The following is a 56,026-nucleotide window of genomic DNA, read 5'->3' on the forward strand; positions in this document are numbered from 1 at the left end:
CAGAGTTCATCGATTTCGATGAAGGAGCAGGCTTCGGTCTGTGGTGGGCTTGCTGGGAGTGCTTAGGCAGCTTGCACCAACCAGCGAGAGAGAGTCTTGTGATGGATGTCGAGAACCTGGCCGATAGCTCGCCTCCCCATCCCTTCTAGATAGAGCTGACAGGGCTGTTCTTTGAGGGCAGGATCTTTGCCACCTTGTAGCGTCTGAAAGATCCGTCGGCGGCTTGGCAACGGTAGCGTTGGACACCATGGTTGGTGCCATAGAGAATGTAGTCAGGATGAGCACAGTGAGGACATTGCATCCTTAGATCTCCAAATCTCGAAGATTACTTCATTTGTCTAAACGACGCAACTGCGCCAACCCCCTGAATATCAGTTTATATAGTTTCTAAGGCAGCGTTTAGAACTTCTAGTTTTCCATCAGCGACAAAAATAGTTAACGCTCGACCCACCTTATTATACATCCGAGTATTGAGCGCAACTCCATCCACGTAAAGAGTTGCAATAGAATCATCGACAACAATCTGGATCTCGTGAGAACATTCTGCTGCAATAGATAGTGGCCTTTCCAATCCTTTGTTCATACAATGAAAATACCTCAAATTTGGTGTTTTATCGAATAAAACCCGCCGCTCACTAATGACGAACGTAAACTCGTATGCCTCACCCGTTTCCTCATCTTCAAAAAACCTTAAACCGAACAATTTTGTATCTGGAGAAAATATAATATTCATCCTAAACAAAAAAAGGTTCCCTGTATCTTTAGCAAGTCTAAGTTCAGCACATCCATCTTGTGAATCCAGTGTTGATGAATTACTTAATAAATGTTTTTTTTGGGAAAACGCCTGTGCTACTTTTTCGGGTAGTCTAGTTCCTAACGTAAAATCAATACGTTGGTATATCTCATGTACGATGAGTGCACCCCCCCATTGCCATTCTGCTAAGTCATTTTGATTTTCTTTGGTCGGAACCCAACCAAAGAGATACCGTTTATTTCCATCAGAGCAAGATCGTGCAGCGTAATAAGCTCTGCCGTCAAAGGCATCATCTAAGGGAGCTATCCAAGGGCCATCTAATGTCTTACTCATACGGTACACAGTTTTGCTTTTATCGCTGTATTCTGTTGTCAACAGATACCAAAAATCACCAATTCTGAAAAGATCTGGCATCTCATGCATATAGAAAAGATTTGGTGCCCAAAAGTCACCTTTAAAAATCCAGTTTTTGAAGTCGGTTGAGGTGAAGAAAACAGTACATCCAGTTCGGATTCTCTTGCCTTCTAGCTTACGGGCACCCAGGAGCATTACGTATTCTTGACAATCCTCGTTCCAAAAGATAAAGGGGTCACGCCACTCTGTGGGGTCATAACCTTTCTGTGGGGTCACAAGCGTCTGATCTGTTTTAGTCCAATTGATCAAGTCATAACTGTAAGCAAGCATCAAAACTTGTGAAGCCTTATTTAGATTCGAGTAACTATGGTTGTAACCAGTATAAATTGTATAATAAATGTTATTTACAAAAAACAAGCTTCCAGCAAATATAAATTGGTCCTGATCTTCATCGTCACCATGAGTTATTACTTCACCAAAATCTTCATAGTGAACAAAATCAGTTGTGCAGGCTAAAGACCAACCAAATGGTTCACCAAACAGTGGTATAGGGTTGCGGGTATCACGTTGGTGAAAAAGATAGAATTTTCCATCCTGATAGAATGGCATACAGTCTCCAAACCAAAATCCTTTAGGCTGATAGTAAAGCTTATGCATAGACAGTCATCTCTGTTTAACTTTTTTCAAATTTTCCTAAATATCATCTGACAATAACTGTTTTTTTGGATTAAAATATAACTGGATTTAGTCATTTAAAAATGGCAGAAATGAGGGTTTTTGCTTGAGAACAAAAAAAATGCCAGAAGCGATAACTTAAGTGGGATTATTTACATGATAATTGCTATGGCTGGATTTTCAATTGTAGATTTCTCAATTAAAAATCTATCAGATCGGCTGCCAGTAAGCCAAATACTTATATTGATTGGGTTTTTTCAATTTGGCTTGTTTTGGGCTATTTCTACTTATAAAAATTCAGTTTTTTTTTCAAAAAAGATTAAGAATAAATTTTTTATCATACGTACATTAGCAGATCTTTTCGCAGCGATTTTATTTTTTATAGCGATAGCTAAAACACCGTTGAGTTCTGCATCAGCTATTATCCAACTTAATCCCTTAATGGTAAGTATATTTGCCTTACTTCTTTTGGGTGAACAAGTAAAATTGCAATCCTGGCTTGCGATTCTGGTTGGATTAATTGGTATGCTGCTGATCATAAGGCCTGGCACTGATAGTTTCTTACCCGAATCAATATTTGCTGTTTTAGCTGTGGCTATGTTTGCACTAAGAGATATATCTACAAGATTGATGTCAGATGACATCTCTACACTTACAGTTTCTATATGGGGTACCATAGGTTGTATGATTGCTGGACTAGTAAGCTTACCATTTTTTTCAGTACCATTATTACCAACAAACTATGAATTACTTTTGATTTTTCTGGTGAGTCCTATTGGTTGTATCGCTTATTTTTCACTTGTTAGTGCAACTCAAAGAGGAAATGTTTCAATTATCTCTCCATTTAGGTATACAAGGCTATTATTTACTCTCATTTTATCATTTTATTTCTTAAATGAGAGGCCTGATTTTATCATGCTTTTAGGTATATTGATGATAACTTGTGCTGGTATATACCACATTCTAAATCTGGCTCAAAAATAAAATTAAAAAATTAATAAGCTTTCCAAGTGATATTGGAATTTGATAATCCAAAATTACAAATTAATAAATTAAATCTTGCCGAAAAATTGGTAATGGCTTCTTACGAATTGCCATCTGGTTGAATATCAATACTTGAGAAATTCTGATAACTAATTTACTAAATGGGCTAGAATGACCCTGTATCATTAAGCCAATGATGGAAATTGCTTTCCCGATGATGGTCTCCACTTCCATAGAAGCCGTGTTGATGTTCATCGACCGGCTTTATCAAAAGCAGGTCAGTCCAGAAGTGATGAATGCCTGCTTGAGCTGAGGCTTTACATCCCTTGCCCTAAATCTCCTTTTTCATTGGCATCATTGGCTATAGTACGGCTCTGGTTGCCTAGTATTTGGGTGCTAGGAAACGTGCAAACTGTCCCAGAGTTCTAACCCAAAGTGTCTTGTTAAGCTGTCTAAGTTCACCTGTAATTCTTACCCTCATTCCAGCCGGCAGATGGGTTTTGGCTACTTCAGGACTCTCTAATACAGAGGCAGCGCAAGCACAGACCTACCTCACTATTTTAATGGCTGGTGCAGGGATGGACCTATTTCGACACAGCTTGCACAGCTACTTTGGAGGGTCAGGCAAAACCAGATTTGTGCTGTTATCGACTTTCGTCATGACCATTTCGAATATCGGAGTAAACTACGTGCTAATTTTGTGAAGCTTGGATTCCCTGCGCTCGGAATTTCTGGGGCTGGTTATGGAACAGTGTTCACCTAGTTTATGGGCGTGGTCACGTTGTGCGTTTTCTACTTCAAGCAGATTCAACTTCCATAATGCCAACTTCTGGATAGCTTTCAGTCGGATCTGGAAATTCTAAAAAACTGGTCCACTTTGGATTTGCCAGGGGTCTGTGTATCAACCTACTGATTTTCGCTGTTGATCTGATGATTCTCACTTTTCAGTCCTACGGAGTCGCTGTTTCTAAAGCCATCACAATAATTTTCACCTAGTTTCAAACTCTTTTCATCCCAGTGATTGGTCTGGAGATTGACACTATGAGCCTGGTAGGACGCTTTGTCGGAGCGCACGATGCGGACTCTGCTTCAGACTCCGTATTGGCCGGGCTTCTCCTAGAAACTAGCTATCCTCTAATCATCTCTCTAATCAGTTTCTTGCTACTCCTGCATTGATCGGAGTGTTTTTGGAATCGAATTCCTCCTCATCAATTCAGAATCTAGTGATATGGGGAACCCACCTTAATGCCTTCATGATGTTCATCCTTCACTCTTGGCAACTTGCTCATCACGTTTCTCCAACAAAGAACTCATCGCTTCCTGAGCCTTGTTAGCAATACTCTGCTGGGCTGCAGGGATGAACTTGGCGTAACGCTTGGTCATCGGTGAGCCAGGGGCATGTCCCAGTTGATGGGCGACTTCAGCTAAGGTGGCTCCATTTGACAACATCATTGAGGCAACTGTATCTCGCAGACAGTAGTTCGGCCTAAATTCTTTTGGGATGCCAGAGAGAGCTCTCAGTTGGCTGAAACGCTTCTTCAAACTATCCAATCTGCACAAACCACCATCACTCGCTGGAAAGACAAGAGAACTCCCCTGCAATTCTGCTGAACTATTATTCAATAGTTCCCTTTGAAGCAAGAGCACCTCACGAACCTTCTCATTCATCAGCTGGATCACCATCGTGCCACTCTTGGTATCCCGCTTGGTATATCCTTCGACCAAAATCAACCTCCTTCCAGAGCAGCTTAAGTGCCTCCGAGGGCCTGGATCCCGTCCAGCCAATGAATTGATGTAGATGTAAAAGTTGGTGGTCCGAATAAGATTCCCACACTCGCTGTAGGTTCTGGAACTGTTCTGGGCTGGGTACTTCAATGCGCTCACTGTTCGGGTCTTGTTTGGGGAGTTCAATCGCCCAGTCGAGAGCTGGACAATGATTCTCATGTGATCCGAAGTTGATAAGACAACTTAATTGTTCGAACAAGCTGTAAAAGAGAAGCCTCTTGGACATAAATTTTCACTTGTAGTAGCAAAATATCTTCTAAATACATGATTTAATTTATTTTTAATTGTATACATTAACAATTGTCATTGTATAACAAGCTTGACAACTTAATTGAAATTATTAATAAAAGGATTTTTCTAACCATACGTTAGAATTTCCAAAATCCTAGTCTCTTAGAGGGATGTATGCTTGATTCGGACTGAAATTTGTCGATCAATACTACAATTCCACGCATCGTCGGGTCTGAGACAGTTTGCCTAATTGAAAGTAAGACTAGTCTTGGCACCAACAAATAAGTGATCTCTAAGAATCTAGAATTAACAATACTATCTAATAGAGGTAGCAATGAAGAGAATCGTACTTGCCATTGGGTTAGTTTTAGCAGTATTCGGCTTCAACAGTGCTGCTGTGGGTGCTGCCGAGTTCCCGGAAGAAACAATTACAATTATTTGTAATTGGTCACCGGGGGGAGGTCAAGACACAGTATCAAGACTGATTGCGAAGTATGCGAGTGAGAGAGCTGGGGTACCTGTTGTAGTCAATAATGTAACTGGTGCAGCCGGTGCTGCAGGGGTTAGATTTGCAGCTGAAGCAACCCCTGATGGTTACACGGTTGGGATTATAGGATCTAGCTTTGTAGCAAGAAACTATAGCAATGCAGAAGCAACAGAATTGAGCGAAATTGAGCCGCTGGCATTCTTTGGACCTGACCCGGGAGCTCTAACAGTCCGAGCTGATACAGGAATAAATTCGCTTAGCGAGTATTTTGATAAAATAAAATCAAATCCTGGGGATCTGATGAATGGTAACGATCCACCTGGAGGATCATCAGCCGTTGTTGCATCACTGATTGAGAGTACATTTGATGTGAATATGTCTCAGGTCCCTTATAAAGGATATGCGGCAACAAAAGCCGCACTATTATCTGGAGAGGTTCAATCAGCAACGCTTCCTGTTGCTCAAGTGTCTGAAGAACACAAGGCAGGAAGTTTGAAAATACTGGGCGTCACATCAACCAAAAGGCATTTCAAAGCTCCAGATGTTCCAACATTTGCAGAACAGGGGTTTGAGCTAGTAGCGGGCGACTGGCGAGCTTTGTTTGTGCCCAAAGGAGTGCCCTACATGAGGCGAATGGTTTTGGAAGATATCTTTCTAAAAACTATGATGGATCCTGAATTCATGAAAGCCGCTGAGACAGCAGGCTATGTGGTAACACCGATGAACTCTGTAGATACACTCGGTGCAATAAATAATCATGACCAAAACGTATATCCAATTCTATTGGAAGCCGGTCTAGTCACTCAAAGGAAAAAATAATTAAAGGAAGGGGGAGTGGAACTCACTCCCCTAATACGAAATGAAGAAGATTAATTATGAAGTACTGACTGTTGCAGTAGTAACGGGGGTGTTTGCAGTTGCTGGCTGGTATTCCATTTTTGATAGATTCGAGTTAGTAGAAGGAATATATAAAACTAATGACCCAGGTGCCGGATTACTACCTCTCATTCTGTTATCAATCTTAAGTATATCCTCAATAACATTCCTCACCCAAATAAAAGCAGAGAACGGACGTTCCTTGAAAGAAGTTTTTCATTCTGCAAACTTACCTCTTCTACTTAGTATTCTTCTAGTTATCATCGTTTTTTTGACAAAGTTCTTGGGATATTTATTAACAATCAACGGATTAACAATTCTGTGGTTTCTTCTTTATGGTAAACTTAGAAATGAAGATAAAAAGAAATTATTTATAAATACTATATTCATGATTCTTATAGTAAATAGTGTAGTTTATTTATTTTTTATGAAGTTATTGAATACGCCTTTACCATAATGCTTTTAGAACGTTTTTTTATAAGTAGTATTCAGATTTTAACGAACCCTGAAACATTACTACTGTCAGTTATCGGGGTAGCACTTGGAATAGTATTGGGAGCAATTCCTGGTATCAGCAGTACAATGACGTTGGCGATACTACTTCCAGTGAGTTTTTATCTTGATCAGAATTCCGCAATGGTATTTCTGATGGCAGTTTTCTCCTCAAGTGTTTTTGGGGGTTCCATATCGGCAATTCTTCTAAATATACCCGGTACACCAGGAGCAATAGTAACTCAAATTGATGGCTTCCCACTAGCAAAAAAGGGCAAAGGTGGGTATGCGCTAGCTTATGCTCTGTTTTCTTCATCTGTAGGAGGCTTAGTTGGCTTATTGATATTGATGCTCTTAGCACCAGTTATTATCAAAAGTGCTATGAATTTCAGGAGCCCCGAATTTGCAGCAGCAGCTCTATTTGGTCTAGCAATGTTAGCATATTCAACACCTGGCTCAACATACAGGGGGATAGTCATTGGAGTTCTTGGAGTGATTTTAGGGATGGTCGGTTTTGATAATATGACCGACATGCTTAGATTTGATTTCAGAACAGAGTTTTTACAAAATGGAATCAATTTAGTCCCATTATCGATTGGGCTATTTGGTATGTCAGAAATCCTGAAAAATATAGAAACCTCAAAGGATTCTGAAAAATTACCAAATATTGGAAACATATTTCCACCATTCTCAAGTGTAATAAAAACATGGAAAAGTATATTTCGAGGATCAATTTTTGGTGTGTTCATTGGGGCAATTCCAGCTGCAGGCTCAGCGATCGCAGTTGCAATCTCTTATGCTCAAGAAGTGAAGTTAGCGAAAGATAAATCAGAATTTGGTAAAGGTGATATACGAGGTATTGTTGCACCAGAATCAGCAAATAACGCTTGTGTAGGAGGTGCTCTCATTCCAATGATGACGTTAGGGATTCCAGGAGATACGATGACTGCCGTATTGATGGCATCCCTCTTAATACATGGTTTGCAGCCTGGCCCGTTTTTATTCCAGAACAATCCCCAATTCGTTTCCGTCGTTTATGCATCACTGTTCATAGCAATTATCCTTACACTCCTACTTGGATTTTTCTTAATCAGATTTATAGTCAAGGCGTTGAATGCACCCACAACGATAATCAATTTTACAATTATTGTTCTATGTCTTACTGGATCCTTTGCCATTAGAAATTTAATCAGTGATGTCTTCATAATGATTTTCTTTGGTGTTCTAGGATATTTATTTTACAAAATAAATTTACCGACAGCACCTCTAGCATTTGGACTTATACTTGGTCCAGTTTTAGAAGAAAATCTCCGGAGAAGTCTAATTATTAGTCGAGGATCGTGGTTAATCTTTTTGGAGCGTCCAATATCGTTATGTTTGGTAGTAATTACCCTAATTGTTCTTTTATTACCTTTGATAAAATTTAAAAATAGGCAATAAAAATGGATTTTAATTATCAGAAAAAAAACAAATATTTTGACAGTCTGATTAGTAATAAAAATCTAATGTGGATGGGTCAAAATACAAACCATATCCCTTCTCATGAAGCTGTAAAAGAGAGTTTAATAAAGTCAATCCATGATGAAGAGTACCATGTATACGCACCACCACTTGGGTTGGAAGAATTAAGAGAGCTAGTTTTAGTCCACCTGAATTTGAAACAGAATGATTGTTTTATTACTGATGGCGCAGTTTCAGCCTTATCTAATGTTTGTAATTCATTAATTGGTGAAGATGATGAGTTTTTGACGACGGACCCAACATGGATCTGGCCAACTTTATTTACGAAGCAGTCTGGAGGTTTTGTAACCCAAATACCTATATATGGTCATCATACTAATTTTAAAGTCAAAGCTTCTGACATTGAAAAACATATAACCCCAAAAACTAAAATTTTGTACTTGGTTGATCCAAACAATCCTTTGGGTACTACCATTGATGAATCAGAGGTTGAAGCGATAGCCAAAATAGCAAAATCAAATAATATTTATATCTTACATGACTGTACCTACCGTGACTTTGCATATAATCACACATTTTTTAATCACTTCTATCCTGAGGGTACGATCACAATTTGGAGCTTTTCCAAGTGGCTTGGTATTGCAGGCTTGCGCGTGGGTGCTCTGTTATCAACGCCACATCTCATCGAAAAACTTTCCAAGTGTCCACCAAATATTCTAGGCTCAAATATTATCTCACAGAGAGGTGCTATTGCTGGGCTTAAGCATTTTGCAGAGTGGTTTCCTGAAGTGAATTCAATTCAACGTAATAATCAACGAATTATATATGAAAGTATTCAAAATGTTGATGAACTCTCGATGCCCATTTTCCCTTCTGACTCCAATTTTGTTATTGTTGAAATGAATAGTTCTGAAATTTCACCCGAATCACTGACAAAATCATTTCTTGAAAAGAATATTATGATCCGTCAAGGAAGTTATCATAGCGAAAAATTTGGACATAAATTTGTTAAAATAAGTCTAACTGTACCAACAGATTGGGCGGAATCTTTCGCATATTTTCTTCCAGATAGAATTACTGCTGCCAAAAATTTCAATAATGATACTGATTTATTCTGAGTAGTATATGGATTTAAATTTACAAGGTAAGAGAGTTTTAGTTACTGGTGCATCTAAAGGAATTGGACATGGACTTGCCTATACACTTGCTAGTGAGGGGGCTCATCTATATTTAGTTGCTCGCAGCGAGCAACTGCTTCGAGAAATGCAAACTCAGCTTACCGAGAGCCACGATATTGATGTCCAAATCTTTTCTCTTGATATCAAAAACCTTGAATCAATTGAAAATTTAAAGCTTGAATGTGCTGATACCGATATTCTTGTCAACAATGCTGGTGATATACCTAGTGGTAATCTCTTTGATGTTGATGATACGAAATGGCGTGAAGGTTGGGATTTGAAGGTTCATGGTTACATTCGTATGTGTAGAATCTTCTATAAAGTCTTCAAGGAAAGAGGATCTGGAGTAATACTTAACAATATTGGTAATGGTGGTGAGATTTTTGACTCGCGCTACATAGCTGGAGTATCTGGGAACGCATCTCTTATTGCGTTTACCAAGGCTTTAGGTGCAACTAGTCTTAATGATAATATTCGTGTACTTGGTGTTAATCCTGGTCCTGTAAACACTGAGAGAATTTTTAAAATGTTGAGGAAACGGTCTTTTGATCTCTTTGGCACAGAAGATCGGTTTAACGAACTTGCGCAAAAATATCCCTTATCACGACCTGCACACATTAATGAAGTCACAGATGCAATAGCATTTTTGATCTCAGATCGTGCCAGTTATATTTCGGGATCCATTCTAACAATTGATGGTGGAATATCATCCAATAATTCAATCGTATGAAAAATTTTAAAGTTAGCACTTCTGACAATGTTGAGCTGGATTGTAATATTTCAGGAGAAGGCATCCCACTTGTCTTTGTACATGAATTTGGTGGTGACCAGCGTAGTTGGCAGAATCAAGTAAATTATTTTTCTCGCAAATACCAATGTATCACTTTTAATGCACGTGGATATCCACCATCTGAAGTCCCTAGTTCTGTCGAGTCCTATTCTCAAAGCCGCGCTGTCGAAGATATAATTGATGTTTTAGATTATTTGAAAATCGATGCAGCGCACTTTGTGGGGCATTCGATGGGTGGATTCGCCGTTTTGCACTTATTAATCAATTATTCACGAAGAGCTATTTCGGCTTCTATAGTTGGGGTTGGTTATGGTGCAGAGAAACAACACGAAGACTACTTTCGAGGTGTTTCAACAAATGTTGCCAAGCAATTTCTCGAATTAGGAAGCGAAAAGTATTCTCATATTTACGGATCAGCTGCATCAAGAATTCCTTTCCAAGTTAAAGATCCCGTTGGTTGGAATAAATTCAGACATAGACTCGGACAGCACTCCATGATTGGGGCTAGTAATACAATGCTTGGTGTGCAGGCCCACCGTCCATCACTTTATGATTTAGTGACAGAGCTATCTAACATTGAAACACCGTTGTTTATCGTCATTGGGGACGAAGATGATCATTGCCTACAGACGAGTCTATTTTTGAAGAGCACAGTAAAATCATCTGGATTATTAATTCTACCAAAGACTGGGCATACAGTACCTTCTGAAGAGCCTGGTATGTTTAATTCCCATCTTTCAGAATTCTTTTCATTAAATGAGCTTTCCAGGTGGCCAAATCGTGATCCGAGATCAAACCCCATGGAAATCATGAAGATTAGCTGATGCTTGAGAAAATTATTGAATCCGTAAATCTTGCTCGTCTAGTTGAGAGGCACGATTTACTTGCAAAGTGTACAACTGAATCATCCTTGGGGGTCAATAGACAAGCTCTCTCCCTTGAGGATATAAATGCTCGTAAATTGTTGATTCAGTGGGCAGAAATGATTGATATGCAGGCATTTACTGATGCTGCATCAAATCTCTTTTTGCGATATGAAGGCAAGTTTCCCGATCTACCACCTGTTATTGCTGGTTCTCACATAGATAGTCAACCTACTGGTGGAAAGTACGACGGAGTATTTGGTGTCCTGTCTGCGCTTGAGGTTGCTGAATCATTCTACAAGAATCAGTTCAAACCTGATCACTCATTTGAGGTTGTATGTTGGATGAACGAAGAAGGCTCTCGTTTTGCTCCTGGTATGATGGGTTCTTCAGTATTTTCTGGCTACAAATCACTCAATGATATTATTGATATTGTCGACGATGATGGATTTTCTATAGCATCAGGGATTGAATACGTTCGTTCAGCCCTACCCTCAGTGCCTATCAGGGAGTTTGGTTTCCCAATCAAATGTTATTTAGAACCGCACATTGAGCAAGCACCATTCTTGGAAAGAGCAGATGTTGTTATTGGTGCCGTTAAAGGCATGCAAGGCAAAAAAACCTTCGCAGTTACTGTAACTGGCCGGGCTGATCATGTTGGAACTGTCCCGTTGTCTGAGCGCGATGATGCCCTTCTGTGTGCAACTCAAATCATGCACCAGTTGTATTCTGCAGTCATCAATGATGATGAAGATGTGAAATTTACCATTGGTAAGCTTATTGTTGAGCCAAATGCACCTTCAGTAGTACCCAGTAAAGTTACCTTTTCTATTGATCTGAGACATCCTCACCAATCACCCCTTGATCACTATGAATCCTTAATAATTGCAGTAATTAGCAAATACAGCTCTAAAAAATCAGTCAAATTAACTCCCCTAGTAGATGATCCTGTCATAGAATTTCCAACTGAGTTAATCTCATCAATTATATTTGCGGCTAAGGAACTCGGGATATCATCTACAACAATTCTTTCCCTAGCTGGTCATGATTCAAAATTTCTTCATAAGATAACTCCAACTGGAATGATATTTATTCCTTGTTCTGAGGGAATAAGTCATAATCCAGCTGAAGCAGTTCACCCAGATCATCTCTTTGATGGCACTCGTGTTCTATGTCACACGCTTTATCATCAACTTCAGTTAAGTAGATAGTCGAATAGTGAATATTTCAATCAGTAACTACGCAAATAAGCCAAAAAATACCACTATCACTAACTGGATTACGTCTGCACTCGAAAAATCAATTATCGAAGGCAAGCTTAAACTTGGCACAAAAATAGATGAAATCAGCCTTGCTAACGAATTTGATGTTTCAAGAACACCTGTCCGTGAAGCACTTCAAAACCTGGCAGCTGCAGAATTGATTGATCTTAAACCTCGACATGGGGCAGTTGTCAAAAAACTTCAACTTTCTGAAATTATTGAACTCTTTGAATTAATGGCTGTACTTGAAGCAACTGCAGCTAAATTCGCTGCTCTGAGGATGTCTAATGAGGAACTGCAAGTTATAAAAGTTGCGCACGAAAAATGCCGCGCTGCAGCTTTGGAGAATGATATTGATCTTTTCTATAACCTAAATTTTGAATTTCATAGATGTGTACATGCTGCATCTCGAAATCGATCTCTCCAGAAGCATGCCTACTCAATTGATTTAAGATTAAAGCCTTATCGCAGGCTTATTACATTTCGAAAAGGCAGAGTTGTGAATTCAATTGCTGAGCACGATCTCATTATGAATGCTCTGAGTGATAGAGATGAACAATTAGCTTACGAATCAATGTTTAATCACCTCCAAATTCTTTCAACTGATGCGGTGTTGATCGCATCTGCCCTTGAAGAATCTAATTAATCAATCTTCTTGAGTCAAAACTCTTTATCATAATTTACCCATTCAACTATCTTCTGTTTGGCATCTTTCAAAGAGTCTCAATTCTTATCCTTTCCAAGCCATTTTAAAGAGATTCCAATTCCTCTTCGAAACTATAATCTATATCAAATCTATCTGGTGTCTTCTCCTGACACATGTTTGCCTCCAACCCTTTTGAGTCTAACAAAGTAATCATCGCCTCCTGAGCCTTGTTAGCAATGCTTTGTTGAGCAACTGGAATGAACTTGGTGTAGCGCTGGGTTATTGGGGAGCCTGGGGCATGTCCTAACTGGTAAGCAACTTCAGCTAAGGTGGACCCGTTTGATAGCATCATCAAAGCAATCGTGTCTCGTAGGCAGTAATTTGGTCTGAACTCTTTCGGGATGCCAGCTAGATCCCTTAATTGGCTGAAACGCTTCTTCAAACTATCCAATCTGCGCAATCCACCACCACTTGCCGGAAAGGCATAAGCACTCTCCCGCAATTCTGCTGAACCACTATTCAGAAGTTCCCTTTGCTGCAACAGCACCTCACGAACTTTCTCATTCATCGGCTGAATCAACATCTTGCCACTCTTGGTATCACGCTTGTTGTAGTTCCCGCGATCAAAATCAATATCCTTCCAGAGCAACTTAAGTGCTCCTGAAGGCCTTGATCCTGCCAGCCAATGAATTGATGCAGGTGTGAAAGTTGGTGGTCCGGATAAGATTTCCATACCTGCTGTAGGTTCTGGAACTGTTCTGGGCTAAGAACTTCAATACGCTCACTGTTCAGGTCTTGTTTGAGGAGTTCAATCACCCAGTCGAGAGCCGGACAATGACGCTGGCGAACTCCATAGTTAATGATGTGGCGTAGCAGCTCTAGTACGTTGCGGGTAGTTGCGCTGCTATGCGCTTTGGCAACCTGCCTACACAATCACTCGACATCTAGCAGGACTAATTCCTGTGTTGTATTGTTCCCAACGGGTTTTCGTAAGTGGAGATCAAAGCGATTCTTATCCGTTACTACCCCCTTGAGTTGATTGCCTTTGCTCTCGAGGTAAAGCTCTCAAAGCCTCTCAATAGTGGGACAAGAGTCTGCGGTCCGTTTAGCTTCTGCTTGGGCTTGTCACCGTTCGCTATTGGTCAGTACTTGCCCATTAATCCACCTTGTTCTCTCTGGGTCTGCAGGGTCTTCTGGTCGCGCTCTTCTTGCGGAGTTCACAAGTAGTTCAAGAGTGCTTTCTCGTATCAATAGTCTGCTAGAGACAAGACCACCACAGCTATAAGCAAATTTACAGTAGGTCTTGTGACGGCTGCCTTCAGAAGCAGACCCAATCTGCTGAAGACCTTGCTGAAGGGACTGCTCGGCAGAAGCAGTTATCAGATTGTTTAGTGGTTCTTCAAATAAGTCTTCAGTGGACTCAGTAGAATCGGCGGGGTTATCAACAACTGTTACTGGAGGCTTTGCAGAATCTTTAGTTGACTGGGCAACAGGCCTCAGATGCCCTTGAAGCCTCTGGATTGATCTGCAACAAGAATTCAGTGACTGGAGAAACGCAGCCTTCCCAAATTACATCAGGATTTCGTTTTGGAGTTTCTGTAAGAACCACCAGGGGGTTCTAGGAGAAAGAATCCACCATGATTGGTGAATAGATTGCAGAAGTTCTCAAAGCTCTTTCAAATGAGGAAAAATGAAAATAATTTCTAACTCAATCAATAGAAAAGTTCTAGAACTGATCCGAGAATTTATGATTTATGAAAACCAATCCTGATATGAAACCAAGAATCTTCTTTTTTCGAACATCCTTTAGACAATGAACAAAACATACGACTTCATCATTGTAGGAGGTGGTTCTGCAGGATGTGTTTTGGCAAACCGTCTCAGCGAAAACCCTGAAAACCAAGTATTATTGTTGGAAGCGGGCAGACCGGATTCAATTTGGGACATTTTTATCCACATGCCTGCCGGACTGTCAATGCCTATTGGTAACCGTTTCTACGACTGGATTTATGAAACTGAACCGGAACCCTTCATGAACAGGCGTAGAATCTACCAAGGCCGGGGGAAAGTCTTGGGGGGTTCCAGCAGCATCAACGGCATGATTTTCCAACGCGGAAATCCACAGGATTACGAACGCTGGGCGGCCGATCCAGGTATGGAGGAATGGGACTACGCGCATTGCCTGCCATATTTCAAAAAGATGGAAAACTGTCTGACTGGAGGAGACGATTTCCGAGGGGATCAAGGACCACTCAAATTGGAAAGAGGTCCTGCTTCAACCCCATTGTTTCAGGCTTTTTTCCAGGCAGTCCAACAGGCAGGATTCGAACTGACAAACGATGTTAATGGTTTCCGTCAGGAAGGATTTGCTGCCTTTGATAAGAATGTCTTCCGGGGAAGACGCCTCAGTGCAGCTAGAGCTTATCTTCATCCTGTGATGAATCGACCCAACCTCAAAGTAATCTGCCGTGCCCACGCATTATGCATACGTTTTGATGGTAAAAGGGCTGTAGGTGTGGATTTCAGACACAAAGGGCAAACCATAAGCGTTCAAGGTGGAGAAATCATCAGCTGTGGCGGCGCCTTCAATTCTCCTCAACTACTACAGCTTTCCGGGATCGGGAACCCGAATGACCTTAAGCCCCTGGGTATCGAAATAGTTCACGAACTTCCAGGAGTGGGAGAAAACCTGCAGGACCATCTAGAGGTATATGTGCAGCATGCATGCACCCAACCGGTTTCGATGCAACCTGCACTCCGTTGGTGGAATAAACCTTGGATCGGCCTCCAGTGGCTTTTCTTTCGAGAGGGCCCTGCAGCCACTAATCATTTTGAAGCAGGAGGGTTCGCGCGAAGTAATGATGAGGAGTCTTACCCAAACCTGATGTTTCATTTTCTGCCTCTCGCGATCCGCTATGATGGGACCTCTCCAACTGGAGGACATGGGTACCAGGTTCATATCGGACCAATGTTTTCCAATTCCCGTGGTTCAGTAAAAATTAATAGTAAAGATCCCTATGCCAAACCATCTTTGAGGATGAATTATCTTTCCACCCCCGAGGACCAAAAAGAATGGGTGGAAGCCATTCACTGCGCAAGGAAGATTCTTGGACAATCTGCGTTTGATGAGTTCAGCGGGGGTGAAATATCTCCAGGACCTTCAGTCGACTCTGATGAAGAAATCCTCGAATGGGTTCGAAGAGATGGAGAAACCGCCTATCATCCCTCCTGCAGTTGTGCCATGGGAACTGGGACTCAATCCGTAGTGGACCCAAAAAGTTTCAAGGTTCATGGCATGGAAGGAATTCGTGTCGTGGATGCCTCAGCCATGCCCTATGTACCCAATGCCAACATCAATGCCCCGATCCTGATGCTCGCCGAAAAAGCTGCTGACCTCATTCTTCAAAACACACCACTGACTAAGCAAGCTCAGGAATTTTATCGGGCTTGATCCAAATTCATTTAATGATAAAAAAAGATGGCCAGGCGAAGTAGAATTCTTAACTGTATCTACCAGTATTTAAAGATGTGCTCAATATAGTAGCCTCAATAATTCTAGGCGGTTACTTTAGGGGGGAATTGTCCCTAAGTGTTGCTAACGCTATCATTTTCAGTTGATAGTTATCAACACTTTAACAATATGGGTTTCCATTCAGAAATCGAACTTTGGCAGATGTGCCGTGCCAAGAACCATACTTTCTCGACGAAGCTTCTCTCCCTGACTATGAATCTGGCCAATGTTTTGAACACCCAGCAGTTCCATGGAACGAATCAAATCTTCCTTTACCAATTCAAAGGCTCGGCTGATACCCATGTGACCACCAGCTCCAAGACCACCAGCAACCACTCTGCCTAAACCCACGGCTTTGAGGCCATAGCTCAGCCCAACAAGAACATCTAACCCGCTTCGGATTCCTCCATCCATTGCGCAATCAAGCTTAGATCCTGCTGCATGCAATTTAGGCATTGCTTCCGCTACAATTTGTAAAGAAGGTATTGCCTGACCTAACTGGCGGCCACCGTGGTTGGAGAAAATCACTCCAGTTGCTCCTAATTCTTCCGCTTTCAATGCATCCTCAGCACAGTGAACACCTTTGACAATAAGTGGCTGCTCACCCCATGCTTCTTTGATCCAAGAGAGATCACTCCAAGTTACAGCTGAGGCCGCAAGTTGCTCGCCTATACCGGCATAAGGCATTGGCTCTCCCCGCTCATTTATTACATTGACAAAAGGCAGCATTCCACCATCTTGCCAGTGCCTCCATAACCACCCAGTTCGAGGAATCATTTGCGGGGCAAGCTTCATTTTGTGAAATGCGCGCGCTATCTTTTTTGGTCCAGAAAAAATTGAGCTCACTGCAACCATGGGTTTCATCCGCGCATGTGCAATTCTATCCCCTGATACCGCAGTATCAATTGTCAGCACCAGTGCTGAAAATCCTGCATCTCTTGCCCGTTTTATACCCCTTTTAGCTGTTTCAACTCCCCCACACAGATAAAGTTGGAACCACTTTGGACCACTTGAAGCTTCCGCTACTTCTTCCATGGGAGTCTGTGAGAGAGTTGAAAGCGTAGTGGCTGTTCCAAATTCTCCTGCAACTTGGGAGACGACCGCGTCGCCCTTGGGCCACAATGTTCGAAGGCTACCAACTGGAGCTGTAAAAAAAGGTACAGAAAGCTCATGGCCAAATATTTCAGTCTTTGTCTCAATTGTTTTGTGTTTGACAGCACCGTGAGGCGCAAGCATCACCTGTTGAAAAGCTAACACATTTGACTTCAATGTAGTCAAGCTACCTGCACCTCCAATAAAATATTCAGCTGCAATTGGAGGAACTTCCTTCAGCATTATTTGCCATATGTCTGCTGTAGTCAGAGCGTCAGCAATTTCGTTCTCTCGAATCCGAAACATAGATATTTCTCAAAAACAAATCTTTGAATAAGAGTTTACTCCGTTCGAAAAACGGCGTTGAGGGCCAAGGAGACAAAGTTCTGAACAACTAATTCTTAATCTGTTTAAATTTGCATATTTTAATTTTCTGAGGCTAAAATTAGATGTTTGACTTTCTTCTGATTTTCTCAAGCCAATTTAACTAATCTGTAAGTTCCTTTTTTATTTGAACCATCCTTTTTTGTATTTCTTTTAGAAGAATATTTCTTGCGTAGGGTTTCATTACTTTCCATTGTTGACATTCCTTTCAAGTGCGACCACAACCTAGACACCAATTACTTTGATGAGAAAATGCACAAACACTGATGCAAGGACTTTTACTTCTTTTCACTCAAAGCCTTTTGCCTAATTTTATTACTCCAAAAATTTAAAAGATTGGGCTAATGAGCAACTTACATCACAAATGATAAAACTCATTTAGGAGTTACCCAAAAGACGGCTACATCTGCATATCATCTGCCTTAGACCTTGACTGAATCAAAATCTCTACAGAATTGGATTCCAAAATTTTGAAGATTGCTCAACTTGTCTCCAGATATTAATCAAGATACTTAATTTATGCTAAATCATCCGAAAAATACCTTCCAAGAAATGATAGGACTTCTTCTCAAAAATTACCTATTAAATTTAACGCTAGAATAATATTTTTGCAACTGAATTGCAAAAATATTATTTTCATTGCAATCAGAAATTACAGCAAATCTGGAGGACGAAAAAACGGTAATCTTGTCACTCAGCAGTGCGGTTGTTGTCGGTCCTTAAAGATGTGTTTCCAAGAGTGAGGTTCTTTTAAGCATTCATGCTTACAGGATATTCAAAGAAGCGGAAATATTTTGTTCGTTCACTACCTACACTTCTTTCAGAGAGGGTAAAATCATTACTCAAAAAATCGTTTCGGAAGAATTTAGACTACGATCCCAGCGAAGGTCAAGACTGGAACTGAGAAGATTACGACTGATCAGCAAGCAGTTGGTGGGCTATACCAACGCAGAAATCAAAGCATGCATAGCAGTATAAGGAACAATTATGATGAAATCTGAAAAATACATTAAGGTGTTAGCTCTGGGATTAAAAAATGATTTTCCCCTCGTGGATGAAATCTATCATCCAGATTATAAGTCGTTTGATTTTAGAGCAGGCATTTTTACGAATATTGATGATGATAAAATAATTGTTTCAACCTACACTGAAGAATATACTTATGGCCCATATTAAATAATTTATGAAAATGATGAATTTATATGTATTTACAAGTATACAAAAGATAAACTAGAGGGAGATGATGAACTATCAATTGATACAGTAATGCACGCCACTAGTTACAAGGACAGGAAAATAACAAAGCAGAAAATATGGTACATCACTTAGATTTTGGCTCAAATAAGTATTTAGACTGGAACTGGGAAGACTACAGGTGATCAACAGAAGAGTAATCAAGTTAACTAATTAATTAAAATCGTTTAAGTTTCAATAGGAATTAATGTTACTGGACAGATTAGTAAATTCTTTTTTTAGTACACTGCTACCTTCTGAAATCTCAATAAAAACTGAAACATTATTAAAAAATACTGCTTTATTGCTTGGCTTGCTTAGCGCAGTGGCAATCATTTTTGATTGGTACCCATTAACCATGTTTTTATCATTTCCATTTTGTCTCATTTGGATTTACTGCGCTTGGTTAAACACAGAACCACAACTAAAATGGGTTAATTTGGTTTTTCTTTTAATTTATTTCTTCGGTATTGCACGATATTTCTTTGAAATTGCTGAGTAGAAATAAGTTGAAATTACTTATTGGAGGGAGACTCCCTCAACCTCTGAAGATTCTGCTGGTCGGACTTGGTGGGTTGAAAAATTTCTGCAGGGATGTGGCAGTCACATCACGGAGTCTTTGCTCAAGTGATACGACATTTCGGAGATGAGATATGTTTTTTTGGGTTTTACTAGTTTCTACTTTGTTATGCACTCTGGTCACTGGTTTTGTCTTCACATACGCCATTGTCGTGATGCCGGGTTTTGGCAAGCTGAATGATCGGGAATTTATTCAGGCTTTTCAGGCTACTGACGGAATAATACAGAAAAATCAGCCACTATTTATGCTTGTTTGGATGGGTTCAATAGCTTCAGTAGTTGCAACGATGGTACTGAGTGTTGTCTACCTCCATGGAAATGAGCGCTGGGTCATTATCTTGTTTGGTACTCTTTATATCATCGGTGTGCAGGGCATCACGATTTTAGTCCATCTACCATTAAATAAGAGTCTTCAGGGCATCAAAATCAATGAGATGGACTACGAGTCCTTAAAGCAATTGCGCAGCAAATTTGAAGCACGTTGGAACTGTTTCAACAATATTCGTACTGGTATTGCCTTTGCCGTGAGCATGGCACTGATGTTCTCCCTGGGGTCAACCTAAGCAGGCATTTGACGTCAAGGCAAAGAAGCTATGAGATAATATATATTACATCAAAAATCCTTCCTTCTCGAGCCAATACTCATCTTGCCCTGCAAGTCCATCCAAACAAGCAATAACAGCGATCCTCAAGTCTCCCAGAGGCGCTCCAGCGGTAGGATCCGATAATTAGCCAGACAAGACGCAGTTGCCTCTGATCACGCCAATTTGTGAGTCAGCTATCTGTTGTGCTAATTACAATGAGCATCCGTAGATTTAAATCTGCAGATCCTGAAACCAGCTATTTTCATTTCAGCAGATATGCAGGTGGACTATGGGGTACAGGCCAGTTAGGACAAGTAAGGGAACTCCAATGCAACCTGCTCCTTGGAACCTGCCAAGTAGCTATGATGCTCTGGAGTTACATATCAAGCGAGTGGATGAATTCATTGAATCTCAGGACTTCTAACGCCTAGAGATTAGTCTGGAAGTGATTCTTCACTGGATTAGGCACCTTGGTTGGTTCGACATCGATGTGACCTACCCCAACTGGGGTGGCTATGATCCACCACAATGGTTGGATGGTGCTGAGAATCTTGCAAAGACTCCATTCTGGAAGAACCCACCAGAAGCATTTGCAGCAATCCTTGCAGATGGTGATCTTCCCAGCAATCAGCGTATGCTGAGAGGCTACAGTATTTGTAGAGTTGTGGGGTATATGGGAGTAGTGCTCTGGGAGGCACCGCTAGGTCTAGCCTAGACTGTGGAACCTTGTTGGAGCCAAAGCAAGGAAGCAGCTTAGACTTTCTTTGCCGAAGGCATCATGAAAATCACACATCTCTGCTTGTTACTTATCCTGCTCCTGATCCCAGCCTATTCCTTTGCAGAGTGTCCAGCCTACGAGCGCAAGGCGTGAAAGCACTGGGTGGATGAGAAGACAAAGACTGTCAAAATGCCTGGCATGAAGTGCTGATTACTGAGTCTCTCTCGCCAGTTGCACTCAAGACGAATAGAGGCTGCAGAGTTATATCAGGCAATTGGAATGGATTCATACTCTAGCAAGACGATCACTGATGCCAACCAATTGGATATCGACCATCTAGTGCCTCTGAAGGAAGCTCATCAATCAGCAGGCTACGCTTGGGATCCTGACAGGCAAGTTGATTTCACTGAATCAAGCTCTTCAGAAAGGGCGATCAACGGCTTTTTCAGTAAAATGTTTCAGCATCATCAACTGGATGAAAATCAAGAGAAGTGATTGTCTCTGTGAGCTCGAAGACCTTTCTGGAGTTATTGCTAATGGCGTAAGCAAGTAAATATTTTTTACCCACTTCCAATGCTCTCTCAAAAGAATGCACACAATCTCGGTGACTTAAGTACATGGCTCTCATGTAATCTTCTGAGGGAGTTCCCTGCATAATCGTGGGATCATTGCCTTTGACCACCCAGCCGATTCTGAGCCCAACAAATTGAATTCCGTATTTTTCAGAGAAGTACTTCCCTAAATTCTCACCAAATAACTTCGAAACCGCGTACAGGGAATCTGGGTTGGTCGGATCTGATAGTGAAAGAATTTTATTCTTGGAGGGATCTAGGGTCTCTGTCGTAGTTAAGAGAGTATCTCCATGTTGAGTATGATTCGTACTGGCAAAAATAATCTTACTGACCCGGGCTCTCCTGCACTCATTGAAGACATTGTAGGTTGCTTCAATATTATTTGGCTGAACACTTTCCCAGGGTGCGTTTGGACTTGGATCTGCTGCCAGATGAATCAATGCATCCAGACCAGAGAACTTGCCGACAACCTCAGCGCTTTTGGATAGGTCAATTTTTGTAGAGCCGAGTTCCTGATTTTCTTCAAGAGTAAATGATGTTAACTCGTGTTGCCCCACCAACCCATTGAGCAAGACAGTTCCAATTGTTCCATCTGCTCCAGTGATGCCTACTTTCATTATTTTTTCCTTTCTCGAATGCTTTACGGTTCACCCAAATCATTGGCTTCAGAAATTTCTGAGGCCGACCAGGCTTCTTCTAGTAATTTGAGCTGCTTCTGTTTCGGGTCATAGAGATCACCGACCATCGATTCAATCAAAACACGATAGTAATGCCGATCAACAAAAGTCCTTCCATGCTGGATCTCTTCAAAGCGATGACGCTGGTAGGCTTTAGAGTGTGGCAGTTCGAAATATTTGGATGAATCCGGATTCTTCGGCATCAGCAATTCAGGCTTTTGGTGTAGCTAGCAGTCATCGTTTCTGATAGATCCATCCGACATGGATGTGTTACAAAATTTGACCTGTTCCAGATCGGCATATTCCAAAACAGCCCTATCTAGCTTTGCCCCTCGCAGGTCGGCTCTGATGAGGATAGCTCCCCAAAGATCAGCTCCACTCAAGTCAGCATCCCTCAAATTAGTTTGACTCAGATCGGCTTCAATCAAGTTCACTCCCACAAGCTCAGCCTCGCTCAGGTCAGCTCTGCTTAGCTTGACCCCAAACAGATCAGCTTCTCTCAAACTGGCTTTGCTTAGATTCCTATCTGTTAGGTCCGCGAGAGCAAGATCACAATTGATACACTGATTGGTTCTCAAAAACTTGTCCAAGTCTTCTTCTTCATATCCAAAAACTTGCGAACCCAGTATTGCCAAGAACAGCGCGAGCAAGATTCGTTTGTTCATAGTTTCACGTGCCAATTACTCGTAGTCTTCCCAGTTCCATTCTTGTCCTTCGCTATGATCATAATCCAACTGTTCACGCATCGTTTGTTGGCTGATAACTTTCCCAAACTTATAGTTCACACCAGACAACATTGAAATAATACATACTTGTTGACTCTTGAAAACCGCTGAATGCAGAGGAACTCATGATTTTCATAGAGAACCTGATAGGGGCCCATGATTACCTTGCCTTTGCGTTTTAACAGAACTCGTTTGCTCATGTTTTTATCTAACTTCACACCATGATTTACTGATTCATAATCAGGGTGCACAAGTTCATCATACAAAGAAAAATCATCTTTCTGAATTGCCTGTCGCCATGCCCTATCGAATGCTTCTCCTTTCGTCGTCTGTACTTCCAATCAAGGTTTTTGGGTTAATTCGTAGGAAAAACAACCAACTCCCTGCTTACCCACCAGTTTCTTTTCCATTTCTCCCCCAGTCATCCTCCGAGTTCTTTGAAATGCTTGATAGGTTTATGGGCACATTCACTTTGTGCCAAATAACCAATTCTAAAGAGGCATCATGCAGTATGGACAAACTGATAAAACCAATCGAAACATTGCAATTTGGACCGCCTACATCTGCGGAGTCTTCATTTCTCTGGCAGTATTGGAAAGCCTACTCCAAGTACCTGCTGTTCAATAAAGAATCTTTAATTTTCTGAAACCAACTGAGGTCGAGCCACGTTCTGAGCACGACCTGCAGCGTGCAGGTAAATGGAGAACAACCGTGCCAGCGGGTTTTGCTTTCATGCCCGAATCTCTGTGGCCAATCAATAATGCTCCTTCCCTTGCTACGATACCCTGGTTGGGTTCAGACAACCTCTCCACTTACAGCCCCAGAAGCACCTCCCATTGAGGCTGTTCATCCTCCCTTTTCCTAGAACATCGTAAGACTGCCGAATCAGCTCAATACTCTCTGCAGTCTCCTAGCGCTCACTACGCTCAAGGTTCAACCAGGCAGTCTCTGAGGTACTCAGGGGTACTGTCATCGCCGGTAAGGTCGTGGCAATCTCACTGGGACTGCGAGGTCCAATGAGCGCCAGCGATGGGAACTGCTGACCCAACACCCAGGCAGTCGCAATGTTTTGGGCCTTTACTCCACGCTCTGCTGCGAGTTGAGTTGCGCGCCTGCGACGCTCTGCGTTGGCTTCAGAAGAGAAACAGGCATCCCCAGTCGTATCCGGTGACAGGGCGGTGCCTTGACCCGGTTGCAGAAAATAACCTCTCGCCTGCGAGGACCAGGACAGGTGTGTCGTGCCAGTCTCCCTCAAAAAGCCCAGCATCTCTGGCGTGTTGGAGGTAATGCAACCATCCCAGACTGGCTTTTCCATCACTGCAAGCGACAGGTTATTGTTTAGGATTTTCAGAGGTTGCAGCCCCTTTGAAGCGGCATAGGCGTTGGCTTCTTTGAAGCGGGCCACTGACCAGTTTGAACCACCAAAGGTCTCAATCAGCCCCTTGGCGTGGAGAGCATTCAAAGCATCTACGAACTCATCCACAGGCACATCAGGATTGTCGCGATGCATGATATAAATAGGGGCTCGTTCGATCTGTAAGCGTTCTAGGGAAATGGCTAACTGGGTTGCAATCACATCTGGAAGGCAGTACGGACTGTGCACACCCTTGACGACAACACGTGCTTCCTTTGTGATTCCACGGGCCGCCATCCATTGCCCCAGCACCGTTTCATGGACACCACCTCCATAGATGAAACCGGAATCAAAGCCATTTCCACCAGCCTCCCACCACGCGTCCCAGACGATCGCACCTTCATCAAGGGTGTCTCGGTTGTCACAGCCCATGATCAAGGCGCTGATTTCTCCAGTCATGCCAGGAATTCCAACGCGTGGAATCGCAGGAAGATTCGATGGCAGAGTACCGTTCAGGCTTCGAATGTGAGATGGATTCTCTCCATGGAGTTTGTAACCGGTGGCTTCCCGCCATGTTGCAATGACACGAGCATTACCCACACTGTCCGATAGATTTGGTGCTGGGCTTGGGGCTTCCGTTAGTCCATCAAGGATGGCACAGCTGGCTAGTTCCGCTTCATGAGCAAAAAGAATCCGAGGATCCTTAAGCTGCTCCACGCGCTTCTCACCAGCTACTTCAATCTCAATGATCGCATCTGAAGGACCGGCATCACGTCCAGGTATCCAGGGATTCGGCAGGTGGATACGTCCCTTGCTACCGATTACAGTTGCCGAATTGTCCATGGCTCTTCGGATTGATGTAGCACAACTGGCAGTGATGTCTTGATCAAACTTGAGGAGCGCGTGGGCCGTTTCGTCAACACCCAGCTGACCAAGGGAACCGATCCCCTGGATCTCAATTGGCTCAGCAAATGACACCCCTTGGGCTGCTCCAGCGACCAGCCGAGCGAAGGAAACTGGATAGACACCCACATCAAGAATCGCTCCTCCAGCCAGCTCAGGATTATCCAGACGTGATGCAGGATTGTAGGTCGAAGCAAAACCAAAACTCGCCTCAATGTGTTGAACTTTCCCAATCTCACCACTTCCAATCAATTCTACTAAGCGCTCAATCTGGGGATGGCAGCGGTACATGAAGCCTTCCATGAAGAAGCGTCCGGTTCCCTTGGCAACATCAGTCATGGCGACGACCTCTCCGGGGATCAGGCCAGCTGGCTTTTCAACGACTACATGCTTGCCAGCTCGCAGAGCTCGAATCACCAACTCTGCATGAAACGGATGCGGTGTAGCAATGTAGACCGCCTCAACCTGGGGCGCGACCAAGAGGTCATCGTAGCTGTTAAACCAACCTTCAGATGGTACCGAAAAGCCCTCTCCAAAGGCCTTGCAGCGTTCCGCATCACGACTAGCTATGGCGCAAAGCGTTCCATGATCACACTCCGCTAAGCCTTGTGCAAAATTAGCTGCGATTGAACCGGGACCAATGATGCCCCACTGAACCGTCTTCATGTGCTGTCCTTAGTTTATTTGTGGTAGTTCCAGAGTACGAATCTAATCTGTCGATAACCTAGCACTCTCTAGCCTTGGTTACAGTTTCCAATTGAGACGTTCAATTCAGGAATTCTCTAAACATAGGATAGTTTTTCATAAATTCAACAAATCCTTTTTCCGTTCAGACACTTTCTTTACTAGGACATCTCGCATCAACCTAATCCCTTTTTGAGCAGCTTATCAAAGCTAGCCCACCTGAAAAGACCATTTGCCTCTTGACTATCATCTGGTTGATATTAAATTTCTATATTCTAGCTACCGTAAGTTGGCATCTCAGTTACACATGTCAGATGGAACAGAATGAAAATCATTGCCAGTATCAAACTGACGAAGGGCTATGAGCACTGGAAAAGTGTAATTGAAAGTGAGCATCACAAGAAAGCCAGAGAAGAATCTGGAATCTTTTTTCTAGAATATGGCTATCAGGTAAAGAGTAGGTGAGTCTTCATTGTTAAAGAAATGGAGTCTGCAGAATCAGGCAAACAATTTTTGGCAAAGAATCCTAATTACGTCGATGAAGTTGGGTAGATCCATCATCACTCCAAGTCATTGTTTTAGAGGATTGAGTAGCTCTGGTCTCCTGAAATCAGACTACTCAAGCTGAGCCAGCTTTATTTGGTTCTAATCAATTAAACAACCGATAGGTTGAAAAAATAATTATTAATGCAGAGGACTGGAAATGCTAAATACGATGATTGTGCTGACAATGAAGAACTGTACTTATGATGATTGGAAGAAGGCCTTCGACGCTGACGCCGAAATGCAGTCTGACTTTATGAGGGAAACCATTGTCGGCAAAGTGGATGACCAAACAGCGGTGGTCAGTGCCGATGTGTTTGCACCCGAGAAAATGCAGCAGTTGATGTCAACACCTGAATTCAAGCAGATGGAGGAAGAAATGGGTCTAGAACACAGCGTCTATTTTCTTCAACCAGCCCCAACTGCGTAAGCGACCTACTTACAATTAGGGTCTGGTCAATTGGATCCCAATCACTCGCCTGAATCTAACAAACAATTTTTTGTTGATTCATTCGCTTTCCTCTTCTGAAGCAGAATTTCGTTTCTCCAGATTCAGCTTCTGATGCTTGGTCGTTCTTCCGGAGACCCTCTTCCTCCAAAGTTTGAAGGAAGAGGGCCTCAACGATCTCCGCATCACCTTGATGACCTCAGCCTCGGAGAGACCAGTCTCTTTCTTGATTTCTTCAAAAGTGATCCGATCCTGCCATGCAAGGTAGATAATTCGATCTGTTTGTTTTAGTGATAGTTGAGGTGTCCGCATTTCGCTATATCGGTACTTTGGTGAGGTTTTGAATTGAAGAGTCAGCAAAATCACCCCACGATATTACTGTTCATACAGCAAATCGATCCTCAAATTGACCTTAGCACTCTGATCCATGTACCTAGAGCTATTAACTCGATTGAAATGGTTTTGCAATCCAGAGGAAATACGTCAAGGTGAATATGATCCTTTTGGACCCAAGGAACCTACGCCCGGTCCACGAAAGCGCAGACCTCCACGTTTTGAGTTTCTGGGAGCGATCGGATTACTGCTTGGCATCTTTGGTGTCCTTGGCTTTCTGATCTTTCAAGCAGTGTTGTTCATAAATTATATAGCTGGTTAATCCATAAAGTTCTAAATCTATTCCTCCAACGACTTCTTTCCAAAAGCTGTTCGGCCAAAAGAGAAGATAGTCATTCAACCAAAAGATCAGAAAATTTCTAGAACTCCCAAAGATTGCTTTGCTTTTTCCTACCTTCTGATTGATCTTTAGAATAAATGAGTGAGACGTGTTGTCCTAATCAGTGAATAGCACGTTGGTGTCTCCCTCTTCCCAAGTAATTATCACTTTTTCAAGGAGATTCAGATGGATATCAATAAAGATTGTCACGCTTTTCATTTAGTTTTCAGAGCACCTGATGAAGAGGCCTCAAGGCTTGATGTGTTTTTTGAAGCTCATGAGAGGTTTATGCGAGAGACCCATTTCACTGAAGGTGATACAGAACCACGTGTCTTGGTTTATAACATCACAAAATGCCCTGAGCTGAAAAATCCGTTGAACCCAGATGAGGGCACCACAGGACATACCCTATTTGGACTACATGAAGTTTATCGGGGCCCTGAGGGTTGTGCAGCACACATGGCAGCTGGCCAAGCTCGAGAAGCTCTTTTTGCAGAATTCATCGACTTGGTACAAACCTATATGGTCAGCGGTTTATTGGCAGCGCCTGTGATTCGTACAATGTAAAACCTCCTCGGGATGCAGGCCTTTACTTTCAGAATGTATCCCCAACATCACTCACATATTGATTTGTCTTCTCAATAGCGCCTCAACAACAGAAGGAAAAACTTATGTCTCTCTATTTTTTCAGTGCAAAGTATAGCAATGCCGCTTTCAAAGGTATGGTTGACACTCCTCAAGATCGGGAAGCTGCCGCTAACAAGCTCTTCAATGCCATGGGTGTGAAGATGCACAATATTTACTTCAGTATCAGCAGCGCAGAAATTGTTGGAATTTTGGAGGGCAATGCAGAAAACATGGCGGCTCTAGAGATGGTAACAATGTCAACGGGAACCTTTACTTCCATAGATGCCAAGGAGGTTATTGACTCCAAGTCGATGACAGCTGCAATGGAGACTGCCAACAAAGTGGTTTCCGCCTATCAAGCACCAAATCAATGAAACGAAGCAAACACTTGTTTTCAAATCAGGAGCAGAAAGATGACGGCTGAAGAAATCGTCTTGGGAGGTTATGCCTCCTATGTCCAAGGAGATATGAAAGCTTTAGGAAGTATTTATCATCCGGAGTGTAAGATCACCGTTAATGGCAATCATGCTCTGTCTGGGGTCTACATCGGTTTTGATGCTTTTCACGAAGGCATTTTATCGAAACTCAATACTGCTTGGCCTGGCTTCAATCTAGAAATTCAAAAAGTCGTCTCCAACGAGTCAGATGTCGTTGTTTTCTTGAAGTTGACAGCCACTAATCTGGAATCTCGATCTATTCATCATTTCGTTGTCAAAGATGGATTGCAGGTGGAGTTCAACATACATGACGACAGCCAGTTAGCAGCCGCTGCCATTCAAATCTAAAGGAGGCTTTTTTTTGCACATGGGGGAACTCAGCAAAGCTTAATCCCCCTTTAACTTAAATTGAGTTCCCATCACAATCTTTGTGTTCGCTAGTTTACCATGAAAATGTTCCTGAAGGAATCTTAGCATTAGCAACAGAGATTCCACTAATTCCACAACTTACTTCTTGCATTTTTCCAACCTGTTGAATGATACTCTGCCAACTTTTTTTGCACCTCTTGGTTAGCAAAAGAATTTGAGTAATCACAATGATCTGTAATTTCTAAAATTGCATGGAGCTGCATATGTCAAATGCATGGGTAGGAAAATCTTCCGTCACCTTTGTTTTTTGGGTGCCAACTCAAGAGGGTGTGGAAGCTGTGAGACTTTTTTTCGAAGGGCATGCAAACTTTATGGGGATTAAGAGCCATCAACATGGGCCCTTAAAACTTATTCACTACTACATCTCTGAAGGTCCAGAGTGGGTTCGTGATGATGAGTTTTTTGAGGGCAAATGGCCTGAAAAAACCGGAAGAACCATATTCACTCTAAATGAAATTTACGAAACTGAGGATGGCCTGCACCACCATTATATTGAATCATCTGAATTTATACCTGAATTTGACGAATTGATTACAACTTATAAAATAGAGCTTTTAACTTTCAACCAGTTGAAAGTTATTCATAGTCTTTGGGACTGACGAGAATCAAATTGATTGCATCCCTGATGTGGGTAACATCAAAGGTTTTTTGATTACTGCGACTAGACTAATCAGTCACTGTATTTCTAAAGCAACAAGATTTGGAGAAAACACAAATGGCAAACGCTCTAGACGGAACATCCACGGTATGCATTGTTTAGAAAGTGCCTACAGCAGAGGGTGTACAAGCCTTAAGAGATTTTTTTGAATTTCATTACACCTACATGCGTGAAAAAAGTTATCAACAAGGCCCTCTAGAACTGATTCAGTACACAATCTCAGAAAGTCCAGAATATGAACTTTCAGGCGCTTGGCACGAAGGAAAATTTCCCGAAACTACAGGCAGTACTATTTTTACTCTTTTTGAGATTTACAGGACTGAAGATGGCTTACACCATCATTTCATTGATGGTAAGGATTTTGGGCCCGAACTATTTGAAATAGCTACTACACATAACATCGAGTTTCATTTGATGAATCAAATGAAAGTCATTCAGAGTCTCTGGGACTAGTTGCTACCAGAAAACTCATACTCAGAAAAGCAACCAAGTTGTTTAGTTACAGTTCCTTCCTATGATTTCCACTAATTGAGATCCAGTGAATTGAGTTTGTCTGAGTTTTGCCTGTTTCCCTGGCCTCCCTTCATCCTGTGATAGGGCCTCACATTCTGGTAGAGGTACGTCAAGGTGAGTTTGATCCTTTTGGACCCAAGGAACCTACGCCCAGTCGACGCAAGCGCAGATCTCCACGTTTTGAGTTTCTGGGAGCGATCGGATTGCTGCTTGGCATCTTTGGTGTCCTCGGTTTTATGATCTTCAAATTCGCTATCTTCATCTACTACGTGACCGGCTGAGCAATCGTGTAGTATCAGTTCCTGATAGCTTGGTTGTTTCAGCAGCCATTCCTTCCCTGACAATTTCGTACCACACACCCTCCAAGCCAATCCTTCTTCCTTGAAGTGAGAGCTTTCTTCGGACCGCTTGCTGGAGTTGGTTGGGTTGACTCAACGACCTTCTTATGTTGGGCGTCTTAATAGAACCAACTGAGGAAACATACCCGATCATGACAGAGTTGAGAAAAGCTCGGCGGGGCAGGCTTCTTCAAACAGTTTTTTACCTAGGTTATACATTCAAAATCATATGCAGGAGGCATAAAAGGAGCAGGAGCACCTATGTTATCTGGATATTTCTACTCGTAGCAGCCGCCACCATCCTCATCTTATTTCGCCAGCGAAGAAAAGACAGCGAAGCCCTCGACATTCCCTCCGCAATGGTCATGCTCTTTTACCCCACTAAAGGGGAAGGTGATCTGACAATTTGGCAGAATCATCATTTTATACTCGATGTCACGAATCATCTCCGAACTCATCGAAATCGTTCGAGGCGTCTTCTGATTATCACTCCAGCCCTGTGATGAGAACAACTGGTTCAGGAAAGCGTTTAAAATCCGCTGCGAGCTGATTACTAAGGAGGGTTTCCTAACATGCAAAGAACTCTTTCTTCGCCAAATTGGCTCTGACAGAAGCCAACGCTGTGACGACTTTCCGCAAGCCTACAGGGTCAACCGAATAATCTTCATTCAAATAAAGCTTACGGTTGATCTCAATCATCAGTGATTGGACTCGTTGATCCTTTCGATAGTGCTTTAGTGGGACGATTGTTCCACTGAATGGCTCATTGCGCGCTGTAGAATAGCCCAGGCGCTGCAGCTCTGCTTCGACCGCTTCCAACAACTCTGGTGAAGTATGGAAGTCATCGGTTCCTAAACAAAAGTTGGGTCGAGTTGCCTTGGGGTTCATCTTGTAGGGTAGAGCCTTCGAGGGGAAACTGTGTTCATCGATGATCAGGCAGCGATTCTGTTCCTCCATAACTCGATCCACCGTTTCGGTCAATTTTTTGTGATGAGGGTGATAGTACTGATTCAGCAGCTGTTGACGTACTGTAGGACTGGGCTTCTCACGAATGAGTTGACGTAAGGTCCCTTGGGTGTAGAGAACCCCCATCCCAACCCGGTTCATTGGCTCTTCTAAATCATCACAGAATCGCTCCGGATCGACGACAAGCCGACTGACAGGAAAAACCACAGCTGGTGCTTCTGGAAATGCCTGTTGAAAAATCAGGTCTGTCGCATGATCCATGATTTGATCTAACTCAGCCTGAAGTTCTTGATCCAAAAGCAGGAACGTGCCTCACATATCCGCAGGAATTTCGGTGGCAGTGTGTGGGATGTGTAGAACAATCGAGGATATCATTCATCAACATGAGAAGGTGTAGCCTGTTATGCTGGAAATAGCCTTTCAAAAGCTAGCTAGAGAATGACTTGGAAAGACTTTGACAAGAGGGTTCGGGTTTTGAAAAAATTCATTAACTTTCAATGCATCTAAGTTTTATCTGAAACTGAATACTCACTCCTCATGCAGCGTTCGCTCAATCGGTGGACCAATCACCAGATTATCAAAGTCCACCTTGAGTCCGGCTCGCTCTGGAGAGCAACACATCGGACCAATCATCACGGAAGAAGGCATTGAGAGGTATCCCAATCGTGACATTTGCCATTGGCCTCCTTGGTGATACTGAATCCTGAGAGCTTCTGAGTGGCGCGTCAGCCGCAATCGAATTGGTTCAACCCGAACTCCCAACGGAATGACCGACCAATCCGAAAAACCGTCTCGCGTGATCACTGTGCTGAAGTGCTGGATCCCATCGGTGAATTCAATCCCCGTCTTGATCCAGTTGTGAGCATCGACACGCATCATCAAGCCAGCCTGATCATATAGCTCCTCGTAATAGCCATTGATCAAGACCTCTGCTGAGAAATCTCCCGCCACCTCCGTCTGGTAGAAATGCCCGTTGTCTCGCTGAAATCCATAGAAGGTGGATTGCCAAAAATCTGTTTTGAGACCCGTCACCACAGACAATTGTTCCGGAGTGTGGGACCACTCGGGAGGTTCACAGTACCAACTAAATTTTCTTTTCATTCACTTTCCCAAGTTCGGGGGCTTCAGAGAATCAGTCCAATTGTTCACTCTGCCGCTGGCTTTGTAGGTTCTGCCTCACAGTGTCTACGAGCGCCCAAACGTCGATCATCTTCTACGGGAACGTCCTGAACGCGACGGTCTGGTCCCTTGCCCTTGCGCTTGAAGTGCGGTTTCTTTCTGTTTTCTGGAGACCTGCGCTCCATGACCCGACGATCTTCCTCCACCGGTACGTCTTCAACTCTTCGATCTTCTTTTTTTCGCATAGTGTTCCTCTTTGAAAAAATTATTCTAACCGACCCTGGTGATACTCGCTCTTGCGGACTCGGACCTTGGCAATGAAGAAGGCGATAATGATCACACCAACCACTACGGAAATTGCGTACTCCGTCACAAATGCAATGGCAGCTTCTAGCATAGGAACCTCTTTGGATGCGCAGAATGATGGGTTACGGATCAAGCACCAAACAGTTCCAGCATATCTTGAGCTTTTAAAAACCTACAGAGCATTTGCGAATCCAACCATTTTCATGAATTCAGCACTCCCACTTCCACAAAAATTGTGATTCCGCAGAGATGGGTTGAACTGAATTTCAGCCAAGGCTTTTCCCACAACTCCCTTTGTCAAATCAAAGATACTGTCTTGATCATCATTGTTCTCTAATCTGTGCTTCCCAAAAAAGGTAGTTAGAGAACCATGTGCACTGCTTCTCTACTATTTTCTGCTGCAAGATGCCTAATGCTTTTTTTGAAAAAATGAACTAACTCTATTCAGCATAACTGATGGATTGACCTGTCTTTGTAAGCCAGCAGCCACCGATATATCTTTCACCTGATTCATCAACCTTGGAAGACCGTAAGCACTTCTTCTTTCTCAATGTGGGGCACTTTCTTGATCATCTCTTCATGTTGATCTTCGCCAGTGTGGCTGCACTGGTGCTCACCAAGGAGTGGAAGTTGGGGTATTCCGAACTGATTCCATACGCAACTCCAGGGCTCATCGCTTTCGGTGAATTCCCTTACCTGCAGGCTGGCTGGCAGACCGTTGGAGTCGAGAAGGAGTGATGGGAGTGTTTTTTGTGGGAATTGGGTTGGCTGCAATTGGTACCTCTAAAAAGCCAGGTTACATTGCAAGGGAATTTCCACATCATCTACCGGAGATCGTACATGAAAGCTTACCAAATCACCCAATGGGGTCAGCCCCTTGAAGAAAGAGAAGTGGAGACTCCCAAACCAAAGGGCACCGAGGTGCTGCTGAAGGTGACTGCTTGTGGGGTTTGTCACTCGGATATTCACATCTGGGATGGATTCTTCGACCTAGGTGGTGGAAAAAAAGTGACCCTGGAAGATCGTGGACTGAAATTACCCTTCACCCTGGGACATGAGCCACTTGGGGAGGTCGCTGGGTTGGGACCTAGAGCAACAGGAGTTTCCATCGGTGAGAAGCGGATCGCTTATCCGTGGATTGGATGTGGTCAGTGTGATGTCTGTAAGCGGGACCAGGAGTTGATCTGCATGAACCCAATTACAATCGGAACCCGCAGGAATGGTGGTTATGCAGAGTACCTGATCGTGCCTCATCCAAAGTACCTAGTTCCGTATGACGGTGTCGACGAAGCAGTTGCCGCCACGGCAGCCTGCTCTGGAATCACGGCCTACAGCGCCTTGAAGAAAGTAAGACATCTCCGTTCAGATGAATCCCTCCTTATTGTCGGTGCTGGCGGAGTTGGTCTTGCTGGAATTGGAATGGCTAAGGCAGTCGTCAAAGCCAAGATCATTGTGGCAGAGATTGATCCAGCCAAACGAGCCGCCGCGCTTGAAGCTGGTGCCGATGTTGTCTTGGACAACTCTGATCCCTCTGCACGAGAAGAGTTGAGTGCACTGACCAATGGTGGACCGAATGCAGCCATTGATTTTGTGGGAGCCCCTGCAACCGTGGAGTTTGCCTTTGGTGTTATGGCTAAAGGAGCCAGTTTGGTGTTGGTCGGCTTGTACGGTGGCGCTGCGCAACTCTCTACTTCCTTGTTTCCTCTCAAGGTGAACAACATCCTTGGATCCTTCGTAGGAACGCAACAAGATCTTGTCGAGTTACTTCAGCTCATTCGGGAAGGAAAGGTGAAACCTGTACCACTGGTTAGAAGACCCCTGAAAGAGGCCCCTCAAGCGATCCAGGAGCTACGGGAAGGCAAAGCACTTGGGCGCTATGTATTGATCACTGACTAGAGGGCTGGCTTCTATGACAGTAGGTATTCTGTAAGTTGCTTTCACTGCAATCATCCCAATGAATCTTCTAAGTAAAGACGCTTGAAGTGACTCATCCGAAGATCGGCTTTGTAGGACTTGGGCAAATGGGTAGTGGAATGACATCTAACCTCACCACTGCTGGTCAGACTATCTATGTTCATGATCAGTCTGCTTCTGCAATGGCTAGATTTGCTGACACCACCGCTATTTGCTGCCAGAATCTTAGTGAAATTGCGCAGAGCTGCTCTCTGATTTTCCTGTGCTTACCATCCGCAAAAGAAGTTGATGAAGTCCTGTTCGGACCGAACGGATTGATTGACAATGTCAATGCAGAGCTCTCCATCATCGACACTTCGACTCTCGAACGAAGTGAAGCTCTCCAGTTCCATGGTCAGCTTGCCCACAAAGCAATCCAATACGCTGATTGCCCGGTATCCGGATTACCTGCAAGAGCTCGGGAAGGAAAACTAACGCTGATGTTTGGGGGATCACAGACTCTATTTGAGCAAGTGTCTCCACTCCTCGAATTACTCGGAAAGAACATTGTCTATTGTGGGGAGGTGGGTTCTGGACAGTTGATGAAAGCGGTCAACAATATCATTTACAACATCAATATTGTTGCTTTATGCGAGATCCTCCCCTTGGCGGTTACCGGAGGCATCTCCGTTGATGCTCTGGAACAGGTTGTCACATCGGCGAGTTCGCGCAGTTTTGCAGGAGATCACTTCATCCCACGGATGCTAGCCAGGGAATTTGAGGGAGATTTTCCGTTGGCTGGCGCTTATAAAGACATTCTCAACATGCAGAAAGTTGCCACCGAAAAGCAGGCCCTAACACCGTTGATGAATGCGATGATCAGTAGCTACCAGAATGCACTTGCTGATGGTCTAGGAGATGAGCCCAAGAGTGCGATCATCAAGATCTACGAAAAAGTTCTCGGTGTCGAATTCAAGCGGAAATAAACCAACACACCACCTGCTTTAGTTTCAAAGTCCCTTGGAAATCATGACTTCAAAAATTGATCACTTGGTGCTTGGTGCGGAAGATCTGAGTTCTGCAACCCAAGCTTTGGAGTCCGATTTCGGAGTGCCTTTTGATGTTGGAGGAGAGCATCCTGTGATGGGGACACATGATCGGCTCCTTCGGCTCCAAGCTGATATCTACCTTGAAGTGATTGCTGCAAATCCAGCTGCGTTACCGCAACGGATAAGGTGGTTTTCAATGGATGACCCAAAGACAAAACTCCAACTTATTAAAGGAGTTCATCCCCTTTGTTGGGTGCTGCAAGTGGAAGATATCCATGAAGCCAGAAAGAACTGTGGCTACGAACCTTGCGAGGTGATTACTATGTCCCGTGGTGACTTGGAATGGCAGATTACCGTTCCTAAAGATGGTGGCTTGGCTGAAGGTGGCCTATTGCCTGTGCTGATTCAATGGCCGGGTGGAAGAAATCCCGGCCATCGGCTCAACCCGAGTCCAGTACAGTTGATACATCTGGAAATTACTCATCCCAGCCCCTCCAGCATCGAGAATATTCTTCAGAAATTGGGTACTCCACCGGAAATCAACATCACCCGGGGCAACCCTGCTCTATGCTTGCATTTGAACACCCCCAAAGGCTCAGCTGTTCTAAAGTCTGAGCTATAGGGTGAACTCCACCTGACAAGCAGTTCCAAAAATTTTGGAAAAAATATTGGATTCTGTAAAAGATTGTAGAATGCTTGTGCATCATCAATGATGAGCGGTCAACCATGCGCAACTTCAGTCAATCGAGGAATCAATGAGGAACAGATTTTTGCGAAATCTTCTCTCTGTAATTCTTATTCTGTGGATGTGTTCATTCCAGATCTTCGCCTACGATCGTGAAGACTTGGATCAATTACTGAGGACTAATGAGTGCTCAGATTGTGATCTCTCTCAGGCAAACCTAATCGGCATGAATCTGAGAGGAGCGGACCTCAGCGAGGCAAACCTGCAGGGAGCCAATCTACGAGGTGCAGCTCTTATGTTTGCTGATCTCAGTGACGCGAATCTTGTTGGGGCAAATCTCAGTCGTGCAAATCTATATGCAACAAATCTTTACGATGCGGATCTATACGGAGCAAATCTGTATGGAGCTAGATTCTGCAATACCGTCATGCCCGATGGAAGAACGGCAATCAAAGGTTGTTGAAAGAATTGACAGTCTCAAATTTTCAATTCCTGCAGACCTTGAGTGTGATCAAACCTGAAGAGGAATATGAATATCATTCGACGTAAGCTGTTTCAGTCCTTGGGGCTTTTGATCGGGGTCTATGCATTATCATCTCAGCAGAAGGTCTCGGCTGATGGGCTTCAAAACACTCCCCAAAGTCCATTGCACCCATTGATTCAGGCATTGCGTCAAACCCATAAGCCTGTTTGTCTCTCCGCCGCACAGCGACTGGAAAAGCAATCTGGTAGTGGTGAGACGTTTAATCTGCATCTTCGCAGCGCTAATCTAGATATTTCTGATGCACAGCTGTTGGCAAACGCTTTTACTTCGATTCAGCAACAAGGTGACTTACCATTGAATTCTTTCAGTGTCAGTTACAATCCGGGTATTGAAACAGGCGGAGTTCAAGCGTTGCTGTCCAGTCTCCCACATGATGTGAATGAAATCGGACTGGTGGAATGTCAACTGGGAGACGATGTTGGTGAATTGCTGATTCACTTCATGGCTCACTCTAGTAATTTGAAAATGATCTGCGTAGAAGGCAACTTGTTTTCTGCTTCGATGAGGGGCCAGATTGCCTCAGCAGGAAAAAAGCTGGGCGGTTGTGTGACAATTGTATGATTTCTTTCAAGATCAAAAACCCGTTTCAAGTTACTGAACAAATTTCTTTCTTCTCTTTCCATTCCCAGCATCTGAGCACTTCCTAGATTTTACGTGTAACTCGCTCCCTTTATTGAAATCAACTATGAATCCTGCTGGGACAACTCCGTCCTATCTTCCTGGAATCCTGGCGATGCTGCTGGGACAATTATGTTTTTCAATCAATGATGCGCTTATCAAGTACAGTGTGGGGTTGCACAGTGATCAGCAGAGTATCTTTCTACTACTTTTCCTACGGGGGTTACTGGTCTGTACGATGACAACTGGTTGGTTAATCGGTCAAAGGCAGTTTTCTCCAAAAAATTTATTTGCCCTGAATGACATGCACCTTCGTGGGTGTGTTGAAGTGCTTTTGACCGGAGCTTTTTTTGCTTCAATCCTGCTGCTGCCACTCTCTGATGTCTACACGATCATGCTCTCGGCTCCACTGATGATCACAGCTTCAGGTTCTTTTTTGCTCAAGGAAAAGGTTCATTGGAAGAGTTGGTTGGCAGTTATACTGGGTTTCAGTGGTGTCTTGATCGTGATGTGGCCAGATGATCTTGGTTTTCAAGTTGCCTATCTTCTGCCTCTATTGGCCACAACTCTTCTGGTCCTGCGCGAGTTGCTCACAAAACGGATGGCACCTCAGTATCGAGGAATAGAGGTCGTCTTAGTGACCTCTCTAATGACCACTCTGGTAGGTGGGATTCTCGCTTTCTTTTGGGAAACATCGCTGAATTTCAATGCAATCCCTTATTTGATGGGTTCAGCCTGCATGTTGACGGTGGGTTATTTGATGGCTGTGCTAACCATTCGTCTGGCTCCAATTTCCGTTACTTCTCCAGTACGCTATTCCATCATTATTTTCGGGGCATCCAGCGCCTATCTAATTTTGGGGGAAACACCTTCAATTAACACAATTCTCGGCTCATTGATCATTGCTGCCAGTGGTCTTTTCGTATTCCATAGAAATCGATAATCTTCCCTGTAAATACATCGTATGTGATATATATTTTATCTAATTTATTCAAATAATTTAAGTAATTTTTATTAAAAAAATTTAATATGAAATATGGAAGACAAATTGATTTAGACTTACTTGGGTTCTTTTGGAAAGAGGTGACGCATCCTCAACACAGAAGCTAGGCCCAGTGCAGGTGTCAACACAACCGCATAGAGTAAACCCTTGGCAAGGTTGGGCAGCCAACTCTCATCAATCCAGCGCAAGGACCGAAAAAGAAAGACCATCAGTTTTGGTACCCCAAGACAACCAAAACACATCGCCATGTCGAACAGGAGCTTGGAAATCAGGTTTGTGATTGGTCCTTTTTGATAATGTGGCAGAGCATCAAGCTTCTCAATATATTCTGGATCAAGCCCATTCAGGCGGGCACCGGTTCGAATCAATTCGAGATAGCGCAGGGTAGGTGGACGGTCCTGGGGCAATTTTCTAGCCTCCAGTGCTCTGAATACAAAAGCCTTTTGGACTTTTCCGCAATAGGTCTCCACTTCCACAGCTTCACGCGTATAACTTTGGTCTCCACCCTCACTTTGTACAAGCTTTGCGAAATCCTCAGCACACAGCCGGATCAGCACCCCATGCACTGTTTCCTCTGGATCAGGTTCGACACCTGCCATTGATGGTTCTAACCACGAAATTCCCTGCAAATTGAAAGCGAGACGCCAACCTTTGAGCTTAGCGGGGAAACTCTCCTTGATTACCAGATTGGCTCGTCCCTGTAACTTGTCGGGATGCATGTTGGAGCCAATGGCAAAATTCCAAATATCTTCCGCAGTTTGTTCTATAGGATTTTCAGCAGATGTGGGGGGGATCATGGGGTTAAATTGTAGTTTAAAGCGAAACTAAGTTGCTTGGGCTTTTTTTCGGTAGCGTGGTTATCAATTGAGTGAGTGAAGCAAGCTAAGGTCAATGTTGAGGTGACCGAATTCGAATTCCTACATGTTGACAAGTTCGCACATCTGATCAGCTGTTTCCTTTAAAACCAGCCAATTTTCTGCATGTGCATTGTATGCAATATGATCCAAACCAATGTGCAGATAGCAAGTGTTAAGTCGTTCTTGTAGATTTGTTGGCGCATAGCCAACTTGAATCCAGTGATTTTCCAGAGCCTTTCGAAGAAGGGGAACATCAAGATTTGTGTGCCAGGAGGCCCAGAACTCAAACCAGGCCAAATCGTAGAGGTGGTCTCCCAAACGTCCACATCCCCAATCAAAGACTGCGTTGATGTGTTCGTCATCAACTAGGACATTACGATTCATCAAATCACAATGCAGCAAAGAACGAGGGACATCTGTTAAGGCAAAATTCTTCAACTTATCCAACCCTCGCTCAAAAGCATCCATTCCTGAAGGAGAATTCTGTTCCAGTTTGCGACGCCAACCATGAGTGCGTTGGATCGGCTTGTCTTCAACAACAGTGAGCAGATGCTCCCTCCAAGTAGCACAATTGGCGGTGCCATCTTTGTCCCAATGCCCCACTCCAGTGGTCTCTTTGAGATCAGCAGTCCGCAAAGCTTCTAGTACATTGACCAAATCTGGAATCACGCCCTGCCAAACCTCAGGGTCCACATTCTCAAGATGAATACCATGTGCTCTGCGAGAGATAGCAAAGTAGCCATCCAGCGCCTCCCCCACCTCAAATACCTCGGGAATAGGGAGCTGTGCTGAGCTAAATCTAGCCGCCCAGCTGTCCTTTTGAAAATCTTCGATGTAATGCCCAAAGCGGATCACATATTCCCGGTCTCCAACAAGGTATCCAAAACAACGAGACCAAGCGCCCTCCCCGATCATCGTAAGCTGTTGAGGCTCAGCTGAGAGATGACTTCGTAGAAATTGATGAGCTTGCTCGAGGGATACCGATGACATCGATCTTGAAGTGAGGGCCGTGTTCCAAAAACCTGAGAATTGAATCAATCCTTTGAAACAACGAAAGTGCTCGCTAATTGCGAGTACTGACAAGAAGTTTGTCCAGACCGATCCTTTTGATGGATGATCTGAGCAAATTAATCCAGTTCTTTGTCAGTGTCAGCAAGATGATGAGTAGGAACTAGAGAACAGGAGATGATTTGGGATCGGTTGGTACAGCCAGGAAAAGTGACTTTAAAACCTGACTGTGCCCTGAGATGAGAGGATTGGGCTAAGACAAGACCCTCACCCGAGGTCGTTGTAGAACTATGCAAACAAAGATAAGCCTCAGCACCCAGAGAGACACGTAGCAAATTCTCTGGGCGTGAGAATCAGTAGAGAGTGAATCACTCCCCGTTTGAGCAAGATAGTCATGAAGATTTTCTCGGTTCCACTGCTTGGCTCCGAATCTTCATAATATAGGCATCCTTTCCTGAAAACTCCGGACTCTCAACCTATGGGCGGTACGTTAGTCTCTAGTTGATTATTTACCAGCAAAGTTTGAGAGCACATTGAGTAGATTTTAATTAAGTTATTGATAAATTTAATGAAAATTTAAAAGTGTGAAAAGCGTAATTCCAAAAAAATATCTTTTTTTATTTTATTGAAAAACCTATGGTGCTGATTTCAAAAGTCAACTGCTTTGATTCCTTTTGCTGACCATGCTTCACAGATACTCATTCACAATTTGGATTCTGATTTTAGTCGGGAATATTCTCTCAGGTGTTTCCAGCTGGGCGAAGTCACCCAGCGAGCTCAATGCTGGGTTTGAGTCAATCCATCTTCGCTCCGAATTGGAGTTCCTTGAAGATCCCTCAGGATCGATGTCGTTTGAGCAAGTGCTGGGTGCTGAAAATCAGCAGCGCTTTCAGCCCAACGGAGAAATGGTTTTTAATCAGGGAATTACGAACTCGGTCTATTGGTTGCGTTTCAGTGTCGCTAATACCACCGCCAATTCCATCCCCCTAATATTCAGTATTGATAACATCTACGGATCACTTGAACTCTATGGGATAAAGCCGACTGGAGAGAGTTTCTTAGTTTTCAAGAAATCAGCCCGACAGCTTGTCAAGGAGGGAGGAACGACCTGGGATCTGAAGAACACTTCAATATCAGCAGATGCTAATCAGCAAACAGATTACTACCTGCGTCTGGAACCCAACCTGATTCTACGAGCAGAAATTTCACTTTGGAAACCAGAGGCTCTTAGAGAGCATTTCACTGATAAATACAATCTACTGAGTGTTAGCTGGGGAGCGATTGGTTGTAACGCATTTTTCAGTCTTTTGTTCTTCTTTTTTCTTCGCGATAGAACCTACCTATTCTACGGCCTGCATCTACTTTTTTTCACCTTCCACCGCATGCTAACTAAGGGATGGTGGATCACTGACTTTCCAAGCCTCGATTGGTTCAACTGGGTACGCATCTATGTTGTTGGATTGTCAATCATCACTGTATTACTTTTCTTTTCAAAAGTCCTAGAGCTAAAAAAGAAACATCCAATTTTGCACAAGATCATCAGATCCGCTGTGCTCTGCATACTTGGAATCTCATTCCTAGTGGCTTGGTTCGAGCCCAATCAAGCATTTGGAGTCTTCATGATCCTCTCAGCCATTTCCACCCTATTTCTGCTGATTCCTTACAGGGCTTGGAGAACTGGAGATAAGAACGCCCTTTTCTATTCCCTGGGCTGGGGAATCCTATGCGTATCTACTTTGATAGGAACCCAAAATGCCATGGGATTTCTGGAGTTTCCCACTTCTGTCTACTTAGTGATGGAATTGGGCGCTTTTTCAGAATCCCTCCTTTTCTCAATTGCATTGGCATTTCGAGTTCCTCAGAATGTTCAGGAACGCCAGAGAGTTCAAGAACAATTGTTGAAGCAAATGCAGGCGACTGAACGCTTCAAAAATCAATTTCTGGCAAACACCTCTCATGAATTGAAAACACCTTTGCATGGTATCATGGGACTCGCAGAAAATATGTTCCTGGAAGCTCGTCAGCGAGGCATGCAGCAGATGTCTGAAACACTCCATTTGATGATCCAAAGTGGAAGGCGTTTGAATCTGCTCATCAATAATCTACTGGACCAGGCAGCACTAGTAGAACATCGATTAACACTGCATCCAGAGCTATGCTACCTACAGCCTCTTGTGCGCTCTGCGGTTGACCTGATCAACGTCCAATTTTCTACCAAAAAACTCCGCGTCGAAAATCAGGTTTCTGAGTTTGTCCTCCCAGTTCATGCGGACCCATCAAGGATCGAACAGGTTTTGCTAAACCTCCTTTACAATGCCTGTAAATTTACCTCACAAGGACGAATTCAAATTCGATCTGCAACAGATGATGAGAGTTTGCGAACCGAGATTCATGATTCAGGACCAGGTGTTCATGATGATGATCGTAAAATGATCTTCGAAGCCTTCGAACAACAGAACTCAGCTGTGACGGAAGGCATCGGCCTAGGCCTTTCAATCTCGAAAGAAATCATTGAGGAACATGGAGGCCAAATCGGAGTAGAGTCTTCTCCTCTGGGTGGGGCGTGTTTCTGGTTCTCTCTGCCACTGGCGCAACCCACCCAAATCCCTTTGATGGAGGAGGGGACCAATGAAAAATCCAGTGATGAAATTTCTTTTCTGCCAAAAGTCACACCAAATTTAAAGACCAGTGGGAGTATTTCCATTTTGATCGTCGATGATGATCCCGTAAATCTGCACATCCTAACAGGGATGCTCACTGAGACTGACTGGACCTTTACCTGTTGTAGCTCTGGTCAGGAAGCTCTGGAGTTGATGAGTCAAACCTCAGAATTTGACTTGGTGTTACTGGACTTGATGATGGATGGAATGGACGGCATTGAGCTCTGTACAACTCTTCGCCAACGATTTGCCAAGGAGGATTTGCCGATTCTCTTCCTGACTGCACTGAGTCGGAGTGAGGAGCTTACCCAGGCTTTTGAAGCAGGTGCAAACGACTATCTGACAAAGCCAATTCAGAAAGCGGAATTGAAAGCAAGAATTTCTTCACAGCTGGAACTCGCTCAATTGCGCCATTTAAATCCACCGGCTGTTCATGGAAAGAGTAAATCCATGAGAGATCTGCTCGCCCAAACCATGCAGGTAGTAGTTCATTGCTGGGAACATTGCCAAGGAAAGGATCAAATTTCTTTGGCTCAGGAATCAAAACTTTGGGGGGCATACCTGGATAAGACTAATGGGGTCTGGCGATCACCCGGAATTAGACAATACCTTTCAGCCTCCTCCATGCCTCAAAGGCCCCGCTGGCGTAAAGTTGCTCAGACTGTTGAGTTTCTCCAAGCTCAACTTCCGAAGGATGACTCCCACCATCAAGAACTTTCAGAGTTACTTGCAGAAATCTACAAGAAGTCCCACCAGGAAGGCCCTAATTCATCCGAGACCTAATGTCCCCAACTCTGACTAAATTCCCACCGTTTCCTCTATTCCTTCCCGTCTGCAAAGCAATCTTTAATCTGAATTAGTCCAATCAAGCTGATTAAATTTTCATATATATTCAATGGCTTGTTCTAAATTTACTCAAAATGCTCTCAATCTTAGCTGGCAAAAATTTGGGGGCAAACTACTGTCTCTCCCAGCGTTTCAATCCTAATCAATTGTTCTTCCTCGCAGTCACCCCATGATTGTTCAATACAAAAGAACTGACAATCAACATCAATTCAGTATCCAGGGGGAAGCAACTGAAAAGGAGGTAGAGGCAATTCTGCAACGATTTCAGGAGTTGCTTCATCCTGAACCGGGCTTACAGGTCAATCTTGTTTTGGATTGTTCAGACTATCTGGGGAGACGTTCTGAAGACTCTGCTCCTCCCGAAGGCAGCTAATCCTGAATTTGCTTCCGTTAGGGGAATCGAACTTCTCACTCTAGTCCGACTTACAAAGAATTAGGAACCAGATGGTTCTAGGCGTAACAGGCGGGATGCCCATGAAATCATTGTCATATCAGGTTTCTCGCAACCACAAAATAGGATGCTTACTCATTTAGCAAAAGTGGTGTGAGGAACTGTGATAACAGAATCTCTCTCAGCATTGGGAAGGAGAGCACCATGTCATTTTCTCAGCCTTTGAATCCAACCAAAAAATTCGCGACACATCGGATGTTTTTTCGACCTCGTGACTGGGAAGACCTTAAAGTTCATTTGATCTTCTCGGCAGGTCGCCTTTCGCCAGAGTTGTTTGATTTGTTGCTCCGATGGCTGGGTCGACGAAAGGAAGAGCCCCAAATCTGTTTGTTGTTCTGGCTCGCCACCTACAATCCAACTTTGTTTCATTTGATCTTGGCAGTTCGTCGTTTCTTACTCAGCCCTCTGCAACTGATCAAATAGACTCTGGAACATCATTAAACTAGTTTTGAGCAAGAAATATTATCAACAGCACCCCGCTCAATTAGACTTACTTTTTGAACAGTGACGACCATGACTCACTTTCCTGGCAGGGTTCTCCCAAAACAATCTCGTAAAACTGAGAGCAAGCGGCCAACTCGTGAAGAGATTGAAGATCAAGTGGCCAAGTTCCTACAGCAAGGAGGAGTGATTCAGCAGCTTCATCCTGAAGCTGCCCAAAACACTGGGCTTGCAGAAATCGGTTCGCAAATAGATTTGAACATTCAAGGGTTGAACGAGGAAGCTCGATTGAATCTGGATAATTTCAGCAAATAGTTGAAAAAATGGATTGATTTTCAGTCCACTTGTTCAGGGATGATCTCTAACGATTCGTCCTTCACATCATCCGTCCTCCAAAACTACAGTCTCCAACTTTCAGGCGGACTCCTTTCGCTAATTCCCCCCGTAAGCTCATCTCTTTCACAAATATACTAAATCCAAAGACAAGCATTGTACTTGAACTACCGCTGGAGGATGACCACTCTTCATCCAGTCCACCTGGCTGTACCAGGGCTTTTTCTACTTTTTAAAGTATATCGGTGCTTTACTCTTCTTCACTGGGAGGAAATATTGTGATTACAATTCATTTAGATAAAATGCGTCAACTAGCTTGAATATGTATTCATCAGAAGAACTTCATATCGACTAAAATTCTAATTTTGTTCATTCAATTTAAATACATCAATCCTCTCTATCATTTTCCTCCCCCCGCTCTCCTCTGAATTCAGGATCTCTTTTGATAAGATATTAAGTAGACAGTCGGTGCAACAGCCACTGACGAATTAGCAATTATGAACACTTGAGGAGATTTCTATGAGTGGGCTGAACAACCTCTTTTTTGGATTCATCAAAGTCGGTATCCTCTTGGTTATCTTGTCGCTGATTGTGGCAGGAATCATGTCAGAAGGTACTGGGTTCGTGCTGGGGATTGCGTGCGCTGGCTTGGTGAGTATGGTCTTTGTGGTAGCTCTGCTGGAACAGAAGTCCTGATTAGTCAATTCCGCTTAATCTCTCATTTTGTGGCAGGAGAGCTTACATCTTCTGCCAGCTTCTCCACGACTCCGATAAGGCGCCCGTTCTCGCCAAAAGCAAGCATCACTTCAAACAATCCACTTCCCTTCAACGGACATCCATTGTCCAACAATCCCTGAAAGACCTTCGGACATTCGGCAAGATCGAGTAGCATAATTTCGCGGCTCGTAGCTCTGGAATAATATAGCGTCCATTTGTGACGATTGCCCCAGTCAGATTAGTGTGAAAGAGGTTTGCTTCTTCAAAGTTCGCCTTCACCAAATTCGTATCTGAGAGATTTGTCCTTGTAAGCGTTGCTCTCAAAAGAGTTGCAGGAGAAAGGTTGGCCTTCGCCAAATCAGCATCTGTAAGGTTGGCTCCAGAAAGATTGGCTCCAGAAAGATCTGCTTCTTTCAGTAGGGTTCCCTTGAGGATTGCATTACTAAGATCAGCATCCCTGAGAGTCACTCCTGTAAAATCTGCGTTGGAGAGATCAGATCCAGAAAGATTGGCTCCTGGCAAATAACTACCGGATAAATCAGCTCCTTGCAGATCCACTCCTGATAGATTTGCACCCTCTAAATTGCAACCTCTCATACTCGCTGAGAACAAGTGAGCCCCTTGCAAGTTGACCCCAGTCAGATTGCTATTGTTCAAATTCGAACCCTCTAAATGAGCATTTGCTAAGTTGGCATTGCTCAGATCAAAATTGATGAACTGGACCCCTGCCAAATTTCCAGCTTCCAGGTTGCAACTCCGGCACTCCCGATCTTCGGCGAGTCTCTTGGTCATGCTGTAGTCCATTGAGAATCCCTGACCTGAGAGGCAGGCAAAGAGAGCCACAAGCATCATCATTTGGTAGTTTGCCATTTTAATCTCTGTGACCGATTGGGAATGGAAAGGACATCCAACTACTCAAGTAATCACCTGCCACCGAAAATCTAGATTGGGCAATTGGCTTGATAGAGCTAGCTTTCGAAGCAGGGGTAGACTGTCGACTAGTATCTTACCACGATCATATAATCAATTCAGCTAATCTCGTAAGATTGATACGTGATGCAAGAGGAGATCTTCAGCGAGGAAAGATAGGGTAGGTTTCAGGAAGAAGAGAGGGTGACCTGAGGCCAAGCCTGATTTGCTGACAAGAAAGCCCGGCAGAATCTTCATCAAAGAAGCTTCAGGCATTCACAGTGGTCTTCAGCCCATACGTTCGCAGCCCCAGAAGACGGGCCCTACCAGCAATCGTGCTTATGGAGAGTTCGTTACTTTCTGGATTGGAGAAGATATTATTGGTCATAGTGGTCCGACCATAATCCGTAAAAATTTCAATCGAAATACTGTCCAAGAAAATCCTGACAGTAAGCTCGGATTGGCTCGCTGATTCCAGTAGGCACTTGCGCTGTAGAGCAGAGATGTTCCCCGAGCGTGTTCGATCAAAGATCATCTCACCTTTCGCCAGGTCAAACTCCAGCTTTGTCTCCTGCTCAGCAGAGCCACGCAGGCTAAAAACAATTCGCTGCGCAGTGGTTTCTGACAAATCAAAGCTGGCAATAATTTCACAATGCACACCGTCCCCAGCAGTGAAGGGCAAGGGTTTAGCTTCTTCGATCACACAGGGGGCATAGTATTGTTCGTGCTCCCGAAGCTTTTCCACCTCAGAGACCGGCTCACTCACAAGTTTACCATCAGGGCACAGACGGATCTGACGCGGTAGCGTAAGGCTACCATACCAACCCAATTCACTGGTATCATATTTACCTCGACACCATGGCATAAAGGGCCATGAACCAACCCAAGCCATGATTAAATCACGGCCCCTATCATCCCGAAAATGCTGTGGTGCATAATAGTCAAAACCCAAATCGACTGAACCCATCGTCTGCCAATGGAACTTCCCAGTTTGCTCATCAAAATCTCCTGTCAGATAAACCACTTGTCTCTCTTGCAAGCCCATAGGCGAATACATCAGAATCCACTTACCATCTAGTGAGAAAAAATTTGGACACTCCAACATAGTGCCCAACTCTCCACCGCTCTCTACAAGATAATTGACAAATTCCCAATTCTTGAGATTTTTTGAGCGGTGCAGACAAACTTTTCCCAGGCCGTTTTTTTGGCTATTCGAAGGCTCAATCAGATCACTCACTCCATCAGTCACCCCAGTAACCATGTACCATAAATTCCCCTGTTTCCAGACTTTGGGATCCCGGAAGTCATGGGGATTGATTTCAGGTGGAGGTTCAGCAAGTACTGGATTTTGATCTGATTTGGTAAAGTTCATACCATCTGAAGAACTGGCCATGCACTGAACCTGTCGGTTCTTAGCACAGCCCGTGTAATAGAGAATCAGTTCATCCTGATGTTCAATTGCGGATCCAGTGAAGATTCCACCACCTTCCCAACCGTCATAATCTTCACTCGGTGCAAGTGCTTCAGGCTGATGCTCCCAATGAATCAGATCAGTGCTGATGGCGTGTCCCCAGTGCATCGTACCCCACTTTCCACTGAAAGGGTGATGCTGGTAAAACAAATGAAACTTTCCCTGAAATTGAATCAATCCGTGTGGATCATTCATCCAACCCACAGGGGTTTGAAAATGATAATTTTCTCTCCATGGATGCTGCGCAATTTCAGCTTTGTGTTGAGCAACATATTCTTCAACCCGGTGAATTTTTTCTTGGTGTAACTTTGCGTTGAAGCCCATGCTATTCTCCAAAAGTGTATAAGAAGTTTTGGTGTTTCAATTTCTGTCCAAGAACCCTGATCGGTAATCCGACGCCATTTCTTCTTCTAAATCGTGAGATCTTGTTTTAATTTTTGGCGCCTGTCCTGCGGTATTGAACTGCTCAGAGCGAAGTTTGGCGACTTTCTCCATTACGACCATTGCAGGCTTCAAAAATTTTCGAGGGGCAAACTCAGTTTTTTCTTCAGTTGCAACTTTGTGCATTGCTCCCGTCATTGCCAAGCGGCAATCAGTATCAATGTTAATTTTTCGAACCCCATACCGAATGCCCTTTTGAATCTCTTCGACAGGAACACCCCAAGTTTGAGGCATTTTACCACCGTGGTGGTTGAAGATATCCTGAAGATCCTGTGGAACACTGGATGAGCCATGCATTACCAAGTGTAGATCTGGCATTCTTCGATTGATTTCCTTCACAATATCCATAGCCAGAATATCTCCATCAGGTTTTCTCGTGAATTTGTATGCCCCATGTGAAGTACCCATTGCAATTGCCAGTGCATCGACCTGAGTTTGCTTGACAAAATCTTCAGCTTGCCCAGGATTTGTAAGTAGTTGGTCTCGACTGAGTTTACCCTCGGCGCCGTGACCGTCCTCCTGTTCAGACTCACCACTTTCAAGTGATCCGAGGCAACCTAACTCTCCTTCAACAGAGACTCCAACTGAATGCGCAGTTTCAGTGACTTTTGCTGTAATGTTCAAATTGTATTCGTAGGAAGACGGAGTTTTAGCGTCTTCTTCAAGTGATCCATCCATCATTACTGATGTAAATCCATTTTGTATGGCAGAGAAACAGTTGGTCGTATTGTTACCATGGTCTTGATGTAAGCAGATTGGAGTTTTGGGGAACATCTCCTCAGCCGCTTGAATCATGTGTTGGATCATTGCATCACTAGAATAACTGCGAGCTCCTCTTGTAACTTGCAGAATTACAGGTGCTTCCACGGACTGAGCGGCCTGCACTTATGGCAATAAGTTGCTCAATGTTGCTGATGTTAAAGGCAGGTACACCTTAACCTTCAAGCGCAGCATGATCTAACAGTTGTCTCAATGTGATGCGTGCCATGTTGAAAAAATTGAGTTTCTGGATTGCTAAGGAGTAGCATCCCGAAAGGCGCTAACTTTAATGAAAGCAGCCTTTCAGGACTAGGAAGGAGATAATTACCAATGAATCAATGTAATTTTATTGATTCCAGGTACTTGAGAAGTTTTCAATAAATCCGGCCAAGTCAGCGTCAGGATTATACACCCGTGAGAGATCCCGAATTTCATTAGGAGTAAGCACGCACCCGTTCAAGAACTGACGTTCATAAGCATCAACGTTGGATGCATTTACAGGAATGAGGCTGAAGTCAGGCTGGGTATCTTCAATGGGGAATCCATGCAAATAGTCATAAAGATGAATCATTGCAAAACCACCTCCCATCCAATGCCCCCCGATACTGAAAGACAACTTACCATCACGAATATTTTGCGCGACTTGCTCATCTATATCGCACGTAATGACGTCAATATCTGTTCGCCCAGCTTGCTCAAGAGCGAATTGTGCACCAAGTCCAGCAGTTGCACCTAAAACAATCACTGCATCAATCTCTCCCTCTCCAAAACGTGCAACGTATTGCTCCGCATACTTGATTCCAGTCTCCCGACTCAGCCGATCTCGGCCTTCCATGATCACTTCAGCATCAGGATACTTGTCAATTACTCTTTGAGCTCCTGCCCAAATATATTGCGTTGTGATGACATCCTTCGGATTCCAAATCATGGCAATCTTTCGGTGGCCATCATCAATCGCAGCCTGAGCCATCGCAGCACCCCAAGCATCCAGGTTGGTGCCCATCTGTCCAATCAAGAACTTGCCATTGTACTCTTTCTCATAATCGGCAACTACCACTCTTCCGGCTGTCATGCCAGGAATACGGTTGCGTTCCAGTAATCTGGCGACTTGAGCTCCAGCAGGTGAGGTCAATGGGTTGAAAACTATTGCATCTGGTTGGCGGGCTACCAAAGATTCTGCCTGGCTTACGTGTTTACTCTCACTGTTTTCATCATCGGCAAGAATTTGCTCAATATTCAATGCCCTGGCGACACATTCCTGAAAACGGTGGCGGTTAATCACCCAAGGGTTAGTCTGAGGCTGACCCAAATCAGCAATTACCAAATCCTTGCGAGGCGTGACTGCTTCAGCAAAAGGGATCGGAGCCAACAGCAATACACCTAGCAAGCCATGAAGAAATCGTCTCATGTTACCTCTTCAGAAAAAAATTATTTTCGTGAATAAAATGACTAAATCAAGGTCTCCACTACATCTCTTCACATAGGCCCTCCTTTACTCAGGTGTATTGAAAGACAGGGAATAAAATCCTGCCTGAACAAGACTATTTGACTACATCGATTTGCTTTCGGTTGAGTGAAATAGCAATTGCGGTGATTAACAAAATTCCTCTGGCTATTCTGCTCCATGAAGGGGGAACCCCAGCTATTGTCAAACCGTTTGCTACAATGGTAAGTGTCAACGCGCCTACAACAGTTTTCAAAACACTACCGTAGCCTCCTGTAAGCACTGTTCCCCCAAGTGCAACAGCCGCAATTGCATCCAACTCAAGCATTTCACCTGCTTGAACAGTAGCTGCTCCAGAGCGTGCTAGATTGATGAAGGATGCCAGCCCAACCATAAAACCTGCGGCAGCAAAGACTTGAATCTTGAACCAATTAACTGAAATACCTGTTAATCGAAGTACTTTTTCGTTGCCACCAAGTGCTTTTAGCTGCTGACCAAAAACTGTTTTTTCATAAACAATCCAGAGCAGTACGGCAACAGCTACCGTGAAGTAAAGAATCTGTGGAAACTGACCTAGATCCAGCAGCCACTTCGCTTCGATTGAAGTGATATTACTATTACTCATTGGCTGATCACTGACATAGATGGAGCGACCATCTGAAACAATCACCAGAACAGCTCTCACGATAATCAGCATCGCCAGTGTGGTTACGAAAGAGGAGATTTTGAAAAGTGAGAAAATCGTCCCATTGAGTACACCAATGAAAACTGCTGAACATATTCCAACCAGAAAACCCAACTCACCAAACCAGAGCATTCCCAAGGCAGCCATGTAGGCGCTAAAACCTAAATTTGAACCAACAGAGATATCGATTGACCCTGTAGTGACAACGAGAAGCTGAGCAAAAGCCAATAGTAGTAAGACCGGTGTCTGCTGCGCAATAAACGTCCAGTTTCGGACAGACATGAATCTGTCTCCACTGATGAACCAGAACAACAGGATTACCAAAGTAATTGCGATGAATGGCACATTATCGCGAATCCGCCCAATCCAAACCCGACCCTCGGGAGAATCCCACCAAAGCATACCTAACTTGGCCGTTAACAAATTAGCCTCATCATTTGGTCGAATCACTTCCTTATCAACGTCACTTGCCATACAACGCTCCTTTCAGCCGGTCGTAATGGCTTTAACAAGCTCATCAATATTGACTTCATTTCTCAAAAATTCCCTCGATGTGTTTCCTTGGTGGACAACGACCAGGCGATCTGCCAATCGAAAAACTTGATCCAAATTATGGCTTATCAGGATGGTAGCGGTATTCCGTTTTCGTATTTCGTTTATGACGCGCTCAACCTGTTGTGTTTCGTTTGGCCCTAACGCTGCTGTAGGCTCATCGAGGATTACAATCTCTTTTCCCCAGGCAATAGCCCGCCCGATGGCAATGCTTTGTTGCTGACCTCCAGACATCTCTGAAATTGGGCGTTTGAGGCTCTGAACTGTTTCCACTTTGAGGTCTGCAAGCACCTCTCTTGTCTTTGCCTCCATTTGCCTTTCATCAACAAAAATTCCAAATTTTCTTGGAATTCTGCCGAGAAAGAGATTGTAGGGAGCTGTCATGTTCGGGACGATTGCCAAATCTTGATAAACAACTTCGACACCCATCTGCCTGATAAAGCCAACACTGTGGTCTTGACGAGTAATTCGATTTCCCCGAATGCTGATGTAACCCCGATCTGGAGCAAGAACGCCAGCAATGATTTTGATTAGAGTTGATTTGCCTGCTCCATTTGCTCCAACAATAGCGAGGACCTCTCCAGGAAAAAGTTTGAGTGAGCCTTCTCGGAGTGCTTCCACTCCACCAAAGGCTTTACTGACACTATTTACCTCTAAAATGGATTGAGAAGTACTCTTCATCAGTTAATCGTTTGAAAATTCATATGACGCATTATTTCCAGTCACTCTGAACCAGATTCCATTTTCCAGGCTAACTCAATATCTGCGCACAATCTGTTGTTCAACACCCTCAAAACATTTGGTGTATCTGTGCGCTCATAGTGAGCTTCTACTTTGATTATTACTTACCCACTCCCATTTTTTTATTAAGCTCTCTACATCATAGGACACAGGGGAGCCCTTCAATTTTGATATTGGGGTTTCAACTCCCTGATATTCGATGAATTTTGAATTCATATAATCCATCGAAAAGTGAAAGCCATCAATCCCAACTGCTTGCATTGAAAATGCTTCCAAACATTTTACTGAGTTTCACCAGTGTTGCCGCAAAAGTTGATTTGCCATTGCCAGGTGGACCAGCTAAATTTAGTTTTGCAAGTGTGTTTAAATTTCAATTATTTTATACTTTCTTTCTATTTCTCTCCATACTGGTTTATAAACAAATTCTAATTAATTACTCATAATCTTTATTTTGGAATAAAATCCATTGATTTGAAGGTCTATATTCATTTTAAATGAAAGGTTCAAATCATTTTAATGAGAGATTTTAATTCTTCTTTTTCAATACTTGCTCCTAACTGCTGCAGTGACAAAGCGGCTACTTTATTTCCAAATTCTGCACACCAATCAATTGGCTTTTCTATACTCAGTCCATAAACAAACCCAGCACTGAAATTATCACCAGCACCAGTGGTATCAGACACCTCAGATGCATTAACAATTGCAGGTAATCTAAAAGATTGCTCATTATTTAAGATGAAAACTCCCTTAGAACCCAGCTTAAGAACAACGTTCTGAACCCCTTTCTCTAAAAAGAATTTTGCAAGGTCTTCGGGCTGTTCGTTAGGGTATAGATGAGCAAGATCATCAGAACTGGGCATTAAGTAGTCTACAAAGGGAAGACAGGATTCGAATATATTCCTTTGTAAACCCAAAACACCCCAAGTTTCATCAAGAACGGTCAAGATGCCACGCTGTTGAGCATTCTCTAACAGATTTAACAGAGGTGTTCCATCAATCCTTGGGAGATTGAATAGGTCTGGATAGACGAGAATGTCACAAGCGTACAGATCCTCCAAATCTAGATCATTTAACTTAAATTCTGAAAGGGCACCATGATATGACATGAAACTACGCTCGCCATCCTGATTAACACCAACAATAACTGTTGATGTAGATTTTTTATCGGTTTTTCTAAGAGAGTTTCTTGTTTTTACACCGGCAACTTTCAGTTCTTCTTGAAGATAATCTCCCTGCAAATCATTACCAATCTTGCTGAACAAACGTACATTTGCTCCCATTTTTGCCAGTGAAAGTGAACAATTCGTTGCGCCACCTCCAGGAGATGATTTCAATTCATCAACAAATATATTAGTACAAACTTTTGGCTCTGGATAGCTAGCAACAGGACTCAACAAGATGTCAACTAAGCAACTGCCAATGCAATTCACTGTTTTCATTTTAAAGTACTTCTAGGCAGTTGATTTATTCATATTTCATGTTATTCAAAGTAGTTCACTTTGAATAACATGGTGAAAACTTCCACTAATAACTAAGTCTTTCTGTGGAGCTAACTGAAATTTTATATTTTTAAATACACTTGGTAGAACATTATTTTGAACATAGCTCTTAATACTCTCCACAAAGCACTCCCCAAATCTTGCATACTCATCCCCAATAACAATCAAATCTGGATTCATCAAATTGATAGAATTTACTAGACCTTTTGCAAGATACTTAGCAACTAGTGCAACTTCCTTTACAATCAAAGGGTGCTGCTCCCTATAAGCTACTACGACTTCCTCAAAAGAAATTGGTTTAGATGAAATTTTATACCAATGTTCTTCTAGGTTTCTAAGCAATGCTAGACTGGAACTGTAAATTTCCAGGCAACCCCGATTTCCACACTTGCAAAGTGGACCATTTAGATCAATCGAAGTATGTCCAATTTCGCCAGCTGTTCCCAAACTTCCCCTGAACACCTCCCCATTGAGAACTATTCCTGCGCCAATGCCTTGACCTGCGGACAAATACAGGGTCACTTTTGAGTTCGAATCCAATCCCTGGGAAATCCAAACGGCTAACGCAGCAGCCTTTGCATCATGTTTCGAATAGACAGGAATCTGCTCATAATGCGATCTCAACTGCTGAATTAAATCAAACTGGTGCCAGTCTGTTGACTCCGTAATGAGTACAATTCTTTCTGAATCTTCCAGAAATGGCCCTGGCAGAGTAACTCCAATTCCCAACAAATTTTCTTTGCACAGTTCCAAAAATGTGTTCAGCGATTCAACGATTTGCTCAAAAATGCTCTCTGCTGTGTTGACCGGTTTTACTTGGATTTCAGTCGACTGTAGTATAGAGCCTCTTAAGTCCATCAACGCCACCCTGAAGTTGAGACGTTGAAGCCGGACCACTAAAACCCGGTGAGGATCCGCCGCTATCCTCAATCCTATAGACCGTCTACCTCTCTGATTCTCCTCCTTTTGAAGTATGCTTTCTTCGACAACACCTTCATCGACTAATTGCTGTACTACTCTCGTTACCGTGGAAGCGTCTAGTCCTGAGCTCTGAACAATTTCGGACCTAGAACACATTCGTCTTTCATAAATCAAGCGGAGAATAACTCTGCGATTGTATTCTTGAACGCTCTTAACCGTAAAACCGCGGCTCCGCATTTCATTAACAACCATTTATTTTCTCAGTGAAATTAATTTCTACCATCAATTGATTTCCAATTTCAACAAAAAATTTATTGCTCAAAAAACTTTCTCAGTACTTGAGAGATTATTTCAAAATCTTTATCCCAGGAGTTAGGGGGATTCTTGAGAGGAATTCAAGGAATTGTCAGCAGGTGCCTGAAGTTTCATCAAAATCAGGATGGTATTAGGTGGGTATGAAACAGAATTTATTTGAAGTGATTCTTAGGCACAAAAATTTACAACAAATTCAAGCCTTTGTAGCATTCGACTTAGGCAAGCCTTTGGAAG

64 protein-coding genes and 2 pseudogenes are annotated in these 56,026 nt (G+C 43.3%); 38 read left to right on the forward strand and 28 right to left on the reverse strand.

Annotated features, from left to right (window positions below; translation table 11 throughout):
* Positions 1–145: 145 nt before the first annotated feature.
* Together P8O70_19620 and P8O70_19625 are read right to left on the reverse strand one after the other, a co-directional pair.
* Entirely contained in the window at positions 146–301 is a 156-nt protein-coding gene (locus P8O70_19620; protein ID MDG2199049.1) for a hypothetical protein, read from the reverse strand.
* Between the two features lie 75 nt (positions 302–376).
* Positions 377–1,765, reverse strand: coding sequence for a glycosyl hydrolase family 32 (locus tag P8O70_19625; GenBank protein ID MDG2199050.1), 1,389 nt, complete (start codon positions 1,763–1,765; stop codon positions 377–379).
* A gap of 120 nt (positions 1,766–1,885) precedes the next feature.
* On the opposite strand from P8O70_19625, the gene P8O70_19630 reads away from it, so the two are divergent.
* The 3 genes from P8O70_19630 to P8O70_19640 all read left to right on the forward strand — a co-directional run bounded on the left by P8O70_19630 (position 1,886) and on the right by P8O70_19640 (position 3,943).
* Positions 1,886–2,767: a DMT family transporter gene (locus tag P8O70_19630; protein ID MDG2199051.1), complete on the forward strand. Its 882-nt coding sequence runs from the start codon at positions 1,886–1,888 to the stop codon at positions 2,765–2,767.
* 440 nt (positions 2,768–3,207) lie between these two features.
* On the forward strand, positions 3,208–3,471 hold the full coding sequence (locus tag P8O70_19635) for an MATE family efflux transporter (GenBank protein ID MDG2199052.1): 264 nt from the start codon (positions 3,208–3,210) through the stop codon (positions 3,469–3,471).
* A gap of 337 nt (positions 3,472–3,808) precedes the next feature.
* Positions 3,809–3,943 carry a hypothetical protein gene (locus tag P8O70_19640; protein ID MDG2199053.1) on the forward strand — a complete coding sequence of 45 codons (135 nt, stop codon included), beginning with the start codon at positions 3,809–3,811 and terminating at the stop codon, positions 3,941–3,943.
* A gap of 84 nt (positions 3,944–4,027) precedes the next feature.
* Here the strand turns inward: P8O70_19640 and P8O70_19645 are convergent, their stop codons facing one another.
* Positions 4,028–4,492: a tyrosine-type recombinase/integrase gene (locus tag P8O70_19645; GenBank protein MDG2199054.1), complete on the reverse strand. Its 465-nt coding sequence runs from the start codon at positions 4,490–4,492 to the stop codon at positions 4,028–4,030.
* Positions 4,428–4,778, reverse strand: coding sequence for a hypothetical protein (locus tag P8O70_19650; protein MDG2199055.1), 351 nt, complete (start codon positions 4,776–4,778; stop codon positions 4,428–4,430). The genes P8O70_19645 and P8O70_19650 overlap by 65 nt, the downstream gene beginning before the upstream one ends.
* A 339-nt stretch (positions 4,779–5,117) precedes the next feature.
* On the opposite strand from P8O70_19650, the gene P8O70_19655 reads away from it, so the two are divergent.
* Genes P8O70_19655 through P8O70_19690 form a run of 8 tightly spaced genes read left to right on the forward strand, consistent with a single transcriptional unit; the run spans position 5,118 to position 12,838 of the window.
* A complete protein-coding gene (locus P8O70_19655; GenBank protein MDG2199056.1) occupies positions 5,118–6,089 on the forward strand; it encodes a tripartite tricarboxylate transporter substrate binding protein in 972 nt (323 codons plus the stop codon).
* 40 nt (positions 6,090–6,129) lie between these two features.
* Positions 6,130–6,603: a tripartite tricarboxylate transporter TctB family protein gene (locus tag P8O70_19660; GenBank protein MDG2199057.1), complete on the forward strand. Its 474-nt coding sequence runs from the start codon at positions 6,130–6,132 to the stop codon at positions 6,601–6,603.
* Entirely contained in the window at positions 6,603–8,078 is a 1,476-nt protein-coding gene (locus P8O70_19665) for a tripartite tricarboxylate transporter permease (protein ID MDG2199058.1), read from the forward strand. Before P8O70_19660 ends, P8O70_19665 begins: the two co-directional genes overlap by 1 nt.
* A gap of 2 nt (positions 8,079–8,080) precedes the next feature.
* Complete coding sequence (locus P8O70_19670; protein ID MDG2199059.1) at positions 8,081–9,217, forward strand: pyridoxal phosphate-dependent aminotransferase; 1,137 nt, start codon at positions 8,081–8,083, stop codon at positions 9,215–9,217.
* A 7-nt stretch (positions 9,218–9,224) separates the two neighbouring features.
* Positions 9,225–10,007 (forward strand): SDR family oxidoreductase, encoded by a 783-nt coding sequence (locus P8O70_19675; GenBank protein MDG2199060.1) that lies wholly within the window; start codon positions 9,225–9,227, stop codon positions 10,005–10,007.
* On the forward strand, positions 10,004–10,891 hold the full coding sequence (locus P8O70_19680) for an alpha/beta hydrolase (protein MDG2199061.1): 888 nt from the start codon (positions 10,004–10,006) through the stop codon (positions 10,889–10,891). The genes P8O70_19675 and P8O70_19680 overlap by 4 nt, the downstream gene beginning before the upstream one ends.
* Positions 10,891–12,141 carry a hydantoinase/carbamoylase family amidase gene (locus tag P8O70_19685; GenBank protein ID MDG2199062.1) on the forward strand — a complete coding sequence of 417 codons (1,251 nt, stop codon included), beginning with the start codon at positions 10,891–10,893 and terminating at the stop codon, positions 12,139–12,141. Before P8O70_19680 ends, P8O70_19685 begins: the two co-directional genes overlap by 1 nt.
* A 7-nt stretch (positions 12,142–12,148) precedes the next feature.
* A complete protein-coding gene (locus P8O70_19690; protein MDG2199063.1) occupies positions 12,149–12,838 on the forward strand; it encodes a GntR family transcriptional regulator in 690 nt (229 codons plus the stop codon).
* A gap of 103 nt (positions 12,839–12,941) precedes the next feature.
* Here P8O70_19690 and P8O70_19695 read toward each other — a convergent pair whose 3' ends face one another.
* Positions 12,942–13,571, reverse strand: a complete 630-nt coding sequence (locus P8O70_19695) for a tyrosine-type recombinase/integrase (protein MDG2199064.1) — start codon at positions 13,569–13,571, stop codon at positions 12,942–12,944.
* A gap of 1,080 nt (positions 13,572–14,651) precedes the next feature.
* Between P8O70_19695 and betA the strand changes: the two genes are divergently transcribed.
* Entirely contained in the window at positions 14,652–16,289 is a 1,638-nt protein-coding gene (gene betA, locus P8O70_19700; GenBank protein ID MDG2199065.1) for a choline dehydrogenase, read from the forward strand.
* Between the two features lie 201 nt (positions 16,290–16,490).
* Here betA and P8O70_19705 read toward each other — a convergent pair whose 3' ends face one another.
* Positions 16,491–17,747, reverse strand: coding sequence for an alpha-hydroxy acid oxidase (locus P8O70_19705; GenBank protein MDG2199066.1), 1,257 nt, complete (start codon positions 17,745–17,747; stop codon positions 16,491–16,493).
* Positions 17,748–17,928: 181 nt separating this feature from the next.
* A pseudogene (locus P8O70_19710) lies at positions 17,929–18,117 on the reverse strand (DUF1289 domain-containing protein).
* Positions 18,118–18,812: 695 nt separating this feature from the next.
* On the opposite strand from P8O70_19710, the gene P8O70_19715 reads away from it, so the two are divergent.
* The 4 genes from P8O70_19715 (at position 18,813) to P8O70_19730 (ending at position 20,936) form a co-directional block, all read left to right on the forward strand.
* Positions 18,813–19,001 carry a hypothetical protein gene (locus tag P8O70_19715; protein MDG2199067.1) on the forward strand — a complete coding sequence of 63 codons (189 nt, stop codon included), beginning with the start codon at positions 18,813–18,815 and terminating at the stop codon, positions 18,999–19,001.
* A gap of 265 nt (positions 19,002–19,266) precedes the next feature.
* A complete protein-coding gene (locus tag P8O70_19720) occupies positions 19,267–19,560 on the forward strand; it encodes a peptidase (protein MDG2199068.1) in 294 nt (97 codons plus the stop codon).
* Between the two features lie 151 nt (positions 19,561–19,711).
* Positions 19,712–20,200: a DUF1772 domain-containing protein gene (locus P8O70_19725; GenBank protein MDG2199069.1), complete on the forward strand. Its 489-nt coding sequence runs from the start codon at positions 19,712–19,714 to the stop codon at positions 20,198–20,200.
* 466 nt (positions 20,201–20,666) lie between these two features.
* Positions 20,667–20,936, forward strand: a complete 270-nt coding sequence (locus P8O70_19730) for a hypothetical protein (protein MDG2199070.1) — start codon at positions 20,667–20,669, stop codon at positions 20,934–20,936.
* A 448-nt stretch (positions 20,937–21,384) separates the two neighbouring features.
* Here the strand turns inward: P8O70_19730 and P8O70_19735 are convergent, their stop codons facing one another.
* The 4 genes from P8O70_19735 to P8O70_19750 form a co-directional block, all read right to left on the reverse strand.
* Positions 21,385–22,128: an NAD(P)-dependent oxidoreductase gene (locus P8O70_19735; protein MDG2199071.1), complete on the reverse strand. Its 744-nt coding sequence runs from the start codon at positions 22,126–22,128 to the stop codon at positions 21,385–21,387.
* 23 nt (positions 22,129–22,151) lie between these two features.
* Positions 22,152–22,391 (reverse strand): hypothetical protein, encoded by a 240-nt coding sequence (locus tag P8O70_19740; GenBank protein ID MDG2199072.1) that lies wholly within the window; start codon positions 22,389–22,391, stop codon positions 22,152–22,154.
* Positions 22,392–22,415: 24 nt separating this feature from the next.
* Positions 22,416–22,853 (reverse strand): pentapeptide repeat-containing protein, encoded by a 438-nt coding sequence (locus P8O70_19745; GenBank protein MDG2199073.1) that lies wholly within the window; start codon positions 22,851–22,853, stop codon positions 22,416–22,418.
* Positions 22,854–22,969: 116 nt separating this feature from the next.
* The gene (locus P8O70_19750) at positions 22,970–23,254 is read right to left on the reverse strand and encodes a hypothetical protein (protein MDG2199074.1); all 285 of its coding nucleotides are present in this window, start codon (positions 23,252–23,254) and stop codon (positions 22,970–22,972) included.
* Positions 23,255–23,417: 163 nt separating this feature from the next.
* Here P8O70_19750 and P8O70_19755 point away from each other — a divergent pair, with 163 nt between their 5' ends.
* Positions 23,418–23,540: a hypothetical protein gene (locus P8O70_19755; protein MDG2199075.1), complete on the forward strand. Its 123-nt coding sequence runs from the start codon at positions 23,418–23,420 to the stop codon at positions 23,538–23,540.
* Between the two features lie 283 nt (positions 23,541–23,823).
* Here P8O70_19755 and P8O70_19760 read toward each other — a convergent pair whose 3' ends face one another.
* Entirely contained in the window at positions 23,824–25,836 is a 2,013-nt protein-coding gene (locus P8O70_19760) for an aldo/keto reductase (GenBank protein MDG2199076.1), read from the reverse strand.
* A gap of 342 nt (positions 25,837–26,178) precedes the next feature.
* Between P8O70_19760 and P8O70_19765 the strand changes: the two genes are divergently transcribed.
* Positions 26,179–26,319 (forward strand): hypothetical protein, encoded by a 141-nt coding sequence (locus P8O70_19765; GenBank protein ID MDG2199077.1) that lies wholly within the window; start codon positions 26,179–26,181, stop codon positions 26,317–26,319.
* A 238-nt stretch (positions 26,320–26,557) separates the two neighbouring features.
* On the forward strand, positions 26,558–26,827 hold the full coding sequence (locus P8O70_19770) for a hypothetical protein (protein MDG2199078.1): 270 nt from the start codon (positions 26,558–26,560) through the stop codon (positions 26,825–26,827).
* A gap of 78 nt (positions 26,828–26,905) precedes the next feature.
* Here P8O70_19770 and P8O70_19775 read toward each other — a convergent pair whose 3' ends face one another.
* Positions 26,906–27,157 carry a TIGR03643 family protein gene (locus P8O70_19775; protein MDG2199079.1) on the reverse strand — a complete coding sequence of 84 codons (252 nt, stop codon included), beginning with the start codon at positions 27,155–27,157 and terminating at the stop codon, positions 26,906–26,908.
* Positions 27,158–27,272: 115 nt separating this feature from the next.
* Here P8O70_19775 and P8O70_19780 point away from each other — a divergent pair, with 115 nt between their 5' ends.
* From P8O70_19780 to P8O70_19810, 7 genes are all read left to right on the forward strand, one after another.
* Positions 27,273–27,500 (forward strand): hypothetical protein, encoded by a 228-nt coding sequence (locus P8O70_19780; GenBank protein MDG2199080.1) that lies wholly within the window; start codon positions 27,273–27,275, stop codon positions 27,498–27,500.
* Positions 27,501–27,743: 243 nt separating this feature from the next.
* On the forward strand, positions 27,744–28,124 hold the full coding sequence (locus tag P8O70_19785; GenBank protein ID MDG2199081.1) for a hypothetical protein: 381 nt from the start codon (positions 27,744–27,746) through the stop codon (positions 28,122–28,124).
* Between the two features lie 104 nt (positions 28,125–28,228).
* Complete coding sequence (locus tag P8O70_19790; protein MDG2199082.1) at positions 28,229–28,558, forward strand: GYD domain-containing protein; 330 nt, start codon at positions 28,229–28,231, stop codon at positions 28,556–28,558.
* Between the two features lie 39 nt (positions 28,559–28,597).
* Complete coding sequence (locus P8O70_19795; GenBank protein ID MDG2199083.1) at positions 28,598–28,969, forward strand: nuclear transport factor 2 family protein; 372 nt, start codon at positions 28,598–28,600, stop codon at positions 28,967–28,969.
* Between the two features lie 284 nt (positions 28,970–29,253).
* Positions 29,254–29,649: a hypothetical protein gene (locus tag P8O70_19800; GenBank protein MDG2199084.1), complete on the forward strand. Its 396-nt coding sequence runs from the start codon at positions 29,254–29,256 to the stop codon at positions 29,647–29,649.
* Between the two features lie 164 nt (positions 29,650–29,813).
* Entirely contained in the window at positions 29,814–30,161 is a 348-nt protein-coding gene (locus tag P8O70_19805; GenBank protein ID MDG2199085.1) for a hypothetical protein, read from the forward strand.
* 107 nt (positions 30,162–30,268) lie between these two features.
* Positions 30,269–30,502 carry a hypothetical protein gene (locus P8O70_19810; GenBank protein ID MDG2199086.1) on the forward strand — a complete coding sequence of 78 codons (234 nt, stop codon included), beginning with the start codon at positions 30,269–30,271 and terminating at the stop codon, positions 30,500–30,502.
* On the opposite strand, the gene P8O70_19815 is transcribed toward P8O70_19810, so the two are convergent.
* From P8O70_19815 to P8O70_19835, 5 genes are all read right to left on the reverse strand, one after another.
* Positions 30,480–30,656: a hypothetical protein gene (locus P8O70_19815; protein MDG2199087.1), complete on the reverse strand. Its 177-nt coding sequence runs from the start codon at positions 30,654–30,656 to the stop codon at positions 30,480–30,482. The genes P8O70_19810 and P8O70_19815 overlap by 23 nt on opposite strands.
* A gap of 470 nt (positions 30,657–31,126) precedes the next feature.
* Positions 31,127–31,822 carry an N-formylglutamate amidohydrolase gene (locus tag P8O70_19820; protein MDG2199088.1) on the reverse strand — a complete coding sequence of 232 codons (696 nt, stop codon included), beginning with the start codon at positions 31,820–31,822 and terminating at the stop codon, positions 31,127–31,129.
* A gap of 231 nt (positions 31,823–32,053) precedes the next feature.
* Positions 32,054–32,626 carry a DUF1349 domain-containing protein gene (locus P8O70_19825; protein MDG2199089.1) on the reverse strand — a complete coding sequence of 191 codons (573 nt, stop codon included), beginning with the start codon at positions 32,624–32,626 and terminating at the stop codon, positions 32,054–32,056.
* Positions 32,627–32,670: 44 nt separating this feature from the next.
* The gene (locus P8O70_19830) at positions 32,671–32,889 is read right to left on the reverse strand and encodes a hypothetical protein (GenBank protein ID MDG2199090.1); all 219 of its coding nucleotides are present in this window, start codon (positions 32,887–32,889) and stop codon (positions 32,671–32,673) included.
* A gap of 20 nt (positions 32,890–32,909) precedes the next feature.
* Complete coding sequence (locus P8O70_19835) at positions 32,910–33,041, reverse strand: hypothetical protein (GenBank protein MDG2199091.1); 132 nt, start codon at positions 33,039–33,041, stop codon at positions 32,910–32,912.
* A gap of 428 nt (positions 33,042–33,469) precedes the next feature.
* On the opposite strand from P8O70_19835, the gene P8O70_19840 reads away from it, so the two are divergent.
* From P8O70_19840 to P8O70_19870, 7 genes are all read left to right on the forward strand, one after another.
* The gene (locus P8O70_19840; protein ID MDG2199092.1) at positions 33,470–33,688 is read left to right on the forward strand and encodes a hypothetical protein; all 219 of its coding nucleotides are present in this window, start codon (positions 33,470–33,472) and stop codon (positions 33,686–33,688) included.
* Positions 33,689–33,790: 102 nt separating this feature from the next.
* Positions 33,791–34,846 (forward strand): alcohol dehydrogenase, encoded by a 1,056-nt coding sequence (locus P8O70_19845; protein MDG2199093.1) that lies wholly within the window; start codon positions 33,791–33,793, stop codon positions 34,844–34,846.
* Positions 34,847–34,932: 86 nt separating this feature from the next.
* Positions 34,933–35,829 carry an NAD(P)-dependent oxidoreductase gene (locus P8O70_19850; GenBank protein ID MDG2199094.1) on the forward strand — a complete coding sequence of 299 codons (897 nt, stop codon included), beginning with the start codon at positions 34,933–34,935 and terminating at the stop codon, positions 35,827–35,829.
* 43 nt (positions 35,830–35,872) lie between these two features.
* The gene (locus tag P8O70_19855; GenBank protein ID MDG2199095.1) at positions 35,873–36,514 is read left to right on the forward strand and encodes a VOC family protein; all 642 of its coding nucleotides are present in this window, start codon (positions 35,873–35,875) and stop codon (positions 36,512–36,514) included.
* 133 nt (positions 36,515–36,647) lie between these two features.
* Positions 36,648–37,040, forward strand: coding sequence for a pentapeptide repeat-containing protein (locus tag P8O70_19860; GenBank protein ID MDG2199096.1), 393 nt, complete (start codon positions 36,648–36,650; stop codon positions 37,038–37,040).
* A 66-nt stretch (positions 37,041–37,106) separates the two neighbouring features.
* Entirely contained in the window at positions 37,107–37,682 is a 576-nt protein-coding gene (locus P8O70_19865; protein ID MDG2199097.1) for a hypothetical protein, read from the forward strand.
* A gap of 124 nt (positions 37,683–37,806) precedes the next feature.
* A complete protein-coding gene (locus tag P8O70_19870) occupies positions 37,807–38,682 on the forward strand; it encodes a DMT family transporter (GenBank protein MDG2199098.1) in 876 nt (291 codons plus the stop codon).
* Positions 38,683–38,798: 116 nt separating this feature from the next.
* Here P8O70_19870 and P8O70_19875 read toward each other — a convergent pair whose 3' ends face one another.
* Positions 38,799–39,539, reverse strand: a complete 741-nt coding sequence (locus P8O70_19875; protein MDG2199099.1) for a gamma-glutamylcyclotransferase — start codon at positions 39,537–39,539, stop codon at positions 38,799–38,801.
* A gap of 120 nt (positions 39,540–39,659) precedes the next feature.
* Entirely contained in the window at positions 39,660–40,589 is a 930-nt protein-coding gene (locus P8O70_19880; protein MDG2199100.1) for an aminoglycoside phosphotransferase family protein, read from the reverse strand.
* Between the two features lie 701 nt (positions 40,590–41,290).
* Here P8O70_19880 and P8O70_19885 point away from each other — a divergent pair.
* The 5 genes from P8O70_19885 (at position 41,291) to P8O70_19905 (ending at position 46,034) form a co-directional block, all read left to right on the forward strand.
* A complete protein-coding gene (locus P8O70_19885; GenBank protein ID MDG2199101.1) occupies positions 41,291–44,050 on the forward strand; it encodes a response regulator in 2,760 nt (919 codons plus the stop codon).
* A 232-nt stretch (positions 44,051–44,282) separates the two neighbouring features.
* Positions 44,283–44,486, forward strand: a complete 204-nt coding sequence (locus P8O70_19890; GenBank protein MDG2199102.1) for a hypothetical protein — start codon at positions 44,283–44,285, stop codon at positions 44,484–44,486.
* Positions 44,487–44,708: 222 nt separating this feature from the next.
* Positions 44,709–44,987, forward strand: a complete 279-nt coding sequence (locus tag P8O70_19895; protein MDG2199103.1) for a hypothetical protein — start codon at positions 44,709–44,711, stop codon at positions 44,985–44,987.
* Between the two features lie 90 nt (positions 44,988–45,077).
* Positions 45,078–45,320, forward strand: coding sequence for a hypothetical protein (locus P8O70_19900; protein MDG2199104.1), 243 nt, complete (start codon positions 45,078–45,080; stop codon positions 45,318–45,320).
* A 537-nt stretch (positions 45,321–45,857) separates the two neighbouring features.
* A complete protein-coding gene (locus P8O70_19905) occupies positions 45,858–46,034 on the forward strand; it encodes a hypothetical protein (GenBank protein MDG2199105.1) in 177 nt (58 codons plus the stop codon).
* Between the two features lie 129 nt (positions 46,035–46,163).
* On the opposite strand, the gene P8O70_19910 is transcribed toward P8O70_19905, so the two are convergent.
* The 8 genes and pseudogenes from P8O70_19910 to P8O70_19945 all read right to left on the reverse strand — a co-directional run bounded on the left by P8O70_19910 (position 46,164) and on the right by P8O70_19945 (position 55,729).
* Positions 46,164–46,925: a pentapeptide repeat-containing protein gene (locus tag P8O70_19910; protein ID MDG2199106.1), complete on the reverse strand. Its 762-nt coding sequence runs from the start codon at positions 46,923–46,925 to the stop codon at positions 46,164–46,166.
* A 307-nt stretch (positions 46,926–47,232) separates the two neighbouring features.
* Positions 47,233–48,759 carry a glycoside hydrolase family 32 protein gene (locus tag P8O70_19915; protein MDG2199107.1) on the reverse strand — a complete coding sequence of 509 codons (1,527 nt, stop codon included), beginning with the start codon at positions 48,757–48,759 and terminating at the stop codon, positions 47,233–47,235.
* 36 nt (positions 48,760–48,795) lie between these two features.
* Positions 48,796–49,792 (reverse strand): annotated as a pseudogene (gene fba, locus P8O70_19920) (fructose-bisphosphate aldolase class II).
* Positions 49,793–49,981: 189 nt separating this feature from the next.
* Positions 49,982–51,043 (reverse strand): substrate-binding domain-containing protein, encoded by a 1,062-nt coding sequence (locus P8O70_19925; protein MDG2199108.1) that lies wholly within the window; start codon positions 51,041–51,043, stop codon positions 49,982–49,984.
* A 133-nt stretch (positions 51,044–51,176) separates the two neighbouring features.
* Entirely contained in the window at positions 51,177–52,238 is a 1,062-nt protein-coding gene (locus P8O70_19930; protein ID MDG2199109.1) for an ABC transporter permease, read from the reverse strand.
* A 12-nt stretch (positions 52,239–52,250) separates the two neighbouring features.
* Positions 52,251–52,997, reverse strand: a complete 747-nt coding sequence (locus P8O70_19935) for an ATP-binding cassette domain-containing protein (GenBank protein MDG2199110.1) — start codon at positions 52,995–52,997, stop codon at positions 52,251–52,253.
* Positions 52,998–53,560: 563 nt separating this feature from the next.
* Positions 53,561–54,496 carry a carbohydrate kinase family protein gene (locus P8O70_19940; protein ID MDG2199111.1) on the reverse strand — a complete coding sequence of 312 codons (936 nt, stop codon included), beginning with the start codon at positions 54,494–54,496 and terminating at the stop codon, positions 53,561–53,563.
* Between the two features lie 45 nt (positions 54,497–54,541).
* Positions 54,542–55,729, reverse strand: a complete 1,188-nt coding sequence (locus P8O70_19945) for an ROK family transcriptional regulator (protein ID MDG2199112.1) — start codon at positions 55,727–55,729, stop codon at positions 54,542–54,544.
* Positions 55,730–56,026: the final 297 nt, after the last annotated feature.

Source organism: SAR324 cluster bacterium (genome assembly GCA_029245725.1).
GTDB lineage: Bacteria > SAR324 > SAR324 > SAR324 > NAC60-12 > JCVI-SCAAA005.

What these genes read in the sequence shown, in the direction of transcription:
- P8O70_19620 (MDG2199049.1), bottom strand. Translation starts at nt 301, where the DNA reads ATGCAATGTCCTCACTGTGCTCATCCTGACTACATTCTCTATGGCACC.
- P8O70_19625 (MDG2199050.1), bottom strand. Translation starts at nt 1,765, where the DNA reads ATGCATAAGCTTTACTATCAGCCTAAAGGATTTTGGTTTGGAGACTGT.
- P8O70_19640 (MDG2199053.1), top strand. Translation starts at nt 3,809, where the DNA reads ATGAGCCTGGTAGGACGCTTTGTCGGAGCGCACGATGCGGACTCTGCT.
- P8O70_19650 (MDG2199055.1), bottom strand. Translation starts at nt 4,778, where the DNA reads ATGTCCAAGAGGCTTCTCTTTTACAGCTTGTTCGAACAATTAAGTTGT.
- P8O70_19655 (MDG2199056.1), top strand. Translation starts at nt 5,118, where the DNA reads ATGAAGAGAATCGTACTTGCCATTGGGTTAGTTTTAGCAGTATTCGGC.
- P8O70_19660 (MDG2199057.1), top strand. Translation starts at nt 6,130, where the DNA reads ATGAAGAAGATTAATTATGAAGTACTGACTGTTGCAGTAGTAACGGGG.
- P8O70_19665 (MDG2199058.1), top strand. Translation starts at nt 6,603, where the DNA reads ATGCTTTTAGAACGTTTTTTTATAAGTAGTATTCAGATTTTAACGAAC.
- P8O70_19670 (MDG2199059.1), top strand. Translation starts at nt 8,081, where the DNA reads ATGGATTTTAATTATCAGAAAAAAAACAAATATTTTGACAGTCTGATT.
- P8O70_19675 (MDG2199060.1), top strand. Translation starts at nt 9,225, where the DNA reads ATGGATTTAAATTTACAAGGTAAGAGAGTTTTAGTTACTGGTGCATCT.
- P8O70_19680 (MDG2199061.1), top strand. Translation starts at nt 10,004, where the DNA reads ATGAAAAATTTTAAAGTTAGCACTTCTGACAATGTTGAGCTGGATTGT.
- P8O70_19685 (MDG2199062.1), top strand. Translation starts at nt 10,891, where the DNA reads ATGCTTGAGAAAATTATTGAATCCGTAAATCTTGCTCGTCTAGTTGAG.
- P8O70_19695 (MDG2199064.1), bottom strand. Translation starts at nt 13,571, where the DNA reads ATGGAAATCTTATCCGGACCACCAACTTTCACACCTGCATCAATTCAT.
- betA (MDG2199065.1), top strand. Translation starts at nt 14,652, where the DNA reads ATGAACAAAACATACGACTTCATCATTGTAGGAGGTGGTTCTGCAGGA.
- P8O70_19705 (MDG2199066.1), bottom strand. Translation starts at nt 17,747, where the DNA reads ATGTTTCGGATTCGAGAGAACGAAATTGCTGACGCTCTGACTACAGCA.
- P8O70_19715 (MDG2199067.1), top strand. Translation starts at nt 18,813, where the DNA reads ATGATGAAATCTGAAAAATACATTAAGGTGTTAGCTCTGGGATTAAAA.
- P8O70_19720 (MDG2199068.1), top strand. Translation starts at nt 19,267, where the DNA reads ATGTTACTGGACAGATTAGTAAATTCTTTTTTTAGTACACTGCTACCT.
- P8O70_19725 (MDG2199069.1), top strand. Translation starts at nt 19,712, where the DNA reads ATGTTTTTTTGGGTTTTACTAGTTTCTACTTTGTTATGCACTCTGGTC.
- P8O70_19735 (MDG2199071.1), bottom strand. Translation starts at nt 22,128, where the DNA reads ATGAAAGTAGGCATCACTGGAGCAGATGGAACAATTGGAACTGTCTTG.
- P8O70_19740 (MDG2199072.1), bottom strand. Translation starts at nt 22,391, where the DNA reads ATGCCGAAGAATCCGGATTCATCCAAATATTTCGAACTGCCACACTCT.
- P8O70_19745 (MDG2199073.1), bottom strand. Translation starts at nt 22,853, where the DNA reads ATGAACAAACGAATCTTGCTCGCGCTGTTCTTGGCAATACTGGGTTCG.
- P8O70_19755 (MDG2199075.1), top strand. Translation starts at nt 23,418, where the DNA reads ATGCAGTATGGACAAACTGATAAAACCAATCGAAACATTGCAATTTGG.
- P8O70_19760 (MDG2199076.1), bottom strand. Translation starts at nt 25,836, where the DNA reads ATGAAGACGGTTCAGTGGGGCATCATTGGTCCCGGTTCAATCGCAGCT.
- P8O70_19765 (MDG2199077.1), top strand. Translation starts at nt 26,179, where the DNA reads ATGAAAATCATTGCCAGTATCAAACTGACGAAGGGCTATGAGCACTGG.
- P8O70_19770 (MDG2199078.1), top strand. Translation starts at nt 26,558, where the DNA reads ATGCTAAATACGATGATTGTGCTGACAATGAAGAACTGTACTTATGAT.
- P8O70_19775 (MDG2199079.1), bottom strand. Translation starts at nt 27,157, where the DNA reads ATGCGGACACCTCAACTATCACTAAAACAAACAGATCGAATTATCTAC.
- P8O70_19780 (MDG2199080.1), top strand. Translation starts at nt 27,273, where the DNA reads ATGTACCTAGAGCTATTAACTCGATTGAAATGGTTTTGCAATCCAGAG.
- P8O70_19785 (MDG2199081.1), top strand. Translation starts at nt 27,744, where the DNA reads ATGGATATCAATAAAGATTGTCACGCTTTTCATTTAGTTTTCAGAGCA.
- P8O70_19790 (MDG2199082.1), top strand. Translation starts at nt 28,229, where the DNA reads ATGTCTCTCTATTTTTTCAGTGCAAAGTATAGCAATGCCGCTTTCAAA.
- P8O70_19795 (MDG2199083.1), top strand. Translation starts at nt 28,598, where the DNA reads ATGACGGCTGAAGAAATCGTCTTGGGAGGTTATGCCTCCTATGTCCAA.
- P8O70_19800 (MDG2199084.1), top strand. Translation starts at nt 29,254, where the DNA reads ATGTCAAATGCATGGGTAGGAAAATCTTCCGTCACCTTTGTTTTTTGG.
- P8O70_19825 (MDG2199089.1), bottom strand. Translation starts at nt 32,626, where the DNA reads ATGAAAAGAAAATTTAGTTGGTACTGTGAACCTCCCGAGTGGTCCCAC.
- P8O70_19830 (MDG2199090.1), bottom strand. Translation starts at nt 32,889, where the DNA reads ATGCGAAAAAAAGAAGATCGAAGAGTTGAAGACGTACCGGTGGAGGAA.
- P8O70_19835 (MDG2199091.1), bottom strand. Translation starts at nt 33,041, where the DNA reads ATGCTAGAAGCTGCCATTGCATTTGTGACGGAGTACGCAATTTCCGTA.
- P8O70_19845 (MDG2199093.1), top strand. Translation starts at nt 33,791, where the DNA reads ATGAAAGCTTACCAAATCACCCAATGGGGTCAGCCCCTTGAAGAAAGA.
- P8O70_19855 (MDG2199095.1), top strand. Translation starts at nt 35,873, where the DNA reads ATGACTTCAAAAATTGATCACTTGGTGCTTGGTGCGGAAGATCTGAGT.
- P8O70_19860 (MDG2199096.1), top strand. Translation starts at nt 36,648, where the DNA reads ATGAGGAACAGATTTTTGCGAAATCTTCTCTCTGTAATTCTTATTCTG.
- P8O70_19865 (MDG2199097.1), top strand. Translation starts at nt 37,107, where the DNA reads ATGAATATCATTCGACGTAAGCTGTTTCAGTCCTTGGGGCTTTTGATC.
- P8O70_19870 (MDG2199098.1), top strand. Translation starts at nt 37,807, where the DNA reads ATGAATCCTGCTGGGACAACTCCGTCCTATCTTCCTGGAATCCTGGCG.
- P8O70_19875 (MDG2199099.1), bottom strand. Translation starts at nt 39,539, where the DNA reads ATGATCCCCCCCACATCTGCTGAAAATCCTATAGAACAAACTGCGGAA.
- P8O70_19880 (MDG2199100.1), bottom strand. Translation starts at nt 40,589, where the DNA reads ATGTCATCGGTATCCCTCGAGCAAGCTCATCAATTTCTACGAAGTCAT.
- P8O70_19885 (MDG2199101.1), top strand. Translation starts at nt 41,291, where the DNA reads ATGCTTCACAGATACTCATTCACAATTTGGATTCTGATTTTAGTCGGG.
- P8O70_19890 (MDG2199102.1), top strand. Translation starts at nt 44,283, where the DNA reads ATGATTGTTCAATACAAAAGAACTGACAATCAACATCAATTCAGTATC.
- P8O70_19895 (MDG2199103.1), top strand. Translation starts at nt 44,709, where the DNA reads ATGTCATTTTCTCAGCCTTTGAATCCAACCAAAAAATTCGCGACACAT.
- P8O70_19900 (MDG2199104.1), top strand. Translation starts at nt 45,078, where the DNA reads ATGACTCACTTTCCTGGCAGGGTTCTCCCAAAACAATCTCGTAAAACT.
- P8O70_19905 (MDG2199105.1), top strand. Translation starts at nt 45,858, where the DNA reads ATGAGTGGGCTGAACAACCTCTTTTTTGGATTCATCAAAGTCGGTATC.
- P8O70_19910 (MDG2199106.1), bottom strand. Translation starts at nt 46,925, where the DNA reads ATGGCAAACTACCAAATGATGATGCTTGTGGCTCTCTTTGCCTGCCTC.
- P8O70_19915 (MDG2199107.1), bottom strand. Translation starts at nt 48,759, where the DNA reads ATGGGCTTCAACGCAAAGTTACACCAAGAAAAAATTCACCGGGTTGAA.
- P8O70_19925 (MDG2199108.1), bottom strand. Translation starts at nt 51,043, where the DNA reads ATGAGACGATTTCTTCATGGCTTGCTAGGTGTATTGCTGTTGGCTCCG.
- P8O70_19930 (MDG2199109.1), bottom strand. Translation starts at nt 52,238, where the DNA reads ATGGCAAGTGACGTTGATAAGGAAGTGATTCGACCAAATGATGAGGCT.
- P8O70_19935 (MDG2199110.1), bottom strand. Translation starts at nt 52,997, where the DNA reads ATGAAGAGTACTTCTCAATCCATTTTAGAGGTAAATAGTGTCAGTAAA.
- P8O70_19940 (MDG2199111.1), bottom strand. Translation starts at nt 54,496, where the DNA reads ATGAAAACAGTGAATTGCATTGGCAGTTGCTTAGTTGACATCTTGTTG.
- P8O70_19945 (MDG2199112.1), bottom strand. Translation starts at nt 55,729, where the DNA reads ATGGTTGTTAATGAAATGCGGAGCCGCGGTTTTACGGTTAAGAGCGTT.